54 protein-coding genes and 1 tRNA gene are annotated in these 54,493 nt (G+C 64.8%); 20 read left to right on the top strand and 35 right to left on the bottom strand.

Annotated elements, in window-relative coordinates; all coding sequences use genetic code 11:
• Nucleotides 1–10: 10 nt before the first annotated feature.
• Nucleotides 11–217 carry a hypothetical protein gene (locus ACVOK1_RS02565; protein WP_481560988.1) on the top strand — a complete coding sequence of 69 codons (207 nt, stop codon included), beginning with the start codon at nt 11–13 and terminating at the stop codon, nt 215–217.
• A 39-nt stretch (nt 218–256) separates the two neighbouring features.
• Here the strand turns inward: ACVOK1_RS02565 and ACVOK1_RS02560 are convergent, their stop codons facing one another.
• The 6 genes from ACVOK1_RS02560 to hutI all read right to left on the bottom strand — a co-directional run bounded on the left by ACVOK1_RS02560 (nt 257) and on the right by hutI (nt 9,385).
• Nucleotides 257–2,365 carry a TonB-dependent receptor family protein gene (locus tag ACVOK1_RS02560; protein ID WP_481560987.1) on the bottom strand — a complete coding sequence of 703 codons (2,109 nt, stop codon included), beginning with the start codon at nt 2,363–2,365 and terminating at the stop codon, nt 257–259.
• 161 nt (nt 2,366–2,526) lie between these two features.
• Nucleotides 2,527–3,960: a serine hydrolase gene (locus ACVOK1_RS02555; RefSeq protein WP_481560986.1), complete on the bottom strand. Its 1,434-nt coding sequence runs from the start codon at nt 3,958–3,960 to the stop codon at nt 2,527–2,529.
• 148 nt (nt 3,961–4,108) lie between these two features.
• Nucleotides 4,109–5,776: a urocanate hydratase gene (gene hutU / locus ACVOK1_RS02550; protein WP_481560985.1), complete on the bottom strand. Its 1,668-nt coding sequence runs from the start codon at nt 5,774–5,776 to the stop codon at nt 4,109–4,111.
• On the bottom strand, nt 5,773–6,627 hold the full coding sequence (hutG, locus tag ACVOK1_RS02545) for an N-formylglutamate deformylase (protein WP_481560984.1): 855 nt from the start codon (nt 6,625–6,627) through the stop codon (nt 5,773–5,775). Before hutG ends, hutU begins: the two co-directional genes overlap by 4 nt.
• Nucleotides 6,624–8,165, bottom strand: coding sequence for a histidine ammonia-lyase (gene hutH / locus ACVOK1_RS02540; RefSeq protein WP_406235710.1), 1,542 nt, complete (start codon nt 8,163–8,165; stop codon nt 6,624–6,626). Before hutH ends, hutG begins: the two co-directional genes overlap by 4 nt.
• Nucleotides 8,162–9,385: an imidazolonepropionase gene (gene hutI / locus ACVOK1_RS02535; protein ID WP_481560983.1), complete on the bottom strand. Its 1,224-nt coding sequence runs from the start codon at nt 9,383–9,385 to the stop codon at nt 8,162–8,164. Before hutI ends, hutH begins: the two co-directional genes overlap by 4 nt.
• Before the next feature lie 67 nt (nt 9,386–9,452).
• Here hutI and ACVOK1_RS02530 point away from each other — a divergent pair, with 67 nt between their 5' ends.
• The 4 genes from ACVOK1_RS02530 to ACVOK1_RS02515 all read left to right on the top strand — a co-directional run bounded on the left by ACVOK1_RS02530 (nt 9,453) and on the right by ACVOK1_RS02515 (nt 12,240).
• Complete coding sequence (locus ACVOK1_RS02530) at nt 9,453–10,823, top strand: formimidoylglutamate deiminase (protein ID WP_481560982.1); 1,371 nt, start codon at nt 9,453–9,455, stop codon at nt 10,821–10,823.
• 32 nt (nt 10,824–10,855) lie between these two features.
• A complete protein-coding gene (gene hutC, locus ACVOK1_RS02525) occupies nt 10,856–11,584 on the top strand; it encodes a histidine utilization repressor (RefSeq protein ID WP_164073307.1) in 729 nt (242 codons plus the stop codon).
• Between the two features lie 72 nt (nt 11,585–11,656).
• Nucleotides 11,657–11,839, top strand: coding sequence for a type II toxin-antitoxin system HicA family toxin (locus ACVOK1_RS02520; RefSeq protein WP_481561009.1), 183 nt, complete (start codon nt 11,657–11,659; stop codon nt 11,837–11,839).
• A gap of 8 nt (nt 11,840–11,847) precedes the next feature.
• The gene (locus ACVOK1_RS02515) at nt 11,848–12,240 is read left to right on the top strand and encodes a type II toxin-antitoxin system HicB family antitoxin (protein WP_108769219.1); all 393 of its coding nucleotides are present in this window, start codon (nt 11,848–11,850) and stop codon (nt 12,238–12,240) included.
• 48 nt (nt 12,241–12,288) lie between these two features.
• On the opposite strand, the gene ACVOK1_RS02510 is transcribed toward ACVOK1_RS02515, so the two are convergent.
• From ACVOK1_RS02510 to ACVOK1_RS02500, 3 genes are all read right to left on the bottom strand, one after another.
• Nucleotides 12,289–13,323 carry a restriction endonuclease gene (locus ACVOK1_RS02510; protein WP_481560981.1) on the bottom strand — a complete coding sequence of 345 codons (1,035 nt, stop codon included), beginning with the start codon at nt 13,321–13,323 and terminating at the stop codon, nt 12,289–12,291.
• A 238-nt stretch (nt 13,324–13,561) separates the two neighbouring features.
• Nucleotides 13,562–14,053 (bottom strand): phasin family protein, encoded by a 492-nt coding sequence (locus tag ACVOK1_RS02505; RefSeq protein WP_481560980.1) that lies wholly within the window; start codon nt 14,051–14,053, stop codon nt 13,562–13,564.
• 81 nt (nt 14,054–14,134) lie between these two features.
• Nucleotides 14,135–14,410, bottom strand: a complete 276-nt coding sequence (locus ACVOK1_RS02500; RefSeq protein WP_079222346.1) for a polyhydroxyalkanoic acid system family protein — start codon at nt 14,408–14,410, stop codon at nt 14,135–14,137.
• 124 nt (nt 14,411–14,534) lie between these two features.
• Here ACVOK1_RS02500 and ACVOK1_RS02495 point away from each other — a divergent pair, with 124 nt between their 5' ends.
• The 4 genes from ACVOK1_RS02495 to aroA all read left to right on the top strand — a co-directional run bounded on the left by ACVOK1_RS02495 (nt 14,535) and on the right by aroA (nt 19,200).
• Nucleotides 14,535–15,344: an FHA domain-containing protein gene (locus ACVOK1_RS02495; protein ID WP_333628165.1), complete on the top strand. Its 810-nt coding sequence runs from the start codon at nt 14,535–14,537 to the stop codon at nt 15,342–15,344.
• 130 nt (nt 15,345–15,474) lie between these two features.
• Nucleotides 15,475–16,560, top strand: a complete 1,086-nt coding sequence (gene serC / locus ACVOK1_RS02490) for a 3-phosphoserine/phosphohydroxythreonine transaminase (RefSeq protein ID WP_481560979.1) — start codon at nt 15,475–15,477, stop codon at nt 16,558–16,560.
• A 51-nt stretch (nt 16,561–16,611) separates the two neighbouring features.
• Nucleotides 16,612–17,817 carry a prephenate dehydratase gene (gene pheA / locus ACVOK1_RS02485; protein ID WP_481560978.1) on the top strand — a complete coding sequence of 402 codons (1,206 nt, stop codon included), beginning with the start codon at nt 16,612–16,614 and terminating at the stop codon, nt 17,815–17,817.
• Nucleotides 17,818–17,889: 72 nt separating this feature from the next.
• Nucleotides 17,890–19,200, top strand: coding sequence for a 3-phosphoshikimate 1-carboxyvinyltransferase (gene aroA / locus ACVOK1_RS02480; RefSeq protein ID WP_481560977.1), 1,311 nt, complete (start codon nt 17,890–17,892; stop codon nt 19,198–19,200).
• A gap of 107 nt (nt 19,201–19,307) precedes the next feature.
• On the opposite strand, the gene ACVOK1_RS02475 is transcribed toward aroA, so the two are convergent.
• Together ACVOK1_RS02475 and ACVOK1_RS02470 are read right to left on the bottom strand one after the other, a co-directional pair.
• Nucleotides 19,308–19,871: an energy transducer TonB gene (locus ACVOK1_RS02475; protein ID WP_481560976.1), complete on the bottom strand. Its 564-nt coding sequence runs from the start codon at nt 19,869–19,871 to the stop codon at nt 19,308–19,310.
• 117 nt (nt 19,872–19,988) lie between these two features.
• Nucleotides 19,989–20,627: an energy transducer TonB gene (locus ACVOK1_RS02470; RefSeq protein WP_481560975.1), complete on the bottom strand. Its 639-nt coding sequence runs from the start codon at nt 20,625–20,627 to the stop codon at nt 19,989–19,991.
• Nucleotides 20,628–20,740: 113 nt separating this feature from the next.
• Here ACVOK1_RS02470 and serS point away from each other — a divergent pair, with 113 nt between their 5' ends.
• Nucleotides 20,741–22,021, top strand: a complete 1,281-nt coding sequence (gene serS / locus ACVOK1_RS02465) for a serine--tRNA ligase (protein ID WP_481560974.1) — start codon at nt 20,741–20,743, stop codon at nt 22,019–22,021.
• 122 nt (nt 22,022–22,143) lie between these two features.
• Here the strand turns inward: serS and ACVOK1_RS02460 are convergent, their stop codons facing one another.
• Both ACVOK1_RS02460 and ACVOK1_RS02455 read right to left on the bottom strand, forming a co-directional pair.
• Nucleotides 22,144–22,494: an SH3 domain-containing protein gene (locus ACVOK1_RS02460; protein ID WP_481560973.1), complete on the bottom strand. Its 351-nt coding sequence runs from the start codon at nt 22,492–22,494 to the stop codon at nt 22,144–22,146.
• A gap of 245 nt (nt 22,495–22,739) precedes the next feature.
• Entirely contained in the window at nt 22,740–23,324 is a 585-nt protein-coding gene (locus tag ACVOK1_RS02455) for an FMN-dependent NADH-azoreductase (protein WP_079222337.1), read from the bottom strand.
• Between the two features lie 126 nt (nt 23,325–23,450).
• Between ACVOK1_RS02455 and ACVOK1_RS02450 the strand changes: the two genes are divergently transcribed.
• A complete protein-coding gene (locus ACVOK1_RS02450) occupies nt 23,451–24,443 on the top strand; it encodes a LysR family transcriptional regulator (protein WP_079222336.1) in 993 nt (330 codons plus the stop codon).
• 76 nt (nt 24,444–24,519) lie between these two features.
• Here the strand turns inward: ACVOK1_RS02450 and ACVOK1_RS02445 are convergent, their stop codons facing one another.
• On the bottom strand, nt 24,520–25,578 hold the full coding sequence (locus ACVOK1_RS02445) for a DUF4241 domain-containing protein (protein ID WP_481560972.1): 1,059 nt from the start codon (nt 25,576–25,578) through the stop codon (nt 24,520–24,522).
• Nucleotides 25,579–25,703: 125 nt separating this feature from the next.
• Here ACVOK1_RS02445 and ACVOK1_RS02440 point away from each other — a divergent pair.
• Nucleotides 25,704–25,793 (top strand) — tRNA-Ser (locus ACVOK1_RS02440).
• A gap of 382 nt (nt 25,794–26,175) precedes the next feature.
• Here the strand turns inward: ACVOK1_RS02440 and ACVOK1_RS02435 are convergent.
• From ACVOK1_RS02435 to ACVOK1_RS02415, 5 genes are all read right to left on the bottom strand, one after another.
• A complete protein-coding gene (locus ACVOK1_RS02435; protein WP_171955520.1) occupies nt 26,176–26,457 on the bottom strand; it encodes a recombinase family protein in 282 nt (93 codons plus the stop codon).
• An 895-nt stretch (nt 26,458–27,352) separates the two neighbouring features.
• On the bottom strand, nt 27,353–27,886 hold the full coding sequence (locus tag ACVOK1_RS02430) for a hypothetical protein (RefSeq protein WP_340043986.1): 534 nt from the start codon (nt 27,884–27,886) through the stop codon (nt 27,353–27,355).
• The gene (locus tag ACVOK1_RS02425) at nt 27,883–28,350 is read right to left on the bottom strand and encodes a hypothetical protein (protein WP_481560971.1); all 468 of its coding nucleotides are present in this window, start codon (nt 28,348–28,350) and stop codon (nt 27,883–27,885) included. Before ACVOK1_RS02425 ends, ACVOK1_RS02430 begins: the two co-directional genes overlap by 4 nt.
• The gene (locus ACVOK1_RS02420; RefSeq protein WP_283220796.1) at nt 28,347–29,297 is read right to left on the bottom strand and encodes a caspase family protein; all 951 of its coding nucleotides are present in this window, start codon (nt 29,295–29,297) and stop codon (nt 28,347–28,349) included. The genes ACVOK1_RS02425 and ACVOK1_RS02420 overlap by 4 nt, the downstream gene beginning before the upstream one ends.
• Nucleotides 29,298–29,675 (bottom strand): TIR domain-containing protein, encoded by a 378-nt coding sequence (locus ACVOK1_RS02415; protein WP_283220795.1) that lies wholly within the window; start codon nt 29,673–29,675, stop codon nt 29,298–29,300.
• A 171-nt stretch (nt 29,676–29,846) separates the two neighbouring features.
• On the opposite strand from ACVOK1_RS02415, the gene ACVOK1_RS02410 reads away from it, so the two are divergent.
• Nucleotides 29,847–30,407, top strand: a complete 561-nt coding sequence (locus tag ACVOK1_RS02410) for a recombinase family protein (RefSeq protein WP_283220794.1) — start codon at nt 29,847–29,849, stop codon at nt 30,405–30,407.
• A gap of 77 nt (nt 30,408–30,484) precedes the next feature.
• On the opposite strand, the gene ACVOK1_RS02405 is transcribed toward ACVOK1_RS02410, so the two are convergent.
• Together ACVOK1_RS02405 and ACVOK1_RS02400 are read right to left on the bottom strand one after the other, a co-directional pair.
• On the bottom strand, nt 30,485–31,366 hold the full coding sequence (locus ACVOK1_RS02405) for a hypothetical protein (protein ID WP_481560970.1): 882 nt from the start codon (nt 31,364–31,366) through the stop codon (nt 30,485–30,487).
• A 183-nt stretch (nt 31,367–31,549) separates the two neighbouring features.
• Entirely contained in the window at nt 31,550–31,867 is a 318-nt protein-coding gene (locus tag ACVOK1_RS02400) for a helix-turn-helix domain-containing protein (protein ID WP_481560969.1), read from the bottom strand.
• 834 nt (nt 31,868–32,701) lie between these two features.
• Between ACVOK1_RS02400 and ACVOK1_RS02395 the strand changes: the two genes are divergently transcribed.
• Complete coding sequence (locus tag ACVOK1_RS02395) at nt 32,702–32,965, top strand: hypothetical protein (protein WP_164212576.1); 264 nt, start codon at nt 32,702–32,704, stop codon at nt 32,963–32,965.
• A gap of 167 nt (nt 32,966–33,132) precedes the next feature.
• Nucleotides 33,133–33,966 (top strand): hypothetical protein, encoded by an 834-nt coding sequence (locus tag ACVOK1_RS02390; protein ID WP_481560968.1) that lies wholly within the window; start codon nt 33,133–33,135, stop codon nt 33,964–33,966.
• Nucleotides 33,967–34,000: 34 nt separating this feature from the next.
• On the opposite strand, the gene ACVOK1_RS02385 is transcribed toward ACVOK1_RS02390, so the two are convergent.
• The 5 genes from ACVOK1_RS02385 to acuI form a co-directional block, all read right to left on the bottom strand.
• Nucleotides 34,001–35,173, bottom strand: a complete 1,173-nt coding sequence (locus ACVOK1_RS02385; RefSeq protein ID WP_481560967.1) for a tyrosine-type recombinase/integrase — start codon at nt 35,171–35,173, stop codon at nt 34,001–34,003.
• Nucleotides 35,174–35,414: 241 nt separating this feature from the next.
• A complete protein-coding gene (locus tag ACVOK1_RS02380) occupies nt 35,415–35,822 on the bottom strand; it encodes a hypothetical protein (RefSeq protein WP_481560966.1) in 408 nt (135 codons plus the stop codon).
• Nucleotides 35,819–36,097, bottom strand: a complete 279-nt coding sequence (locus tag ACVOK1_RS02375; RefSeq protein ID WP_481560965.1) for a hypothetical protein — start codon at nt 36,095–36,097, stop codon at nt 35,819–35,821. The genes ACVOK1_RS02380 and ACVOK1_RS02375 overlap by 4 nt, the downstream gene beginning before the upstream one ends.
• A 96-nt stretch (nt 36,098–36,193) precedes the next feature.
• The gene (locus ACVOK1_RS02370) at nt 36,194–38,944 is read right to left on the bottom strand and encodes a UvrD-helicase domain-containing protein (RefSeq protein WP_481560964.1); all 2,751 of its coding nucleotides are present in this window, start codon (nt 38,942–38,944) and stop codon (nt 36,194–36,196) included.
• Between the two features lie 142 nt (nt 38,945–39,086).
• Nucleotides 39,087–40,076, bottom strand: a complete 990-nt coding sequence (acuI, locus tag ACVOK1_RS02365; protein ID WP_481560963.1) for an acrylyl-CoA reductase (NADPH) — start codon at nt 40,074–40,076, stop codon at nt 39,087–39,089.
• A gap of 102 nt (nt 40,077–40,178) precedes the next feature.
• Between acuI and ACVOK1_RS02360 the strand changes: the two genes are divergently transcribed.
• The 5 genes from ACVOK1_RS02360 (at nt 40,179) to ACVOK1_RS02340 (ending at nt 44,184) form a co-directional block, all read left to right on the top strand.
• Nucleotides 40,179–40,526, top strand: a complete 348-nt coding sequence (locus ACVOK1_RS02360; RefSeq protein ID WP_116862647.1) for a winged helix-turn-helix transcriptional regulator — start codon at nt 40,179–40,181, stop codon at nt 40,524–40,526.
• Nucleotides 40,527–40,941: 415 nt separating this feature from the next.
• Nucleotides 40,942–41,349, top strand: a complete 408-nt coding sequence (locus tag ACVOK1_RS02355; protein WP_481560962.1) for a hypothetical protein — start codon at nt 40,942–40,944, stop codon at nt 41,347–41,349.
• Between the two features lie 75 nt (nt 41,350–41,424).
• Nucleotides 41,425–42,288 carry a Smlt3025 familytype IV secretion system inhibitor gene (locus ACVOK1_RS02350; protein WP_481560961.1) on the top strand — a complete coding sequence of 288 codons (864 nt, stop codon included), beginning with the start codon at nt 41,425–41,427 and terminating at the stop codon, nt 42,286–42,288.
• A 24-nt stretch (nt 42,289–42,312) separates the two neighbouring features.
• Nucleotides 42,313–43,632: an XVIPCD domain-containing protein gene (locus ACVOK1_RS02345; protein WP_481560960.1), complete on the top strand. Its 1,320-nt coding sequence runs from the start codon at nt 42,313–42,315 to the stop codon at nt 43,630–43,632.
• A gap of 96 nt (nt 43,633–43,728) precedes the next feature.
• Nucleotides 43,729–44,184: a hypothetical protein gene (locus ACVOK1_RS02340; RefSeq protein WP_481560959.1), complete on the top strand. Its 456-nt coding sequence runs from the start codon at nt 43,729–43,731 to the stop codon at nt 44,182–44,184.
• A gap of 56 nt (nt 44,185–44,240) precedes the next feature.
• Here the strand turns inward: ACVOK1_RS02340 and ACVOK1_RS02335 are convergent, their stop codons facing one another.
• The 9 genes from ACVOK1_RS02335 to ACVOK1_RS02295 form a co-directional block, all read right to left on the bottom strand.
• Nucleotides 44,241–44,618 (bottom strand): EF-hand domain-containing protein, encoded by a 378-nt coding sequence (locus ACVOK1_RS02335; protein WP_481560958.1) that lies wholly within the window; start codon nt 44,616–44,618, stop codon nt 44,241–44,243.
• Nucleotides 44,619–44,649: 31 nt separating this feature from the next.
• A complete protein-coding gene (locus ACVOK1_RS02330; protein WP_481560957.1) occupies nt 44,650–45,036 on the bottom strand; it encodes a hypothetical protein in 387 nt (128 codons plus the stop codon).
• A 90-nt stretch (nt 45,037–45,126) separates the two neighbouring features.
• Nucleotides 45,127–47,097, bottom strand: coding sequence for a MacB family efflux pump subunit (locus ACVOK1_RS02325; protein WP_481560956.1), 1,971 nt, complete (start codon nt 47,095–47,097; stop codon nt 45,127–45,129).
• Nucleotides 47,094–48,281 (bottom strand): efflux RND transporter periplasmic adaptor subunit, encoded by a 1,188-nt coding sequence (locus tag ACVOK1_RS02320; RefSeq protein ID WP_481560955.1) that lies wholly within the window; start codon nt 48,279–48,281, stop codon nt 47,094–47,096. Before ACVOK1_RS02320 ends, ACVOK1_RS02325 begins: the two co-directional genes overlap by 4 nt.
• Nucleotides 48,282–48,407: 126 nt before the next feature.
• Nucleotides 48,408–49,157: a hypothetical protein gene (locus ACVOK1_RS02315; protein ID WP_481560954.1), complete on the bottom strand. Its 750-nt coding sequence runs from the start codon at nt 49,155–49,157 to the stop codon at nt 48,408–48,410.
• Between the two features lie 119 nt (nt 49,158–49,276).
• A complete protein-coding gene (locus ACVOK1_RS02310; RefSeq protein WP_481560953.1) occupies nt 49,277–50,620 on the bottom strand; it encodes a sensor histidine kinase in 1,344 nt (447 codons plus the stop codon).
• A complete protein-coding gene (locus tag ACVOK1_RS02305) occupies nt 50,617–51,291 on the bottom strand; it encodes a response regulator transcription factor (RefSeq protein WP_481560952.1) in 675 nt (224 codons plus the stop codon). Before ACVOK1_RS02305 ends, ACVOK1_RS02310 begins: the two co-directional genes overlap by 4 nt.
• 90 nt (nt 51,292–51,381) lie before the next feature.
• Complete coding sequence (locus ACVOK1_RS02300) at nt 51,382–53,067, bottom strand: ATP-binding protein (RefSeq protein WP_481560951.1); 1,686 nt, start codon at nt 53,065–53,067, stop codon at nt 51,382–51,384.
• A gap of 74 nt (nt 53,068–53,141) precedes the next feature.
• On the bottom strand, nt 53,142–54,335 hold the full coding sequence (locus ACVOK1_RS02295) for a GAF domain-containing sensor histidine kinase (protein WP_481560950.1): 1,194 nt from the start codon (nt 54,333–54,335) through the stop codon (nt 53,142–53,144).
• Between the last annotated feature and the right edge of the window lie 158 nt (nt 54,336–54,493).

The following is a 54,493-nucleotide window of genomic DNA, read 5'->3' as shown; positions in this document are numbered from 1 at the left end:
CCTCGCGGCGATGGGCCTGGTGTTCGTGCGGCGCGCCGGCAGCGTGCTCTACCTGGGCTACAGCCCGTGGCAGGAGGTGCCGTCGCTGGTCATCGCAGGGTGGGTCGATGGCCTGCTGACCACCTCGCCGCGCTGGCTGATGGCCCTGCTGCTGATGGCCGCGGCACCGCTCGTCTGGAGGCGCAGCGAGCAGCTGCCACGCTGGCGTATCGCCTGAGGCAGCGCCGGGCAATGCCCGGCGTTTCCACGCTGGCGCTCACTCAAAGCGCCAGCGCACCCCTGCATACACGCCGCGGCCTTCGCCCGGCGTCGAGCGCGCGACATCCTTGCCCGCGTCGTTGTAGCCCGGCGTGACCGTTGCCGCGTAGTGGCGGTCGCCGATGTTGCGCATCTCCGCCCAGGCCTGCCAGCGGCCACCCGGTGCGTCGTAGCCGATGCGGCTGCCGAAGATCACGTGGCTGTCGGCCCAGTAGCTGTTGGCATAATCCACCGCGATGCGCGAGGCGTACTCGGTGTTCAGTGCGGCATACAGGCCCGAGGCATGGTCGAAGCGCAGTTCGGCCTGGTAGCTGTGCTGCGGCAGGCCGGGCAGGCGGTTGCTGCCGAAGCGCGCGTCGTGGCGGTAGCGGAAATCGCTGAACGTGTAGGCCTGGCGCAGCGACAGGCGGCCCGGCACACCCTGCCACAGCGTGCTGCCCAGGCCGGCCTCGATGCCGCGGTGCACGGTGGGGCTGGCATTGTTCTCGGCCACGAACAGGTTCGGCACCGGCTGCAGCTCGACGCTCAGCAGTTCGTGGTTCACGTGCGCGTAGTAGCCGGTCAGTTCCCAGCGGCCCAGCGCAGCTTCGCCACGCGCGCCCAGTTCCAGCGTGGTGGCGGTCTGGTTCTGCATCGCCACCGGCGTGCTCTGGCGGCCGGTCGACGGACCGTTGCCAGCGCCGAAGAACTGGTTCGAACCCCAGATCATCGACCACGGGTGCGGCGCTTCCACCGAGCGGCTGAGGTTGCCGAACCACTGCGTCTGCGCGCTGTGCTGCCAGGTGAAGCCCAGGCGCGGCGCGTAATCCCAGTCGTGGTCACGCAGGCGGCCACCGCTGGTGGGCCAGGTCACCTGCACATCGCTGCGGGTGTTGATCAGGGCGAAGCCGGTCTGCACGCGCAGGCGATCATTCACCGCCAGATTGTTGCCGATGTGCAGCGTGCTCTGGGTGCCGAGATGGCGGAAATCACGCGTGTGCGTGCCGGCCGCATAGCCGTTGCTGGCAAAGCGCAGCGACTCGCGCACGTTGGCATCCAGATCGTGGGTCACGCGCAGGCCGACGGTGGTTTCGCTGTCCAGCCCGAACAGCGGATGGCGGCGGCGGTAGTCCAGCGTCGCGTTGAGGTCGGCGTAGTCCAGCTGCTGGCGGTACAGACTCTCGCCCAGGTCCATCGGGTACTTGTGGTAGACCAGCCCGGCCTGCAGCGAGGAATCCTCGTCGATCTGCAGGGTGGTCATGTTGCCGATCCAGGTGCTGCCCGGCTGCGGGCGGCGCGCGTCGATGGCGAGGTTGGCCGGGTTGGCCGCACGCGGATCATTGCGGATCTGGTCGCGGGTCAGGCGCCCGGGCGTTTCGTGATTGGTCTCGCGGTAGCGCACGAAGAAGCGCGTCTGCAGGTCGGGGCTGATCTGCCAGCCGATGTTGGCCATCGCGCCCTTGCCGTCGCCGCGCGCGTGGCGCTGGTAGCCGTCGAACTCGCTGTCGGTGTAGGCCAGGAAGTAATCGACATCACCACTGACGCCGCCCCAGCTGATTCCGCGCTTCTGGTAGCCGCGGCTGCCGGCTTCGTAGTGCAGCTGCACGCCGGCCGAGTCTCGTCCGCTGCGGCTGACATAGTCGATGGCGCCACCCAGCGCCAACGCGCCGCGCTCGAAACCATTGGCGCCGCGCAGTACTTCCACGCGCGACAGCCACAGCGGTTCCAGCAGTTCGTAGGGCGTGCCGCCCGGGCCGGTCAGCGGCAGGCCGTCAAGGGAGACCGCAATGCCCGAGGCATGCGCGCCCGGCCCACGGTTGATGCCCGAACCGCGGATCGACACCTTGGTGCCCTCGTTGCCCGGCGACTGCGCGCTGATGCCGGGCTGGTAGGCCAGCACGTCGGCGCTGCTGGACAGGCGGCTGTCGGCCTTGGCGACGTCGATGACGTTGCTGGCGCCGGGCACGCGCTTGAGCGCCTCGCGGGCCTGGGCGCTGGCATCGGCGGCAGTGACCTGCACCGCGTCCAGCGTGGTGGCCTGCGGGGCGGCGTGGGCGGTGGCGGCAAGGCCGAGGGAGACGGCCAGGAACAACAGCGACGGGGTGGGGCGGTAAGACGAGAGCGACATGTGGACAGGCTGTAAACCACGAAAGTGGCGCGCAAGTTAACAGGTCGCGGGCGGTACGTCACCCATCAGTGCCGTATGGGGGCATGCCCTTGTAGAGTCGAGCCATGCTCGACTGGCGAAGTCGGCTGCATCAAAACAACGCAGTCGAGCATGGCTCGACTCTACAAAGACGGCTTCGCCAGCGCCTTCGCCTTCTCGTACAGCGCTTTGGCAGTCTCCGCATCGCCCAGCGCGGCATGGCATTCGGCCAGGCTGTCCCAGACATTGGCCGAATCCGGGTACAGCTCGGTGTTGAGGGTAAATACCTTCAGCGCCTTGCCCGCACCCAGGCTCTCGCGGATCGCGTAGCCGCTGGCGTTGATCGCGCGTTCGCGTTCGCTGTCGGTGATGCGGATGTTGTCCTGCAACCAGTCGCGCATCGCCTGTGCCGCGCCAGCCGTCTCATCCGACGCATAGGCGATCAGGCGCTCGGACAGCACCGCACTCGGAAACTCCTGCGGTGCAGCCACCGCCATCGTGCTCTCCACCAAGGTGCTCGACCACACATTGCGCGCGCTGCCATTGGTCAAGTACACGAACACCCAGTAACCGCTGGCCAGGCTGCCCTTGTAGGCCAGCCGCGCCCGCACGCGGGTGCCACCATCGTGGCCGACCTGGGTGTAGCCATCGCTGCGCGTGGTATCCCAGCCCGTGGAGAAGAAATTGCTGCCGCCGCTGGCGAGCTTCTGCGGCTGCCAAAGCTTTTCCAGTGTCGCTGTACGCAGCAGCTTGCCGGTAGCCAGCGCCTGCAGGAAGCGGTTCATGTCGCCGACGGTGGTCTGCAGGTCCGCGTGGCCCCAGCCATAGTGCGGCCACGGATCTTCATCGGCCGCCTGCAACGCTCCGTCCTTGCCGGTGTACGGCACTGCCGCGCGTGCTGCTGGCACGCTGTCCAGCCCCCACGAAGTACTGCGCATCTTCAGTGGCTGCAGGATGCGTTCGCGGGCGATGGCCGGGTAGGGCTTGTGGTAGTGCGCTTCCAGCAACGCGGTCAGCACCAGGTAGTTGGCCTGGGTGTACTGCACGCGGCTGCCGGTGGCGAACTGCATCGGCGCCGCGCCGGCCACCTTCAGTGCAGCGGCAAGATCCGGTGCAACGCCGGGGTAGCCCTTGCTCACCCAGCGGTTGTCCACGCGGTCGTAGTACTCGGCGATGCCGGAGCTGTGGTTGAGGAAATCGCGCACATGGATCGCCTGCCAGGCGGCGGGCAGATCGGGGACATAGCGGCTGGCGGGCGCGTCGAGATCCAGCGTGCCCTGATCGACCAGCTGCATCACCAGCGTGCTGGTCAGCAGCTTGGCCATCGACTGCGCGGCGAAGATACTGTCGACGGTGGCCACTGCATGCGTGGCCGGGTCGCGTTCACCGCTGGCGCCCTGGTAGAGCACGTGGTCGTTGTGGGCGACGAGCACGGCCTGGCCGGCAATGCCATAGCGCTCGCGGTTGATCTGCAGTTGGGTATCCAGTCGGGTCGAAAGCCCGTCGCGAACATCACGCGCCGAGGCGGGCAGGGTGACTGCCACGGCGCAGAAGAGTGCAGCAAGGGCGCGATACATCGCGGTGGTCCGTCAGCGGCGATGGCGCATCTTGGTCAGGGCGGAAGATCGGGTCAAGAGCAGCGATTCCCGCCCCAGGGAAAGCCGGCCAGCGGCCGGCTCTACCACACGTTCAAGGTAGCGCCGGGCCGTGCCGGGCGACGCTCGATCAGCCCAGAATCCCCGGCAGATCCAGCCCCTTCTCCTTCGCGCACTCCACCGCGATCTCATACCCGGCATCGGCATGGCGCATCACACCGGTGGCCGGGTCGTTCCACAGCACGCGGCCAATCCGCTTCGCCGCCGCTTCCGTGCCATCGCAGACAATCACCATTCCCGCGTGCTGCGAGAAGCCCATGCCCACGCCGCCGCCGTGGTGCAGCGACACCCATGTGGCACCGCTGGCGGTGTTGAGCAGGGCATTGAGCAGCGGCCAGTCGGACACCGCATCGGAACCATCGGCCATCGCCTCGGTCTCGCGGTTTGGCGAGGCCACGCTGCCGCTGTCCAGATGGTCACGGCCGATCACCACCGGCGCCTTCAGTTCGCCGTTCGCCACCATCTCGTTGAAGGCCAGCCCCAGGCGATCGCGATCGCCCAGGCCCACCCAGCAGATGCGCGCGGGCAGGCCCTGGAACTTGATCTTCTCGGCGGCCATGTCCAGCCAGCGGTGCAGGTGCGGATTGTCCGGAATCAGCTCCTTCACCTTGGCATCGGTCTTGGCGATGTCTTCCGGGTCGCCGCTCAGCGCGGCCCAGCGGAACGGGCCGATGCCGCGGCAGAACAGGGGGCGGATGTAGGCCGGCACGAAACCGGGGAAGTCGAAGGCATTGGCCACGCCTTCTTCCAGCGCCATCTGCCGCAGGTTGTTGCCGTAGTCCACGGTCGGCACGCCCAGCGCATGGAAGCCGAGCATGGCGCGGATGTGGTTGGCCATCGATGCACGCGCGGCCTTTTCAACTTCCTTCGGCGCAGAAACACGCTTCTCGTCCCACTGCTCGACCGTCCAGCCCTGCGGCAGGTAGCCGTTCACCGGGTCGTGCGCCGAGGTCTGGTCGGTCAGCAGGTCGGGCTTGATGCCGCGTTCCAGCAGTTCGGCCAGCACGTCAGCCACATTGCCCAGCAGGCCTACCGACTTCGGCGTGCCTGCCTTGCAGGCTTCATCGATCAGCCGCAGTGCTTCATCCAGGTTGTCGGTCCAGGTGTCCAGGTAGCCGGTGCGCAGGCGCATGTCGATGCTGCTCTTGCGGCATTCGACGGCCAGGCACGAGGCGCCGGCCATCACCGCGGCCAGCGGCTGCGCGCCACCCATGCCGCCCAGGCCACCGGTGAACAGCCACTTGCCGGTCAGGTCGCCACCGAAATGCTGGCGGCCCATTTCCACGAAGGTCTCGTAGGTGCCCTGCACGATGCCCTGCGCGCCGATGTAGATCCAGCTGCCGGCAGTCATCTGGCCGTACATGGCCAGGCCCTTCCTATCCAGCTCGTTGAAGTGGTCCCAGTTGGCCCAGCGCGGCACCAGGTTGGAATTGGCGATCAGCACGCGCGGTGCATCGGCATGGGTGCGGAACACGCCCACCGGCTTGCCCGACTGCACCAGCAGGGTCTGGTCATCGTCCAGCCGCTTGAGCGTTTCGACGATGGCATCGAAGCTTTCCCAGTCGCGCGCGGCACGGCCGATGCCGCCGTACACCACCAGTTCCTGGGGGCGCTCGGCCACGTCCGGGTGCAGGTTGTTCATCAGCATGCGCAGCGGCGCTTCGGTCAGCCAGCTCTTGGCGTTCAGCGTGGTGCCGGTGGGCGCGATGATGGTGCGGCTGGGGTCGTTGCGGGTCATGCGGCGCTCCGGTTCGTAGCGAATTCAAGGCAGGCGTTGAGCACCTGCGCCAGGGTGTGGCGCAGCGGTGCGGCGTGTTCGGGGTCAAGCGGGGTGGGCCAGCTGTGCTCGTCCACCTGGTCGGGCAGCGGCTCGTGCATGTAGCCACGGCAGGCCAGTTCCATCTGCAGCGTGTGCACGCCACCGGGGATGTCGCTGTAGTGGCGGGTGATCCAGCCGCCCTTGAAGCGGCCGTTGCGCACCTGGCTCATGCCGCTGATCTTCAAGAGGTTCTCCACCACATCGCTCAGTGCGTTGTCGCAGGAGGTATCCGGTGCACCGGACGGACCGGCCGTGCCCAGGTTGAACTGCGGCAGCTCGCCGTCGAACAGGTGCGGGATATGCGAGCGGATCGAATGCGCGTCATACACCACCACCGTGCCGTGGCGCGCACGCAGGCGTGCGATCTGCGCGGCCAGCGCATCGTGGTAGGGCGCGAAATACGTGTCGCGGCGGCGGCCGATCTCCGCCTCATCCGGCTCGCGGCCGGCGTGGTACAGCGGCTGGTTGTCGAAGGTGGTCAGCGGGCACAGGCCGGTGGTGTTCTGGCCCGGGTACAGCGACACGCCGCTGGGGTCGCGGTTGAGGTCGATCACCGAACGCGAGATCGCCGAGCGCACGGTGGTCGCGCCCATCCCGCGCACGAAGTCGTAGAGGTCGTGCACCCACCAGTCGGCGTCGCGCCGCGCCAGCCACGGCGAGTGGTAATCGCCCATCAGCTCGTGCGGCAGCTCGCTGCCGGTATGCGGGAAGCTGACGATCAACGGGGCATCGCCCTCGTGCACCGTCAGCCATTCGGGACGGGCATTCATGCCTGCGGCTCCACGGTCGGCAGCAGTTCGCCCAGGCCCTGTGCCAGTGCGCCGCTGCGTACCAGGTTCGTGGCGACCACCATGTCCGGGTGGAAGTAGCGGTCTTCTTCCAGCGTCGGCACCTGCGCGCGGAGGGTGGCACGCACGGTTTCCAGCGCAGCGCTGGAGCGTAGCGGCGCGTGGAAATCGCAGCCCTGCGCGGCGGCCAGCAGCTCGATGCCGATCACGTTGGCCGCGTTCTCGGCCATCTGCATCAGGCGGCGTGCACCGTGCGCGGCCATCGACACGTGGTCTTCCTGGTTTGCCGAGGTCGGGATCGAATCGACGCTGGCCGGGTAGGCGCGCTGCTTGTTTTCAGAGACCAGCGCGGCGGCGGTCACCTGCGGAATCATGAAGCCGGAATTCAGGCCCGGGCGCGGGGTCAGGAACGCGGGCAGGCCGGACAGTGCCGGGTCGACCAGCATCGCCAGGCGGCGCTCGCTGATCGAACCGATCTCGCACACGGCCATCGCCAGCATGTCGGCGGCGAAGGCCACCGGTTCGGCGTGGAAGTTGCCGCCGGACAGTGCTTCGCCCGTGTCGGTGAACACCAGCGGATTGTCGGACACACCGTTGGCTTCGATTTCCAGCGTGGTCGCGGCCTGGCGCAGGATGTCCAGCGCCGCGCCCATCACCTGCGGCTGGCAGCGCAGGCAGTACGGATCCTGCACGCGCACATCGTTGTCGCGATGCGATTCGCGGATGTCCGAGCCCTGCATCAGCGAACGCAGGGTGGCGGCGGTGGCGATCTGCCCGCGCTGGCCGCGGATGGCATGGATGCGCGGATCGAACGGCGTGTCCGAACCCTTGGCTGCTTCCACCGACAGCGCACCGGTCACCAGCGCGGCCTGGAACACGGTCTCAATCTCGAACAGACCGGCCAGCGCATACGCCGTGGAGAACTGGGTGCCGTTGAGCAGAGCCAGGCCTTCCTTCGCGTCCAGCTCCACCGGCTGCAGGCCAACGCGTGCCAGGGCGTCCATCGCCGGCAGACGCTCCTCGCCGATGAAGGCCTCGCCCACGCCCAGCATCACGCTGGCCAGGTGCGAAAGCGGGGCCAGGTCACCGGACGCGCCGACCGAGCCCTGCGCCGGCACCACCGGCAGCACGCCCTTCACCAGCATCGCCTCCAGCAGCAGCAGGGTTTCCTCGCGCACGCCCGAAGCGCCCTGCGCCAGGCTGACCAGCTTCAGCGCCATCATCAGCCGCACCACGCTGGCCGGCATCGGCTCGCCCACGCCGGCGGCATGCGAGAGCACGATGTTCCGCTGCAGGGTGGCCAGGTCTTCGCGCTCGATGCGCACGCTGGCCAGCTTGCCGAAGCCGGTGTTGATGCCATACACAGGCGCGCCTTTGGCGACGATGGCGGCCACCGCGGCGGCACTGGCGCGCACCACCGGCAGCGCAGCCGGGTCCAGTGCAAGCGGCGCACCCCGGTAGACCTGCCGCCACTGGGCGAGGGTGACATGGCCGGGGCGAAGAACCAGGGTGTTGCTCATGTGTTGCTCCAGGAAGCAGGCAGGTCGGGCTGCCCGCGCACCACGCGCGCGTGCAGCGGGTTGAATCCCATGCGATAGACCAGGTCGGCCGGCGCGTCGATGTCCCAGATCGCCAGGTCGCAGTCCAGGCCCACCGACAGGCGGCCGATGCGCTCGCCGTGGCCCAGCGCGCGCGCTGCTTCACGGGTGAAGCCGGCAATGCATTCGTCCACGGTCAGGCGGAACAGGGTCGCGCCCATGTTCATCGCCAGCAGCGGGCTGGTCAGCGGCGAGGTGCCGGGGTTGCTGTCGGTGGCCAGGGCCAGCGGCACGCCGGCCGCACGCAGCGCGGCGATCGGGGGCAGGGTGGTATCGCGGGTGAAATAGAAGGCGCCGGGCAGCAGCACGGCCACCGTGCCGGCAGCGGCCATCGCGGCAATGCCGGCCTCGTCGAGGTGTTCGATATGGTCGGCCGACAGCGCACCGAAACCGGCGGCCAGTTCGGCGCCATGCTGGTTGCTCATCTGTTCGGCATGGATCTTCACCGCCAGCCCGTTCGCACGTGCCGACTCAAAAACCTGCCGCGCCTGCGCCGGCGAGAACGCGATGTTCTCGCAGAACACGTCCACGGCCTCGGCCAGGCCCTCAGCGGCGATGGCCGGGATCATCACGTTGCACACCTCGTCGGTGTACTCCTGCGCCTCGCGCCCCGGCGGTACCGCGTGCGCGCCGAGGAAGGTCGGCACCACGTTCACCCGGCATTCCTCGCCGAGTGCGCGGGCCACCTGCAGCTGCTTGCGCTCGTCGTCCAGGGTCAGGCCGTAGCCGGATTTGATCTCGACCGTGGTGATGCCCTCGGCGCGCATCGCCAGCAGGCGCGGGCGGCTCTCGTTGGCCAACTGCTGCGGCGAAGCGGCGCGGGTGGCGCGCACGGTGGAGACGATGCCGCCGCCGGCGCGGGCGATGTCGGCATAGCTGACGCCCTGCAGGCGCTGCTCGAACTCATTGGCGCGGTTGCCGGCGTAGACCAGGTGGGTGTGGCAGTCGACCAGGCCCGGCGAGATCCAGCGGCCTTCGCCATCGATGCGGGTGGTCGGCTGCAGGTGCGCATCGCTGCCGGCCGGGCCGACATGAACGATGCGGCCCTCGGCGCAGGCCAGCACGCCATCGGTGATGACACCCAGGCCCTCGCCATCGAGGGTCATCAGGTGGACGTTGGACCAGAGGGTATCGACGTGCATGGCATCCACAACGCGGCTGTGCTTATATGTCTATACAATATAGGCGTCCATTTCGGGTTGTCCAGCCATGTCCGATTCGCGTTCCCCGCACTGTTTCCATGCCGCCCACGCCCTGCTGGCCGAGGGCTGGGCGCGCGACGTGCGCCTGCAGGTGCAGGGCGGCCGCATCACAGGCATTGAAACGGGGCAGGGCGCGCAGGACGGTGATACCCGCGTCGGCCTGCTGCTGCCGGGCCTGCCCAACCTGCACAGCCACGCCTTCCAGCGCGGCATGGCCGGCCTGACCGAGATCGGTGGCGGCGACGGCGACAGCTTCTGGAGTTGGCGCGAGCTGATGTACCGTTTCCTGGCCCATCTGCGCCCGGAGGCGGTGCAGGCCATCGCCGCCCAGGCCTACATGGAAATGCTGGAAAGCGGCTTCACCCGCGTCGGCGAATTCCATTACCTGCACCACCAGGCCAACGGCCAGGCGCATGACGACCCGGCCGAGATGAGCGCGCGCATCGCCGTCGCCGCCGAGCAGACCGGCATCGGCCTGACCCTGCTGCCGGTGTTCTACGCCCACGCCGATTTCGGTGGCGCACCGCCCAATCCCGCACAGCGCCGGCTGATCCACCATGTAGATGGGTTCGCGCGGCTGCTGGACGGGGCGAAGACCGCCCTGTCCACGCTGCCCGACGCGGTGCTGGGCATTGCCCCGCACAGCCTGCGCGCGGTCACCGGCGAGGAACTGGATGCCCTGCTGCCGCTGACCACCGGCCCGGTGCACATCCACATCGCCGAGCAGGTGCGCGAGGTCGAGGCCTGCCTGGCCTGGAGCGGGCAGCGGCCGGTGCAGTGGCTGTACGAAAACGCTGCCGTCGATGAGCGCTGGTGCCTGGTGCACGCCACCCACATCACCGATGCCGAGCGTGCGCAGATGGTGGCCAGCAAGGCCGTGGCCGGGCTGTGCCCGATCACCGAGGCCAATCTGGGCGATGGCCTGTTCCCGATGCAGGCGTTCGCGCGCGAGGGCGGCCGCTTCGGTGTCGGCTCGGATTCCAACGTGCTGATCGATGCCGCCGAGGAACTGCGCCTGCTCGAGTACGGCCAGCGCCTGGCGCTGCGCGGGCGCAACGTCCTCGCCCCGGATGCCACCCGCAGCAGCGGCCGTTTTCTGTTTGAAGGTGCGCTGCAGGGCGGTGCGCAGGCGCTGGGCGTGGCCGCTGGCCTGCAGGTCGGGGCCAGCGCCGATCTGCTTGAACTGGACCCCGCACACCCGGCGCTGCAGTCGCGACAGAATGACGCATGGCTTGACAGCTGGGTCTTCGCTGCACGTAATGGCGCGCTGCGTTCGGTCTGGCGCCACGGCCGCCAGGTCGTGGCCGACGGCCGCCACCTGCAGCGCGAGGCCATCACCGCCGCCTTCGCCGCTGCCCTGCGTGGCGTGCTGGGCTGACCGCCTCCCTCTTATCGAGAATCCCCACTCCCGTGAAGGCCAGCAAGTCCGCCACGCTCAACCAGCGTATCCGCAGCGATCTGGAAAGCCGCATCCTCAGTGGAGAGTGGGCGCCGGGTTTCCGCATTCCGTACGAGCACGAGCTGATGGAGCAGTACGGCTGCTCGCGGATGACGGTGAACAAGGTGCTGACCGCGCTGGCCGAGAGCGGCATGATCGAACGCCGCCGCCGTGCCGGTTCGTTCGTGGCGCGGCAGCCTCCGCACCTTGAACAGGTGGCGCTGGAAATTCCGGACATCGCCATGGAAGTCGGCTCGCGCGGGCATCAGTACGCCTATCGGCTGCTGCAGCGTGAACTGCGCCTGGCCGAGCCGGGCAATGCCGGCGAAGTTGAACTGGCCGGCAGCGAGCCGTTGCTGGCGATGCGCTGCCTGCACCTGGCCGATGGCCGACCGCTGGCGCTGGAGCACCGGTTGATCAGCCCGGTAGGCGTGCCCGAGGTGCTGGAGATCGACTTCAGCACCACCGCGCCGGGCAGCTGGCTGCTGCAGAACGTGTCCTGGACCCGCGCCCAGCACCGCATCAGCGCCTGGGGTGCGGACGCCGCCTCGGCCAAGCTGCTGGACGTGAAGCCGGGCACCGCCTGCCTGGTGATCGAGCGCCTGACTTGGCGCGGCGACCAGCCGATCACTCGCGTGCGGCAGATGTTCCTGGGCGATGCCTGGGACCTGGTGGCGCGTTTCGCGCCGGGTGCGCGGTAAGTCCGACAGGCGGGCGCTTACCTGTCGCCTTGAACTCTGTCGGTGCGTGTGTACGATGTGTATGGTCCGCGTATGAAAAGCGGGGACCTCATCCGGGAACTACGCGCGGCGGGTTGGACCTGCCGTCAGATTCGTGGCTCCCACCATGTATTCGTACATCCGCGTTGCCCGCACATCATTACCGTGCCGCATCCCAGGAAAGATCTGGGAATTGGTCTGGTCCAGGCAATCCGGAAGCTTGCTGGGCTGACGTAGAGGGTCCCATGCGATATCCAGTCTTGATCGAAGCCGGTGACGAACGCACAGCCTGGGGCGTGGTCGTGCCCGATCTGCCGGGTTGTTTCTCTGCGGCCGACACGCTTGATGACGCCCTCAGTTCGGCGGAAGAGGCCGCGCTTGCGTGGATTGACGCCGCGCTGGATGCAGGGCGCTCCATCCCGACGCCGTCTGCGCCGCAGAAGCTCGTGGCCGATGCGGGTACTGGGACTCAGTGGATTCTCGCTTACATCAACATTGATCCCGCCCTGCTGGACGATACTGTCGAGCGGGTCAACATCAGCCTGCCGCGGCGGATCCTTGCAAGGTTGGATGCGCAGGCCAAGGCGGCCGGCGAATCGCGTTCGAGTTACATCGCCCACCTTGCCGCGTTGCGTTGACGCCACGGCATCATTTGCCCATCCACGCCACGCGTGGATGTCGCCCCATCAATACGTGGCGCACTGCCGCCAGCGCACCGGCTCATCCACGCCCGGGCGGGCGTTGAGCTGCACGCGCACGTTGCGCAGGGCGGGGTAGCGCAGCACTTCCTGGCAGACCCGAGGCCATACCGCCTCCAGCTCGCCGGTGCGGTTGATGGCAAGGGTCTGCCGGGTCAGCCAGACGCCACTGGCGATACCGGGCTGGTGGGCCAGTGCGCGTGCCAGTTCGGCCTGGTAACGGTCGAGGGTCGCGATATCGGGATTGAGCTCGTTGCGGCCATTGTCGGCCGGCGCAGCAGGCGCTGCCTCGGCCGGAGCCGCCGGCGCAGGCACGTCCTCCGCGTCTGCTACTGGCGCTGCGTCCGGCTGCACGTCAGGGGCGACCGGCGCCGGCGCGGCTGCTGCAGGCGGCGGCGTGCTGTCGACAGCGGCAGTGCTGGTTTCCACGTGAAGGCCCTGCAGGCCCAGCCCGACCAGCAGGCCCAGGGTCACCGCACCCAGCGCGGAAATGGCGATGCGACGCAGCGCCTCCAGGCGGGCCGTCGAGCGCACGCGCGTTTCAATCTCGGCCGGCAGGTAGGGCTGCAGCAGCGGCCACAGGCGTGGGCCATCCAGCACTTCGACTGACTGCTTTTCAGCGGCGGCCAGGCCATCGCGCTCGACCCGGCCCTCGGTGATCAGCAGGCCACCCTTGGCGCCGCCCAGGCGCGCGACGGCGCCCAGCTCGTTCACCGCGGCCGTACCGATGCGGTAAGCCAGCCCGTGCTTGCAGGAGACCAGCCAGGTATTGGGGCCATCGCTGAGCAGGAAATCACTGCTCGGCTCGCGCACTTCGTCGGTCGGGTCGGCCACTTCGCGCAGGCCGCGCCGCTCGCGCAGCATCCGCTTGATCAGCGTCGAGAACTCGCGCCAATGCATGCCCGCCAGGGCCTGCAGCCCCAGTTGCATTTCCGTTCGCCGCCGCTTGACCCACCACAGATAGACGATTGCCAGGGTGCAGGTAAGCAGGGCCGACAGCAGGGCCAGAATCCAAGGGAGCATGCGGGAAGGGAGCGGAAGGGGCGAAAACGGAAGATGACAGTGTAAAGGCCACGCAGTCATATTGCGTCAGGGCCTTCCCGACATGAATTGTGATGCAGCCCGCAGATCCGCGTGGCGCAGGCACGAAAAAACCCGCCAATCCTGAAGCCGTGAGGGGAGGGAACAAACGGCAGCCGAAGCGATTGGCGGGTTTCTCGCGATTGTCAGCGAATTTTTATTGCATTGCAACAATCGAGGGTCAGGGCACGCTGCCGGGCGATTGGTGGCTGCCCGGTGCCGGCGCATCACTGCCCGAGGCCGCGCGGTTCTCCAGCTTGGCCAGGCGCGCATGCAGCGCATCGATGCGGGCCTCGAGTGCGGCCACGTCATTGGCGGTGGGGACATGCAGGCGCTTCAGCACGCCCTGCACCTGGTCGTCGAAGGCCTTTTCCACTTTGTTCCAGGTGCCGGAGGCCTTTTCGCGGGCCTCGTCGAGGGAGGTCTCCACGTTGTCGCGCCAGCCCGGGCCCTCCTCACCGCTGCGCTCGCGGCGGCGGGATTCCCAGGCTTCGCCTTCCTTCACCAGGCCATCGAAGAAACGGCTGCCTTCGGCCTGTGCGCGGCCCAGTGCACCCAGGCCGGCCAGCCAGACCTGCTGTGCCGAATTGCTGAACTTGCGCGAAAAGCGCTCGGCCTGTTCGCCGAACGAAGCGTCGTCGTCGCGGCGGTCGTCATTCTCGTACTGGTTCATTGCGCTTCCCGGGGGAGTTGGACCTGCCCCCGAGGGTAGCGCGCACGAACGTTGCAGGGCCGTGATGGCCGCTGCCTGGGTTCAGCCCAGCTTTTCCTTCAGCACGCGCTGGATCTCGCTTTCCACCATGCCCTTCATGGCCGACAGCAGGAAGCCCAACTTGGCGGTCACGCGCACGGCGCCCGGCTGCAGCTCGATGGCGCCGTCCACGCCGCTGCCGCTGAAGTTCAGCACGTCGGCGGCCCAGCTGGACTTCAGGCCGAAGCGCTCGCCCAGCTTGGCGGCAACCTGTTCGATCGCCTCGCGGGCCTGTGCATCGGGCAGGGCGTGGGCGTGGCGGACATCGATGGTGGACATGCAGGCTCCTGGCGCTGGGCGGGGATATCAAAGAGGGCGGCCATTGTGCGCATCGGCGGGCGCCACGCCAAGCGCCCGTCGCTGGTTCTTCTGCGTTGGCGAGCAACCTGCTAGTCTGCGCCGCGTGCAGAACCTGCTTGTTCACTTCAGTCAACAACAACAGCCCGACCAGCCCCTGCGGCCCGGGGTGCAGCGCATCGTGCGCCAGGCAAACGGCAGCGTGCGGCTGGGTGACCCCGGCCATGGCGCGCTGCTGCTGGCCCAGTTCTGCATGGACGACCGTGGCCTCTGGCTGCAGGTCGGCAACGGCATCCGCAGCATCCACGTGAACGGCCGCCCGGTGCGGCGCATGGCCCTGCTGCGCGCAGGCGATGCGGTGTATGTGGATGGCGTCGAGATGGTCCTGCAGGGTGAGGTCGAGAGCCTGCTGCAGGCACCGTCGCCGTCGCCGGCCAGTGATGGCATCGCCGATGAGCAGCGCCTGCTGCGCGGTGTCGGCGGCCTGCACCATGGCCGCAGCTACACCCTGTCGCGCCCGCGCCTGGTCGGCCGTGGTGGCGATGTTGATATCGAGATCGACGACCCCGCCTTTGCCGAGCAGCACGCACGGGTGGAAGTGCATGGCGATCGTGTACTGCTGCGCGACCTGGGCAGTGCCGACGGCACCCGGGTCAACGGCGTGGCCGTGCGCCACTGCTGGCTGCAGCCGGGCGACCAAGTGGTCTTCGATGGGCAGCACCGTTTCGTGCTGGAAGTGCCGCACGATCCGCGCCGGCGCCCGCTGCCGGCCGAGGACGACGCCAGCCAGGATGCCGAGCAGGTGGCGGACGCGCCTGTGGCGCCGCGCCGGGTGCGGCGTTGGCCGTGGCTGCTGGTAAGCGCATTGCTGCTGGCGGGTGTGCTCAGCCTGCTGCTCTGGTTCGGCGCGCGCTGACGATCGCGCAGTGACGGTAGTGCCGGCCGGGTCGCAAATGGATACCAATGAAACCAAATTTCCCTTGCCGCACTAGGCCGCAAGGCTGGTGCACTGCGGCATACTAGGGGTCTTGCCCCACAGGTGTCACATGACGCGCGCGTTCAACTTCAGTGCCGGCCCTGCAACCTTGCCGGAATCGGTCCTGCGCCAGGCGCAGGCGGAAATGCTGGACTGGCACGGTGCCGGCGCCTCGATCGTGGAAATGAGCCATCGCGGCCCGGAATTCATGTCCGTGGCGGCCGAGGCCGAGGCCGACCTGCGCCGCCTGCTCGATATCCCCGACGACTATGCCGTGCTGTTCCTGCCCGGCGGCGCCACCACCCAGCAGGCGCTCATCCCGCTCAACTTCGCCCAGGCCGGCCAGCGTGCCGACTACGTGGTCAGCGGCCACTGGGGAAAGACCGCGGTCAAGCAGGCCAGCCCCTACGTCGGCGTCAACATCGCCGCCAGCAGCGAAGCCAATGGCTACCGCGAACTGCCCGAGCGCAGCAGCTGGCAGCTTTCCAACGATGCCGCCTACGTGCACATCACCGCCAACGAGACCATCCACGGCGTCGAGTTCCGTGATGTGCCCGACACCGGTGACGTCCCGCTGGTGGCCGATTTCAGCTCGTCCATCGCCAGCGAACCGCTGGATGTGCGCCGCTATGGCGTCATCTATGCCGGCGCGCAGAAGAACCTGGGCCCGGTCGGCATCGCGGTGATGATCATCCGCCGCGACCTGCTCGAGCGCAGCGGGCAGGCCCGTGCGGACATCTTCGATTACCGCTCGCACGTCGCCCGCGATTCGATGCTCAACACCCCGCCGACCTGGAACTGGTACCTGGCCGGCCTGGTGTTCAAGTGGATGCTGGCCGAAGGTGGCGTGGTCGAGTTCGCCAAGCGAAATGCCGCCAAGGCCGCGCTGGTGTACGGCGCCATCGATGCCTCCGGCGGCTTCTATCGCAACGAAGTCGCGCACTCGGCGCGCTCGCGGATGAACATCCCGTTCTTCCTGCCCAACGCCGATCTCGACGCCCGCTTCGTGGCCGAAGCCAAGGCCGCCAGCCTGCTGGCCCTGAAGGGCCACAAGGTGGTCGGTGGCATCCGCGCCTCGCTGTACAACGCCATGCCGCTGGCCGGGGCCGAGGCGCTGGTCGCCTTCATGGCCGATTTCCAGCAGCGCAACGGCTGAGCAATGAACGGCGCGCACCGTCGGGTGCGTGCCCCGCAACAAGGAATTCCGATGGCAAGCAAACCCAGCAAGAAGTCGCCGAAGAAGGGCGCGTCCGCCAAGGCCGAACCGGCCAAGGCCGCCGCCGCGCCCAAGGGCAAGGCCGCGTCCAAGACCACCCCGGTGCCGACCCAGGCGCCGCTGGCACTGGCCGATGTGCGCTCGAAGATCGACCAGATCGACCGTGACATCCAGAGCCTGATCGCCGAGCGTGCGCAGTTCGCCCACCAGGTCGGCAAGGCCAAGGGCAAGCTCGCCGCCGCCGTCGATTACTACCGCCCCGAGCGCGAAGCACAGGTGCTGCGCATGGTGGTGGACCGCAACGAAGGCCCGCTCAGCGATGAAGTGCTGGTGCACGTCTACCGCGAAATCATGTCGGCCTGCCTGGCCCAGCAGGAGCCGCTGAAGATCGGTTACCTCGGCCCGGAAGGCACCTTCAGCCAGCAGGCCGTGCTCAAGCATTTCGGCCGCTCGGCGATGGGCCTGCCGATGGCCAGCATCGAAGAAGTGTTCCAGGAAGTGGAAGCGGGCAGCGCCGATTTTGGCGTGGTGCCGGTGGAAAACTCGGGGCAGGGCACCATCCAGATCACCCTGGACATGTTCCTCACCTCCAACCTGAAGATCTGCGGTGAAGTGGAACTGCGCGTGCAGCAGTACCTGATGTCGCGCAGTGGTCGCCTGGAAGGCATCGAGCGCGTCTACGGCCACCCGCAGTCGTTCATGCAGACCTCGGCGTGGATGCGCGCCAACCTGCCCAAGGCCGAGAAGATCCCGGTCGCCAGCAACGCCGAAGGCGCGCGCCGTGCGCGCAATGCCGACGACGCCGCTGCCATCGGTGGCGAAAGCGCCGGCCACGTGTACGGCCTGAAGAAGGTCGTCACCAAGCCCATCCAGAACGATGCCGACAACACCACCCGCTTCCTGGTGGTGGGCCGCAACATCTTCCCGACCTCCGGCCACGACCGCACCTCGGTGCTGGTGTTCATCCATGACAAGCCCGGCGCGCTGTTCGATGTGCTCAGCCCGTTCGCCCGCCATGGCATCAGCATGAACCGCATCGAGTCGCGCCCGTCGCACCACGGCAAGTGGGAATACGGCTTCTTCATCGACCTGGCCGGCCATATCGACGACGCGCCGATGCAGGCCGCGCTGGCCGAACTGGAAGCGCACTCGGCGCAGATCAAGGTGCTGGGTTCCTACCCGGTGGCCGTGCCCTGATCGCCGTTGCGGCCGCGTGCCGCGCCCTTTGAAGCACCGCCGGCGCGCCGGCGTTTACGGAATGATCGAACGATGAGCAACGCGCAACACTGGATTGCCCGCAAGGGCCAGCCGCTGCAGGGCAGCCTGACCATTCCCGGCGACAAGTCCGTCTCGCATCGCTCGGTGATGTTTGCCGCGCTGGCCGATGGCACCTCGCATATCGAGGGCTTCCTGGAAGGCGAAGACACCCGCGCCACCGCGCGCATCTTCAGCCAGCTCGGCGTGCGCATTGAAACCCCCAGTGCCTCGCAGCGCGTGGTGCACGGCGTCGGCATCGATGGCCTCAAGGCGCCCAGCGCGCCGCTGGACTGCGGCAACGCCGGCACCGGCATGCGCCTGCTGGCCGGCCTGCTGGCAGGCCAGGCGTTCGACTGCACCCTGGTTGGCGATGAGTCGCTGTCCGGCCGTCCGATGCGCCGTGTCACCGGCCCGCTGTCGCAGATGGGCGCGAAGATCGACACCGAAAGCGATGGCACCCCGCCGCTGCACGTGCATGGCGGCCAGTCGCTGCAGGGGATTGATTTCGCCTCGCCGGTGGCCAGTGCGCAGGTGAAGTCCGCCGTGCTGCTGGCCGGCCTGTATGCACAGGGCGAAACCAGCGTCGTCGAACCGCACCCGACCCGCGATTACACCGAGCGCATGCTCTCGGCGTTCGGCGTGGACATCGCGTTCTCGCCGGGCAAGGCCCGCCTGCGTGGCGGCCAGCGCCTGCGCGCCACCGACATCGTGGTGCCGGCCGATTTCTCCTCGGCCGCGTTCTTCCTGGTCGCCGCCAGCATCATTCCGGGCTCCGAGCTGCGGCTCAAGCAGGTTGGCCTCAACCCGCGCCGCACCGGCCTGCTGCACGCGCTGCGCCTGATGGGCGCGGACATCACCGAAGAAAACCCGGCCGAGCAGGGCGGTGAACCGGTGGCCGACCTGGTCGTGCGCCACGCGCCGCTGAAGGGCGCGCGCATTCCGGAGGAGCTGGTGCCGGACATGATCGACGAGTTCCCGGCCCTGTTCGTGGCGGCTGCCGCGGCAGAAGGCCAGACCGTGGTGACCGGCGCGGCCGAGCTGCGGGTGAAGGAGTCGGATCGCCTGGCTGCGATGGCCACCGGCCTGCGCGCGCTGGGCATGCAGGTGGATGAAACCGAGGATGGGGCCACGCTGCACGGGGGCATCACCCTGGGCAGCGGCACCATCGAAAGCCATGGTGACCACCGCATTGCCATGGCATTCGCCATTGCCGGCCAGATCAGCGGCGGCGAAGTGCGCATCAACGACATCGCCAACGTCGCCACGTCCTTCCCGGATTTCGACGGCCTGGCCCGCAGCGCCGGTTTCAATCTGGTGGCATAAACGGTAGTGCCGGCCGCTGGCCGGCAACCCGCAAACCCGCAACCCCGGCACAAAAAAAGACGGAGGCCGAAGCCTCCGTCTCCCGATCACGAACCCCTCGCTCGCGATCAACGCTGCTCGGTACGGAAATCCACCGGCACGCGCACCACACTCGCGACGGCACGGCCGTTCTGCATGGCCGGCTGGAACTTCCAACCCTGCACGGTGCTCAGCACCGAACGATCCAGGTCACGGCTGCGCTCGCCACTACGCGACACGATGCTCGCCTCGGTCACATTGCCGCGGGTATCCACGTTGAGGCTGGCCACCACGCCGCCCTGCACGCCATTACGCAGCGCAGACGCCGGGTAGGTCGGCTTGTCATTGCTGGCCAGCGGGCTGGCCTCACGGTTGCGAACGGCCGGGGTCGCCTTGCGCTGCTCGCTGGCCGGTGCCGCGTTGCGCGCTGCAGGCGCGGTGGCTACCGGGGTCTCGCTGGCGGGCAGCATGCGCTCACCCATCGGGGCCGGCGCCACGTCTTCCTGGTTCGAGAACCGCAGCCACATCAGTGCGGCGGCAAACATCGCGACAATCAGCGCCAGCCACAGCCAGGGCGAGGTGTGCTGCGGGCGCTCGCTCACATCCTGCTGCAGGTGCGGGGAATGAAGGTGTTCATGGGTAGTAGCACTCATTGCAGACTCCTCGCGTCAGTAACGACGCACAAAGTCTTGCCCGAGGCGGTGTAGCGGTGTGTCAGCGTTGCGTCAACGCAACCGGCAGGGTTCAGGTTGCCTGCGGGAAGCGTTCAGTTACTGCGGCTTGAAGTCGAACGGCACTTCAATGGAGCCCGGCACCGGCTGGCCGTTGCTCAGCGCGGGGGTGAAGCGCCAGCGGCGCACCGCGTCGGTAGCCGCGCGGTCCAGCTCGCGAGAGCCGCTGCGCTGCACCACGGTGATGTTATTGGCATAGCCGGTGGCATCCACGTCCACCCGCACCACCACGCTGCCGGACTCGCCACGGCGCAGGGCGGCGGCCGGGTAGGTCGGCGGCGGCGACTGGCCCGCCACGGGCATCGGCTGGCTGTTGCCGGTGGCCGGCGCTGTGCTGCCCGGCGCGGCCGGGGCCGGTTCGGTGCTGGCCGGCGGCGGCGGGGCAGTTTCCACCAGCTTCGGTGCTTCTTCCTGCACCGGCGCCGGCTTGGTATCGGGCATGTCGCTGGAGCCGGCCGCAGCGGGCAGGGGCTCGGGCAGCGGCTCGACCTGCGCGGTTTCCTGCGGGGTCTGCGTGGCCGGGTCATCGGCGCGGAAAAATTCCTTGTCGCGGCCGGTCAACCAGACCACCACGAACAGCAGCACGCCTACGCCGAAGGCGATGCCGGCGATCTTCAGGGCGTTGCGCGGGATATGCACGGTGAACGACTTGGCAGGCGATGAGCGGGGTGCAGACATGGACCGGACCAGCAGGGAATGCCCCGATTCTGCCACGGCGGGAATGAACCGGGCGGCAGAAATCCGTATAACAGGCGATAATCCCGTTCCTGATACCCACCACGACACCCGCCATGCTTGATCCAGCCCTGCTCCGCCACCAGCCCGCCGACCTCGCCGAACGCCTGCGCACCAGCCGCGGCTTCGAGCTCGACGTGTCTGCCCTGGAGTCCCTGGAGGCCGATCGCAAGCGCATCCAGGTGCGGACCCAGGAACTGCAGAGCCTGCGCAACAGCCGTTCCAAGGCCATCGGCCAGGCCAAGGCCAAGGGCGAGGACGTGTCGGCCATCATGGCCGAAGTGGCCGCGTTCGCCGACGAGCTGAAGGCCTCTGAAGTGGCCCTGGACGAGCTGCGCGAGAAGATCGACACCATCGCCGCCGGCATCCCGAACCTGCCGGCCGATGACGTGCCGGCCGGCGCCGACGAGAACGACAACGTCGAGCAGGCGCGCTGGGGCACCCCGCGCACCTTCGATTTCCCGGTGCTGGACCACGTCGAGCTGGGCGCCCGCAATGCCGGCCTGGACGCCGAGACCGCGGCCAAGCTGTCGGGCTCGCGCTTCACCGTGCTGCGCGGCCAGGTCGCCCGCCTGCACCGTGCCCTGGCCCAGTTCATGCTGGACCTGCACGCCGGCGAACACGGCTACGAAGAAACCAACGTGCCGCTGCTGGTCAACGCCGATTCGCTGCGCGGTACCGGCCAGCTGCCGAAGTTCGAGGACGACCTGTTCAAGACCGCCGTGGGCGAATCCACGCGCTACCTGATCCCGACCTCGGAAGTGCCGCTGACCAACCTGGTGCGCGACGAGATCGTCGACGCCGAGCGCCTGCCGCTGCGCGTGACCGCCCACTCGATGTGCTTCCGCGCCGAAGCCGGCAGCGGCGGCCGTGACGTGCGCGGCATGATCCGCCAGCACCAGTTCGAGAAGGTCGAGCTGGTGTCGATCTGCCGCCCGGAAGACAGCGACGCCGAACACACCCGCATGACCCGCTGCGCCGAAGTCGTGCTGGAAAAGCTGGGCCTGCCGTACCGCAAGGTGCTGCTGTGCACCGGCGACATGGGCTTCTCGGCCATCAAGACCTACGACCTGGAAGTCTGGCTGCCCTCGCAGAACACCTACCGCGAGATCAGCTCGTGCTCCAACACCGGTGATTTCCAGGCCCGCCGCATGCAAGCCCGCTGGCGTAACCCGGCCACCGGCAAGCCGGAGCTGGTGCACACCCTGAACGGCTCGGGCGTTGCGGTTGGCCGCGCGATGATCGCGGTGATGGAGAACTACCAGAACGCCGACGGCACCATCACCGTGCCGGACGTGTTGAAGCCCTACATGGGTGGCGTCGAAACCATCGGTTGAACCCGGTAGCGCCGGGCCATGCCCGGCGTTTTTGGGGTGGGGCATCCACGCATGGCGTGGATCTACGGGGGTGTGGCGCGCGTTTGTAGTAGATCCACGCCATGCGTGGATGAACCTCGCGATCACCCCAACGCCCGCACCTTTTCCAGCGGCACCCACCCGGGCTCGCCCGTCTCCGGCACGCACCACGCCCAGCCATTGAGCGTGCGTACCCCACGCAATACCTGTCCCGGATCCACATCAAGCTCCCGCGCGCAGTAATCCTCCGTGGCAAACGCGCCACCCTGCGCATCGCGCCCGATCACCGGCGCCGGCACGAACCCCGGTTCCTGCCCCTCGGCTTGGCACAGAAACCAGTCCTCCCAGCCCTCAGGGCCCTCATAACGCTCGCCCACCACCAGCGCCTGCCCGCAGCGCAGGGTGATCGGGTGCGGAAACTCGCTGCGATGCGCAGTGGTCACGATGTAGTTCATACCTCAGCCTAGCGTTCTGATGAGTGTCATGCATGGCGCTGCATCCACGCATGGCGTGGATCTACTGCATGTGCTTCGGTAGATCCACGGCATGCGTGGATGGCGCACCGCTCAGGCCAGACACAGAAAAACGGCCCCGCAATGCGGAGCCGTTGGGGTGGGCCGGGATGGGGGAGGGGCGCCCGGCCCGCAATCAGCGCCCCCGACGAGGAGGGGGGAGGGCGCCGATCGCTGGAACGCAGTACTTACGCAGCCACTTCTTCGGCAGCGTGCGACGGCAGGGCGGACAGCGCGCCGGCAATGGCGTCTTCGCGGTGCTTCGGCGAGTAGGCGATGCCCTCGGCACGGACGAACTCGACGTTGTCGATGCCCATGAAGGCGAACACCTGGCGCAGGAAGGGCTCCTGGAAGTCAGCCGGCGAATCGGTGTAGATGCCGCCACGGGCGCTCACCACGATCACGCGCTTGCCACCGGCCAGGCCCACCGGGCCGTTCTCGGTGTACTTGAAGGTGCGGCCGGCCACGGCAACGCGGTCGATCCAGGCCTTCAGGGTGGACGGAATGCTGAAGTTGTACATCGGCGCGCCGATGACCAGGATGTCGGCGGCCAGGAACTGCTGCATCACCTGTTCAGCATCGGTCGCCTCGGCGGCATCGACACCGGCCAGCGAGCTGCTGCGCAGATGAGGTACCGGATTGGCGTCAAGATCGCGATAATCGACCTGCAGGCCGTCAATCTGGTTCTTGAACTGGGCGACCACGGCAGCGGTCAGCTGGCGGGACACGGAATTGTCGCCAAGCACGCTGGCGTCGAGATGCAGAAGCTTCATGGCAGTCACCTATGTTCTGGAAGGGAGGGGCGGTGTTCGCCGCCGACGGAGAGAACGATAGGTTGTTGCACGGACAGGATAAAGGTGGTTCAATGCCACGAATTGTTCTAGATATGGAACTCGGGTATGCATGACCTGAATGACCTGTACTACTTCGCCATGGTCGTCGACCACGGCGGTTTCGCTGCCGCCGAACGCGCCCTCGGCATCCCCAAATCGCGCCTGAGTCGCCGTATCAGCCAGCTTGAGACCGATCTGGGCGTGCGCCTGCTGCAGCGCTCCACGCGCCGCTTCGCCGTTACCGACGTCGGCACCAGCGTGCACCGCCACGCACAGACCATGCTGGCCGAGGCCCAGGCCGCGCGCGAGGTGGTCGACCGCCTCAGCGCCGAGCCGCGCGGCGTCGTGCGCGCCAGCGTTCCCGTCTCGCTGGCGCAGATGCAGCTGCCCAAGCTGCTGCCCAAGTTCCTCGAGCAGTACCCCAAGGTCCGCCTGCAGCTGAACATCAGCAACCGCCGCGTGGACATCATCAATGAAGGCTACGACGTGGCCCTGCGCGTGCGTTCGCGCCTGGATGACGACGGCAGCCTGGTGATGCGCAGCTTCGGCCAGGTGCAGGAACTGCTGGTCGCCAGCCCGAAGTACCTGGACCGCGCCGGCCGCCCGAAGGACCCGGAAGAGCTGACCCAGCACGTCACCCTCAGCATCAGCGAAGACGAGGCGCGCCAGCGCTGGGAACTGCATGGCCCGGAAGGCGAAGTGCGCCGGGTGGACCTGCAGCCGCGCGTGGCCGGTTTCGACTTTCCGCTGCTGCAGAGCATGGTGAAGGACGGGTTCGGCATCACCATGCTGCCGGAAACCGTCTGCGCCGAAGCCGTGCGCAATGGTGAGCTGGAAGTGGTGCTGCCGGACTGGTCGCTGCCGCAGGGCGTGTGCCACGCCGTGTTCGCCTCGCGCCGCGGCCTGCTGCCGGCGGTGCGCGTGTTCATCGATTTCCTGGCCGAACACCTGCCGCCGCAGCTGGAGGCCTCGCGCCTGGATTGCGGTGGCGCGTGCGAGAAGGCCAAGGAGAAGATCAAGGCCAGTGCGCTGGGTGCATTGGCGGTGGATGCGGGTTGAGGGTTGCCTCAACGCTCACGCTGAGCTTTGAACGGTAGCGCCGGGCCATGCCCGGCGTCGCTGTTTCCGGCGTTCGTTACCTTCGCCCAAACAACCTAGCCCAGAACCCGGGTCGCGCCTGTTCCACCGCTTCAGGCTTGGCGATGGTCGGTGTTTCCAGCAAGGCCATCAGCTCCGGGCTGCGTGGCTTCTTCAGGAAGCGCGCGTAGTCCAGATAGCTGGTCACCTTGCTCGTGTGCAGGCTCTGCGGCATTGCCGGTAGCGCGGCGCCCTGCAGTAGTTCCCGCAGCGCCTGCGGGCGGTCCAGGCGGATCGCCTCGAACAGTGCAGTACCGCCGCAGCCGGGCTCGATCTGGTTGGCCCGCTGTGGCGCATCCGTCAGGAGCGCGCGGAGCGCATCCGCGTCATCACGTTTCACCGCTGCCACCAACTGCGCCAATGCCTCGGCTTCCTCGGGCGCAAGACTGTCGCGATAGGCCTGGTCGGCGATCTCACGCGCGTCGCGCCCATCACCGCCTTCGATGCACAGGAAATCGGTGACCAGTGCCACCGGGGTGCCGGATGTATCCAGCGCCCAGTAACTGGGATAGACGCCATCGCCCCAGCCGCTGGTGAACACGACCAGGCCGTGCGGCGAATCCGGGCCCCAGGGGCGGTACTCAGCGCCTTCATCCAGGCCGTCGTGGTCGATCAGCGCATCGGACCATGCTTCGTTGCCCTGATCGATCAGCGCAAGCAGCGCCTGCTGGGTATCGGTGTCCATGAAACAACCGATGCCGGCGTCGACCGGGTAGCCAATGAGGCTTTCCTCATCCAGGCCGGTCAGGTCCTGCGTGGTCCAGCGCGCCATCTGCCAGTGCAGGGCCGACGCAGTCAGTGCCTCGCGCGGTTTGAACCAGGCCACGGCAAGCGCCGGTCGGCCGCTGTGCACGATGAGATCGACCGGATGCAGGCCCAGCGGGGCGGTGTAGTCGGCCAGTGCAGGGGCCTCGGCCTGGACCAGCGGATCGCAGACCACCAGATGCCCGCTGCTGACCGGCAGATGGCCGGCGAAGCTGCGGGTCAGGGCTACCGCGGCGAGCTGGGTGTCGTCCAGCAGGCAGGTGCGCAGGTTCGCCAGATCGAGGTGGGCCATGGCGGCTCCGGTTGCAGGTGATGCCCCGCCGTGCCGGATGCGAAGGGCAGGGGCAAGGGTGGTCTTGGGCAAATGCGCTTCACGTGCGAGAATACGCCGCTGCCCGGGCAACCGGGACCCCGATTGGAGAGATGGCCGAGCGGTTTAAGGCACCGGTCTTGAAAACCGGCGAAGGGTTAAACCTTCCGTGGGTTCGAATCCCACTCTCTCCGCCAAGTCGGCTGGTAAGCCATTGAACTTAAAGGCTTATTTTCTTTCGCCTCGTGGCGTTCCCTACTTTGTTCCCTAAGCGGTCATTTGGTTACAATTGGGCAACGGAGAAGGGGAGTGGTATGACGAAGTCAACTACGTTCGAAGTCGCCTACGGCCCCTTGGTCGACGTCTGCAAGGCTCATGGCATCTCGCGGACGCGAGCATTCCAGTACGCACGTGACGGCCTATTGGAGACGTTCCCGATGGGTAATCGGACCTTCGTGTACGTCGCTAGCGTGCATGCGCTTCCAGAGAGATTGGGCGTCGTTCCTGGGCGCTGTGCTGAGGCGGAAGAGCAATAGCAGGGTGTAGCGCGTTGACCGAGCGCAGAGCGGCTTGCTTCAATTAGACGTTGCGCATGCGCTTTGCCAGCGGCAGTCGTTTAAATACCCGCTTCACTTGCGTGGCTGTCCACTTTTTGCCCCTTCGCGTCAACCAGCCATGGGCGTTTAGCCAATCTGCGTATGCAGTGAGGCTCATGCCGGCTTCCTCTAGAGACGCCCTATAGAGGAGTTCCCCTGTCTCAATGCTGTGGTTGTCCGCCAGGGAGCGTCGTTTCTCGTTGGCTCGATGGGTGCTTTGATTGCGAACTTGCCGCAGGTCGGGATTTCCTCCTGGTCTTGCCATTCAATTCCTAATTGCGAAATGTAAAGTAGCAATACAAATACCTCACGAGAGCATAAAAAAGCAATGCTCCGTGAGGAACGCAATGGATGACCACGAATACGAGGCGAGACAAACTAAATTGCAAAAGGCGCTAGCTAGCCATTTCCTGCAAGACGACTACAATGCCTTCATCACTTTGACATTCAAGTCTGAGGACTCGGTCAGCTACGACTACGCTGAGAAGTCCTTCGGCCGCTTCATGCATGCGCTCAGGTGCAGCCTGTTCAAGAAAAAAAGCACATACAGGATGCCCTTGGTCCCGGTTGTTGAGAGTTATCCGGGGAGGCAGTTGTGCAGCGGCGCCCCGCATGACCCAACTGAGCGGACTCATATCCACTGCAGTATCAAGCTTCCCGGAAATCCTTTGGACCACAAGGAATTGGTTCGAACATGCTGGCTTGGTGCAGGGTCGGTATGTGGAGACCCGAGAATCTACTGCCCTGACGGTGAGCGTTGGTACATGCCTCTTCACACACCGGAATCGATGAGGAAGCGCGTCAACTACTCATTGAAGCAGTGCTGTGTGGACCACCAACCGGTGCTTTGGAAATTTGCGCGCAAGATTCGGACTACTTGATTAGCGGCTAGACTGCTTCCCTGTGGTGCGCCAAATTCAACGTTGTACATCGCTGAGGACGTCGGAGCTGGGGATTGGCCGCCCCAGCTCTTGACTAAACTATTGTCCAAGTTATAGCCCTCTGCATGCCAATACATGAGCACACGCCGTCCCTCAGGGCCACAGACTTTAAAGCTATAGCCTGAAGCTGAAGCTTGAGTTTGTTCAATGATAAATGTTCAGCCGCGACGCGGAGGTGGCGGTGGAATGTAGCCCTTCCCAGGAGTGCGCAGCCCTCCGTCATTGGGCTTTCCTGATGGTGGACGGTGTGGCGGAGGAGTTGGTTGCCGGTTTGGTGGGGTGGATGGCTTCTTGTCGGACATGCTGTTTCTCTCGTGACGATAAATTTACGTAGATAAAAGACGCCATGAAGCAGACGCCGACTACAAAAAGAACGGCGCCCAAAGCATTCAGGTTCCCTGTTATGCGGGCAAAGATGCCCCCCGGAGTATTACTGTAGATGGACCCGTCATCGCACTGACGAATTGCTCGCCGAAGAGCAAGGTGGCTAAAGAAGTAGGATGAGAGGATTGCCAATGAACTTAGGCCCCAGCCTACCCAGGAGAGCAGAAGCAGAACTGGCTCAACTATCGCGTCAGGTCCAACGATATCCTTTACAAAAACAAAGGAGATGCCAAGTGCACCGCCTGACAGCGACAGAACAGCCTTATCGAAGTCGTCCTGGGCCTTCTGTTCGGCAGCAATTAGCCACTGTCTGTACTCATTGGGAGGGCGCTTGACGGGTTCGCAGGCGCTTTCGTCGCTCTCAGTCATCGCTCCACACCTTCAGGCCATATGACAATGACTTTGATACCAGTTTGCTCTGCGTACTTCACTACGTCGGCTGTGCCGCCGAGACCGCGAGCACTCTTGCCGTCCCAAGCCGCAACAAGTACATCGCAATGTTCCGCAATGTACTTTCCAGCAGCCATGTAGGCTGCTTCTGTTGGGCTAGTGAACTCCAGTGTCCTTGTCTTTGTAGCCAGCTTGAGTAGGCGCTGGAACTCCAAGCGGCTCTTTCCCTCAAATGTGGTCTCGTACCCTTGTGAGGGAACAACAACCTCAAGTTGCCCGTCGCACTCAAGCACAGTACGAGCGAAGATTTGGTCGCCCCCTTCGGCGAGCGCACACACCCCTACTAGTGCGTTGGTTTCGGTGAAGAGGTCCTGCAGCCGTTGTTGAAGCAGTGTTGCTGCTTCCTCCGGGAGGTCTTGATGTCCTGAGAAACCAATTCTCATATAGCTCCCCTAGCGGCGATTCGCCAATAGTGGCGGCCTAGGCGAGTCAGACGGCAACTCAGGCTATGAATTGCCGCATAGTACATGTGTTCGTTCCCAACCGGTTCCAACAGCTTGGCAGCTCTAAACTTTTGCAGTACCGAAAAAACCTCCTCGTGTTCTGGGTGGTCCGGTGCTGCATCTGGCTCGTAGCTTGGGTCAAGAGGCAGCTCGTAGCTCTCGGTAGGGAAGATAGTCGGCAGTCTCCTCAGCAGTGGAAGAGGCACAGCTGGTTCGCATTTGCGTAGAGCATTCAGCCTCTCAAGATTGCTCTTGAAGGTGGGGCGCTGGCTCCAAGCTCCTAGTGACTCGCTTAGGTAGGAATAGGCATTCGCAACTGTCACGTGGCCAAGTACGTCCGAAGCCCCGCCATCTAGTGCGCCGCCAAGATAGAAGGAGAAGACGCCCTGACCGTTGTTCTCTCCAGCCGGTTGGTCCGCTCTGCTTGCAGAAAGAATGGCAACTCCTGGTCGAAGAAGAGACAAATCGCCTCCTATTACACCTGTCCCCCCGGCACCACCGGAAAAGCAGCAGTCGAGAATGATGATTACTTCACCAACCTTCGATTCCCTCACCTGAGAAAGAATTTTGGAGAAGGCTACTCCTTCATCTCCTGGCAGCCCGTCGGCTGTGCAAATAGTGACATCGCTGGCTTCCGCCTGCCCGTGGCCCGCGAAATAGAGCACTGCAACATCGGCTCCAGGGGCCAGAAGCCTCGCGATGTTCGACATCAGCAAAGCCTTGGTGACCTTAGAGCTGGCACTTGTGAGCGGAACTACTTCAAAGTTCGGAGAATCATCTTCATGTCGTTCGAACAGAGGTTGCAGCGCGATAACGTCGTTGACACATCCTCGCAGCGACGAAAAGTTGTCGTAATCGTCAATGCCGACAAGCAATGCTCTGCGCATTCAAAGGCCTTCGATGAACTTCTTGATGCTATCCCATGACCACTCAACGATTGGATAGTTCGCCATGAAATCGGGTTTGGTGCGGTCGCTGGTGTAAGCCCACACGCCAAGAACAGGCTTTCGTTCCTTGCCTGCGCACGCAACCTCCCACCGTTGCCCTGAGGAGTTCAGAGAGTCGCGGCTAATCAAAGCGATGACGCCGTCTGACCGACGGATGCGTGTTTCTACCTTGCTCTTCCAGTCAGAGTCATAGGCTTCCTTAACCGACATATCGATGTACTCGAAGGGGCAGTTGGTGAGAAGGGACTGCCCCTTTAAGAAGTCTCTCATCCGCTCATCTTCGATGGCGAACGCGACGAAAACGACTTTCTTGCTCATAGCTACAACTCCTTTTGAAAGAGCATCGCGTGAAGAAGTTCGACTCGATATTAAATGCTTACTGAACGAATTCCAAGTCAAATTCTATACAACTTGAGACGGCTCGGTCTCTGTACAAAAAACCATTCCAGAATGGTATTCTCGTAACATCTAGAGGTTTTGAGGCGGCTCATGCAGGTCATCGGCTACGCGCGCGTGAGTTCAGCGGGGCAATCGCTGGACGTTCAACTAGATAAGCTGCACAGGGCAGGGTGTAGCCGGGTCTATCAGGAGAAGCGTTCTGGTCGTCAAGCTGAGAATCGGCCGGAGCTACAAGCGGCGTTGGAGTATCTCCGCGACGGGGACACGTTGGTCGTGTGTCGCTTGGACCGCATGGCCCGGTCAGTGCTGGACCTCGCCAAAATTGCCGAGCTACTCAAGCGGAAGGGTGTCAGTCTCCGGGTGCTCGACCAAGGTCTGGATACGACCACGTCAGAAGGCAAACTGATGTTCAACCTGCTAGGAGCCTTCGCAGAGTTTGAGGCGGATATCCGCGCCGAGCGCCAGCGAGATGGCATCGCGCTCGCTCAGCAGAAGGGCGTCCAGTTTGGCCGCAAGAGGGCGCTCACGAGTGAGCAGGGGGAGCGCATCCGTAGGCTTCGAGCCGAAGAAGGGTTCAGTATTGAGCAATTAGCTGACCGCTTTTCCATCAGTAGAAGCAGCGTATACAGAGCCCTTGCTGCGACTGGATGAATCCCGTGCCGGCATTGGGGGCATTGGGGGATGAAGGCACGAGCAGCATGCAGCGTCGCTATTGGCAATGCGTGGACTCATTCGCCCGCGAAGTCTCTCGCCAGCATAGTGGATGCTGATGAGGGAGAGATGGCGTGCTCGCCGGAGAACCGCTGTGCGACCGCGTATCCTTCAGACCTAAACTGGCCCAGGCGGTCCTGCAGGCTTAGGGTTAGGTTGGTGTCCATCACCAGCCGAAGTGCGGTACCGGGTAGGTTACATGCAAAGTCTGTCTTTTGCCCGGGAGTGAGTAGAACCCCGGATTGACCGCTAGCAATGAAGAAGCTCCCTCCGTTCCGGCAAAGTCTACTGGTCATATAGAGGCCGTAGCCCGAGTTTTGCCAGTGGTCCCCCGGTCTTCTGCGGACCCCGCGATACATCTTGCCCGATATACTTGGCATCAGTGACAGCTGCAAAGCCGTTCTGTCGGAGTCAACCTCAATGTAGGGATTTGCCGCGAGAGAGGCGCGCACTCCCATGCCTGTGTCCAGTACCGCAATCTCAACACGATGCCGTGTCGGCCAGTATTGCGCGCAGTAGGCAAGCTTCTCTGACTGTGAGTGCTCTACCGCATTTCTGAGTATTTCTCGCAATGAGTAGGTTAGCGTATCAACTAGCTGGCCTTCATGCAGCCTAGTGAGAACGTGGGCCAGTCGTCCCGACTCGCGGTCAAGGAACTCACCAACGGGTTCGTAGCTCTGGGCGGCTTGCTGCCTAATCTCTTCCACATTCAAATAGGTCAGGGGCAGATAGTTGCCGCTGCCTTGAGCTTCGCCTGGCCGATTCCCGTGCTCTAGACCAAAGGCTTGGAAAAATCCCATGTGCGCTGCGTAAGTGGACTCTGCATGATTCTCCGCGCGGAAGCGAGTTTCGGGCCTGGAAGTCCGAAATCGCTTCAATTCAGAAGCAAGCAGGGCCATTGTGAATGGCTCGATTCTACCCATTCGGCCGAAATCAAACGTGATTTCCTCGCAAGCCTCCAGTGACCATAGGCGTGTGCAGAAATTTAGAGCCTCCCGAAGAGACAAGTTTTGAGGCACCCTGATAAGCAATGTGTCACCTAGTTCTATCGGGTTAGTGATGAATGGAACTGAAGGTAGGCATCAATCGCCACCGTTGGGCGGGCCAGATGCTCTGGCTCTAAGGCTCGCTACTAACTTCTTTTGCTCAGCCAAAGGCAGCCTGCTGACTAAGAGGATGACGTCTGCTAGGGCATCACTATCTGCGAGGAGGTAGGCAAGTGGAACTCCTAGCTCTCTAGCTAGTCGAGCAGCTGTATCGAAATCCGGCTCCGACGTCCCTAGCTCATACCTTGTCACCCTGCTAGACACAACGTCCTCCGATAGCCCAATGCGGCGGCCCAACTCTCGCTGCGAAATGCCTCGTGATAGGCGCGCCTCCTTGAGGCGCTTGGTGAACATGCTGCGTGGCTTAGGGGGCGCCATATGCTGGGAGGGACCGTTCTGTAGCGCTCTACAGAATGGCTCTCCCGGCTCATTGCGTATGCTACATTATCTGTAGCTTGGCGCTGATGACCCATTGTTTGTTGCGCGCGCATCTTGAGGCAAGAAAGCGGCTGCGAGCCTTGTGCGACAGGGGATTCCGTGGGATTTCCGGCCGCACAAGGTGCAAGTGAGTTAGTGCCTGACACCTACCGTGCAAGCCATAGAAAAAGGAGATGAGAGAACTACATGACGACTCCAAATCTGAACCCGGTCTCTGTCCCGCCTCCGTTGCCAGAGCATGTCCGGAAGAACCTGAAGAAGCACCGTAGCCACGTGCCGGGATTGACTTGCCTGGAATGCGGATACGCCGGTCTCATGGGCGTCAAGGCTAGCTACAAGCCCTGGTATGCGACCTGGTGGGGAAGCACTCTTCTCTCTAGCGTCGCGGCGTGCGTCGCGTTTGCAATGTTCGGAGGTATCGGAGTGCTGACTGCATTCGTTGTTGGCGCGTTGGTCAGTGGAGTGGCTATGTCCGGATGCCGCGACATCTATTCGTGCCCGAACTGCGAAGTAGACCTTCAGCGCCGCTAGTCGGACCTGTTTTTCCCTTAAGAAATCCGTCTGAGCCAAAGGAGAATCATGCGCTTCATCCGCCTTCTATGCGTAGTGCTAGTTACCCATGTCTTTGCTGGCTGTGACCAGCTCACGGCCATGACTGGCCCGAGTGAGATGGTTTCATTCGGGTTCGTCAGACCCGTGTCATGCGAACGGCGTGGGCCAGTCAGCTTCAACTGCGTGATGCGCAATCACATGAGCGCTCCCAGGGAGGCCAACATGGAGTGTGCGGGCTTTGACGGTCAAAAGCGCATGGTGGGCAGGCCCAAGAACGTGCACGCAATGATGGGCGTTACCCTGATGCCGGGAGAGGAGCGCGTTGCCACCATCTTCTACGAGAAGGGGGTCGAAAGCCTTGTATGTGTTGACGTAAAGGACAGCATTCCGGCGTTCAATAGGGTGCAGGAGTTGATCGCCGACCCCAACGCGCGGGACATCACTTCCGTGCTTGCTCTGTAGATGGCTGGAGAGATTAGAAAGTCCACACAGCAACCAGGCTGAAGAGACAACAAGTTTGGCCTTCTTTGGGTTCGCGCAGACAGGGACTCCTTCCTGCCTCCGGCGTAGCGCTCTGAGAGACCCAAACCCCTCGTCTCTTCGGACATCACACTTTAAGGAAAGAGCACATGTTGAATCGGCTTGTCATCGCGGCATCCCTCGCATTCGTTCCGCTTTGCTCCCAGGCGCAAAGCTATCTCACCGTTACCGGCCAGTGGGAATACCACGACGCATCCCGCATTGAGGCGGACGAAGGACTCAATGTCTGCTTCCAGCTGGACGCGGCTTCTTTAGCTCGGAATCCGCAGCTACAGGAGTTGGGCGGTGCTCTTTGCCTGTCAAACCCTTCGGAGGGCGCCAAGCTCCTTGGGGTCGTGCCGAACGCCCGGAGGCCGGGATGCAAGGATGTAGCAAAAGGGACAGCTACCGTTGTGCTCGCCAATGTGAGGTTGCTTCCCGAAGATGAAATGTATGACGAGCGCATTGAGGCCCGCCTCATGCAGGTACGGGTGAATCGTGTGACATCCCCGCTCGGCACTGACTGTGACCGCCCCATCACCTCGCAGGGATTCGTCTCTATCCACGAGGCCATCGCTGCACTAGGAACTCATCCAAGCTATGCGGGTGTGTCGGCATCAGATTTCGCGCGTATAGATGCCAGCAATGGCTACGCTGAGCTTGATGCGAGCGCGCAGATGTGGTTGCCGCGAGGGGCCTCAAACATGCTGGTGACGTACTACGAAGGCAACTCCGGTTTGCATGAGCTGGGCGTCTATCGGTATGAAGGGGGCCGGTGGCACAATGCGAGTAGTGATGTGCTGCCTGGATACACCGAGAGCGCCAAGCAGTTCAAAGGGACCAACTTCTACTTGGATAGCAGCAACGGAAGGCCGGTACTGAGAAGCCTTCCGGGGAGGGTGGTATGGACTTACGCAAATGGTCGCTTTGCGCGGCAGCGGTAGCTTGGCCAGGGCCGCGCTGGTCTTGGCCTAGCCGCTACGGCTTGGCGTGGCAGTAGTCCGCCCAGTCTTGCATGAGTGGAACTCGCTTTTTGAACATATCAGAACGGAAGTAAGCTGCCTCGGTCTTGGATTTGATGACGTGTCCAAGCGATAGCTCTGCCGCTTCTCTACTGTGATGGGTGACCTCGGCGGCCCAATCTCTGAAGGAGCTTCGGAAGCCGTGGCATGTTTGTCCCGCTCTTAGCGACTTCAGGAGCTTCAAGGGGGCCGCAGTTGTGATGGACTTACCTGGCTTCCCAGGAAACAGGAAAGCGCCCCCCGATGTTGAAAGGCTGGTCAGCAATGCAATGGCTTGGACGGATAGGGGGATAGCGTGTTCCGTTCCGGTCTTTGTGCGTGACCCTGGAATTTTCCAGGTTCTATTGGTCAAGTTGAACTCCTCCCATCGAGCGGCCGAAGCTTCGCCTGGACGAGTCGCTGTAAGAATTTGTAGGCGCAGGCAGGCTGCGGACAGGTCAGTCTTGGACGCCAGCTCGCGCATCAGGGCTGGCACTTCTGTGTAGCCTAATGCAGGTCTGTGCGCGACCTTTTTTACCTTCGCGGGGGAGGGGAGGAGGCTGCGAAGATTGCCGCGCCACGCAGCAGGGTTGTCACCCTCGCGATAATTGTTGGCCTTCGCCCAATCAAGGACTCGTTCCATTCGTGCCCTGACTCTGGTCGCGGTCTCGGTCTTATCGAGCCAGATTTTTTTCAGTACCTCGTATACATGGTCCACATTGACTTCTGAAACGGGTATGTCCTCAATCGAGGCGCAGTGTGTTTTGAGGGTCGAGGTCCATTGCGCTTTGTGCTTTGCGTTCCGCCATTCGTGCTCATGTGTCGCAATGCAGTGCAGTGCGCACTCTCCAAAGGTTATTTGTCTTGCTAGGCCGCGCCGCGCCGCTTTCAGTGCGTCTCTTTTTGCGCGCAAGGGGTCTATGCCTGTCGCGAGTTTAGCTCGGAGCTGCTGGGCGCGATGCCTCGCTTGCGCAAGGCTTACATCTCTGACCGAGCCTAGTCCCAAGTCCTTCAGCTTCCCCGTGAGCCGGTCTCGGTAGCGGAAAACCCAAGTCTTACGACCAATGTCCTTCTTGACGTACAGATACAGGTTGCCGCCGTCACTATGCCTGCCGGGGCCTGCGTTTTTGACTGCCACCGCTGTGAGCATTGCTTGGTTTCGTTCCCATCTTTGTTCCCTACATAGTAGCCTGGCTGGGCGGGAACGGTCTAGACTCTATTTGTATTTCATGGCCTGCAAGTGTCTGATTTATAAGTTTTCAAGTGAGTTGTGTGGACTGGCTGGAGAAAATTTGTATTCTGGTTTGGATGACACTCTCTCCGCCAGTTTCTGGCAAGTTGCCGGAATTGGGTGACGGCTTCCTCGCCATTCCAGCGGACAACTGTCCACGCTACAGGCCAAGCGGTTGCCACTGCAAGGGCATGTGCCTTCCTTCCAACGCGCAGTCCGAGCGCCCCGAGCGCAGCGGATGGCCAGTAGCGCAATTGGTGCAAACCATGAAGTTCCTCCCGCTGCGCGCGAATTCATAGCTGCCGCACGTGGCTGTTGAGACTTTGAAAACACCTGATATGGACGAGGTAGAAAGCTCACCCATCTTCGGTGGGATGCCGGTCAAATTCTCATAAGTACCTTCTGATGAGAACTTGGTTCCACCCTGGACCACAAGCAATCGCGCGCTACTCTCTCCTGAAAATATGACGTAGCTACCATCTTTTGATGGCTCGGGAACTTCAGGAGTGCTGCAGCCAGAAAGCGTGAGTGCAATGAACGTGAGTAGTAGACGATAGGGAATCTTCATTCGTTATCCAAGGTTTCCCGTGCGCGGGCTGTCATGATGTCGCACAGCTCTTTGGTGCTAGGGAATTCACGGGATAGCCAATTCGCCGGAACATAGATGTGGCCGTGGTTGCTGGCAATTGTCGTCCCGTCAAACGCAGCACAGAGTTGAACTTGCTCCTCACCTGCCATCGCGCCAGGCACGAACACCTCGCCTGTATCCTCGGATACGCCTAGCGTCCGCTTCCAGACTGGGATGCGCCCTTTTTCGGTCTCTTGGTATTCAATCCATTTCATCAACTCACCCGCGTCAAGGTTGGAGGTGTCTTGGGAAGATACAGTGTTTTGTCCCGGCACCTGCTTGGGAGCAGGTCTCTGCGCCGGATGCTCTTATCAAGTACGTCTACTTGTAGGCTTGTTATGGCACAACGGATAACTAGAGCACGACCGGAACGCCCCATGCGGCCCATTCCGCTCCACAAACACGCCCACCTTGCACACGGGGCAGCGTTCCTCGTTGATGGCCGCGCCTGAAATCCCGGTCACCTCCACAACCCCTTCCTCCACCAGCTCATCCAGGAAGGGTGAGTGCTTGCCCTGCAGCGTGAACATCACCACGCTTCGCCGCGCACGCGTCAGCGCCACATAGAACAGTCGCCGCTCTTCGCTCAGCGGGTAGGTATCCCCATCCGGCATCGCCAGCGACAGCACCGGGTCATCCGCGCGCAGGCTGGGGAATCCACGATTCACCATGCCCGGCAGGATCACGTAGTCCGCCTCGCGCCCCTTCGATCGATGTGCGGTCAGGAACTCAACTTCCATCGTGCTGCCAAACAACGTCTTACAGTCTGCAGGCAGCGCACTGCGATCCGCCCGGTAGCGGCCCAGCACAAACACGCGAACGCGCCCATCGCGCCCCTGCGGCACCGCCCCGGAAAGCAACTGCTGATGCAGTTTTGCTAGGTACTGGCGCACACCGTCCTGCACTTCCTCGCGCCGGGTCATCTGGAAGGCCTGCAGCACCGGCCCCATCGCTGGCGTAGCCGAGCGGACCGCCTTGGCAATCTGCGCAGGATTGCGGCTGATGAAGCGGCTGGAGATGTCGCACAGTTCTTGCGGGCAGCGGAAGGTCTGCTCGAGCTTCAGCACCTGGGCGTGGCCCATCCACTCGCGGAAGCCGGTCATCACCGAAACATCCGCACCGGCGAAGCGATTGATCGACTGCCAGTCATCGCCCACTGCAAACAGGTGGCGCCCCGGCTGGCTGACCAGCGCACGGCAGAGGCGGGCGCGGGCGCGCGAGGCGTCCTGGAATTCGTCGGCCATCACCAGCTCGTAGGGCGATTCGTAGTGCCCTTGCTCCAGGATGCCGGCAGCCATGTTGAGCATGTCCTCGAAGTCGATGCCGCGCTCGTCTGCCAGCGCCTCGTCCCAGGCTTGGAAGACAGGTGCCGCGATTTCCAGGAACCGCCGATGCCGTTCCTTGAACTGGTCCTCGGGCATCTGCTGCAGACGCGCGGCCAGATCGTCCAGCGTCAGGCAGTTGCTCTTGGCGTGGGCAATGAAGGTCCGCATCAGGCCGATCAGGTCGGCATCCGGCATGGGCTTCGCGCCCTCGGTGGGCAACTCACGGTCGGGATTCGGGTCCAGCTCGACATCGGAGTCGCCGAGTTTCTCCGCAAGATGTTCCAGCGCATGCCCGCTGCGCAGGCCAAACGAGGTCGTCTCGACCAGTGCGGTGCCGCGCGCAACGTGCTGCTGGCGCTTCCAGTGCATGCCTTCAGCGTAATTGGCGAAATGCTTCGGCGGCTGGCCGTTGGCATCCAGCGCAAAGTGCTCGTGATACAGCGCTGCGTCCGGGTAATAGAAGTCCGGCCGGTACTGGCGATGGGTATCGGTGGCGGTATCAAATTCGTAACGGCGCTCGTAGTCGTACGTCACGCCGTTGTAGAACAGCCAATCGGCGATGACACACTCTTCCAGGCTCTTCACCCGCTCGCCCTGCAGGGTGCGGATGTAGGGCGTGCCGTCGCGGTCGTAGCCATCAGCCATCATCTCGGCGCCGAACGGCGGAAGATCACGCCCGAACACCAGGCGGAACATGTCCCACTGGGTACGGAAGTGGATCGAACGATCCTTCAGGTCGTCCACCAGCTCGGCCAGCTTGTTGAAGCCCAGCGTGGCGTCGATGGCCCATTCGGGAATATCGGGCTTGCGGCCGGTGGCCTTGCCGATGATGGCCAGGCCCAGCGCGTGGAAGGTGCGTGCTTCGACCGCGGTGTCGCCCATGCCGAGCCGATCGAAGGAGCGCCGCGCACGCTCCTCCAGCTCCTTGGCCGCATCCTTGTTGAAGGCGAGCATGACGATCCGCTCGGGCTCAACGAACCCGCGATCGATGGCATAGGCGGCCTTGGCGACCATGGTGGAGGTCTTGCCGGAGCCGGCCGAGGCGACGACCTGCACACAGTTATCGAAGCAGATGACGGCGCGGGCCTGTTCTTCGGTCAGCGGCTTGCTTTCGACGCGGTCCAGGAAGTCCTTGGCCAGCACCAGTTCGCGTGTTGCCATGGTCGCATTGGCGTCGGCCCACACGGCGGGCCAATCCAGCTGCCAGTCGTGCAGGGCATCCAGCGCGGCACGATGGCTGTGCGAATGGAGATCGTCGTGCAGGTCCTCATCGAGGAACAGCCGTTCCAGCTCGGCAGGCGACAGGGGTAGGGCGGGGCGCTCTGCCAGCAGCGTCTGCTGCTGCTCGTGCGTGATCCAGCGGCGGCCGGCGCTGCCGCGGTCGGTCAGGGCGTCGGCCTCGGCCAGCCAGGACTGGATCTGCTCAAGGATGTCCGCAAAGAGCGCCTTGCGACCACGCGTTGTGCGCGCAAAGAGCACCTGCTGGACAGCCGCCGAAAGCCGGGAGGCCTCGCGGTTGGGCAGGCCATCCACGGACAGCGTGTCACCTTCCTCGCCCTGCAGCGCAACCCGGGCCCAGAACAGGCCCGGAAGAACCCGCACACGTTTGTCATCATCGACGTGTTGGCGGTACTGCCGGCCTTCAATCAGAAGCTCGACATGCTCGCCATCCAGCCGCAGCCGCCAGTCCGGCGAGCGGGTCACACGCTGGCCCCAGCCCGAGGGGCGCCATTCCATAGACATCCAGATACTGCCTTGCGTACGTCACTGGGCGTAAAGCGCCCTTACAGCCCCATGATAAGGGGGCGTGGTGCCGTGCGCAGACCTTCTGGGCAAGGCAGCCAGCGATGGCGTTGCACCACCGCTGGCCCGATCGCCGTCAGGCGTTCACATCCACCACGATCCGCCCGCGCACCTTGCCCGGGATGATCTGCTCATACACATCCAGCACCTCGGCCAAGCCGATCAGCTGCACCGTGCTTTCCAGCTTCTGCGGGTCCAGGTCGGTGGCGAGACGATCCCATGCACGCTGGCGCACGTCCTGCGGTGCATTCACCGAATCGACGCCGGCCAGGGTCACGTTGCGCAGGATGAAGGGCAGCACCGAACCGTGCAGCGCATCGCTCTGGGCCAGGCCGCAGGCCGCCACGGCGCCGCGGTACTTGGTTTCGGCAAGTGCGTTGACCAGGGTCGGGCCGCCGGCCACGTCCACCACGCCGGCCCAGCGCTCGGCGCTGATCGGCTTCTTGCGCGGCTCGGAAAGCTCCGCGCGGTCGATGATCTCCGCCGCGCCCAGGCTGTGCAGGTATTCGGCGTGTTCGGGGCGGCCGGTAGCGGCCACCACGCGGTAGCCCAGCTTGGACAGAATGGCCACGGCAATCGAGCCCACGCCGCCATTGGCGCCGGTCACCAGCACATCGCCCTTTTCAGGGGTCACGCCCGCATCTTCCAGCGCCAGCACGCACAGCATGGCGGTATAGCCGGCGGTGCCGATCGCCATGGCATCGCGGGTGGTCAGGTTGCCGGGAATCTTGTTCAGCCATTCGCTGCGCACGCGGGCGCGCTGGGCCAGGCCGCCGTGGTGGCCCATGCTCAGATCCCAGCCATTGAGCACCACGCGATCACCGGCCTTGAAACCGGCATTGCTGGATTCAAGCACCACGCCTGAAAGGTCGATGCCGGGAATGAGCGGAAACTTCTGGATGACCGGGCGCTTGTTGGTCAGCGCCAGCGCATCCTTGTAATTGAGGGTCGAAAATTCAACCTGCACCAGGACATCGCCGTCCATCAGGTCGGCCTCGTCAAAATCCACCAGCTCGGTGGAAACACGGTCATTCGTCTTGCTGGAAAGCAGTGCCTTGAACTTCATGCTGGGGCCTCACGTTCAGTGGATGGGGCCATGCTAGGCTCGCACCGTTATTGCGACAAGAACGATGGTTTTTCGTAGGTACTATGGTTTTCCGGAGTATGTATGCGTAGCAAGCGTTGGGACGGCAAGAGCGGCTGCGCCGTGGAGGTAACGCTCTCGGTGATGGGTGGAGTGTGGAAGCCGGTCATCCTGTTCCACCTGATCAAAAGCAAACGCCGGTTCATGGAACTCACCCGGCGGGTGCCCAATGCCACCCAATCCATGCTGACCAGCCAACTGCGTGAGCTGGAAGCCGATGGCGTGGTGATCCGCCATGTCTATCCGGAAGTGCCGCCAAAGGTGGAGTACGAGCTTTCTGAGTTCGGCCGCACGCTGGTGCCCGTGCTGCTGGCCATGCGCGAGTGGGGCGAAACCTATCGCGGTTACCAGAGCACGCTTGAGGACAGCTGAGGGCGGAGGTGTGTCGCATCTGCCACTGCTGGTGCGCTGGATGGCGGCGGACGGAGGATGAATGCAGCAGGTCGGGAGCGCCATTCGATGGTCAATTCGCCACTGCATGACGCAAGCGCCCCAACTACAGCGAAGTAGGGAGTTTTCCGGCTTTTCAACCGCCGAGCAGTGCGCCAATCATCGCCTCGCCAAGGCACTCGCCCTGGCCGGGATTGGCGTCCCGAACTTACATGATGCGCGGCGTCTCGGTTGCAGCCAGAGCTGCAGCCGTGACAATGCACCGCCTGCCAGTTCATGGCGGACGGTGCGTGGGGATCCCAGGATCCGCCGGCTTCTTGCATCATGTATCCGGCACGCCAACCCGCACCGTCCGCCACCTTGCATCTGCAGGTGGCCACACCGTGAGGTTGCCGCCATGTCCGACCGTCTTCCCGACTATCCCCGCCTGCACGCGCTGCTCGGCGCAGCCCTGCGCGATCTTCCCAATGCCGTAGCCGAAAAGCTGGAGGACGCCCTCTGCGAATCCGCCGAAGGCGCACCATCATCCGCATTCTTTGCGCATCTCAAAGGGCACGGAAAGAACCTGCGCGCCGATGGTGAGACGTGGACCGAAACCCGTCTCAGCCCCGGCCGGGCATTCGACCTGGCCTTGGCCACCCGCAGCGCTTCGGGCATCACCGCGTTGACCGCCGTGCTGCACGCCGCGCACGTGGCGCGGGAAAGCGATGATCCGACGTGCTGCCCCTCCGCGGCGGTGATTGAAGGGCTGTTCCATGCCTGCCAGATGCTGTCGCTGCAGGTGGAGCGAAGCCTGGTGCCGTGAAGGTTGGGACGCCGTTCCTGTCTCGTTGACACCCGGTTCCCTATAGTGGCCCCGGAACCCTGCTATGGAATGGCCATGCACGTGATGTCCCCTGGCCGATGCCTGGCACTGGCACTTGCTGTCGCAGTAAGTGCCAGTGCTTGCGCACGGTCGCCGTCCAACGAACACGAAAGGAATCCTGCCATGTCGGGCGCAACCCAGACCGGCCGTACCCTCAATGGGCATACCTACACTGACGCTCCGGTGGACGTGAAACTCGGTCCGACGACGTTCCGGTTTCCCGCCAATTATCTGGACAGCCAGATCGCGCCCTGGCCGGGCGAGGGCGTTACCCTGGTGATTGAATGGCCGGATATGAAGCCGACGGCGCCAGGTGCGCGGGCCGATCCACGCACAAACGATTTTCGAAAGGAGATCAAAGTCCTCATTGACTACGTCGACCGTGTGCCCATCCAAACAGTGTTGGCACGGTACTCGGGCGACGAGGCCCGTACGGACGGCGATTCGGTGGAGCACCGTGATCCTGCTGCCAGGCTTGATCTGCGTATCGCGCAGCCTGAAACCTTGGGCTTGATTCCGTACGCCATCGATGAAAAGAAGATGGCCGTGTATTCAGAACAATACCAGGCCCGCTATGGCAGGCCGGCACCGCGGAACCCGGCTTACGAAGGTGACTGGTACGTGGTCCGTGATGCACAGGCTCGCCTGACCACCTTCATCAAGTGCGACAGCAGGAAGCACAGTGCTGATGGCCTGCGTGTGCAAGGCAGCGAGATCACGGACATGCCTGGATCTACAGTGGCAGGTTGTACGCACTACTTCGTGGATGACGAGAGCAAGCTTTCGATCATGCTCAGCTATAACAGGGTGTTTCTGCAGGATTGGAAACGCATGGAGAGTGCCGTGAGGCGTGTCCTTGCGGAAAGCACGGTGAAGTAATTCGTTGCCTACAGGGAGGCAGGCATGAGTGGATTGAGCGAAAAGAATCTGGAAATCCTCGGACATTACGCAAGGTCCGGGAATCGCGAGCTTTACTGGAACTATCTGTCGCAGCTGGAGGGGGCCGACGGCTACGGGACGCTGGCACTTGGAGTGGTGCGCAATGACAGCCTGCCTGGACGTGTGGCCAACAGTTACGCGCAGAGCCACGCGTCGCACCAGCACGACAATGGCTCCCGCCACCCCAACGCGAATCTGAGCGAGCGGGAATGGGAGTCTTTTGGGCAGACCCTGATCGTGCAGGACCTCGAGCGCAGGCAGCGCTGGTTCGACCTGAAACGCCCGGATCTTGCCTTGAACCTGCCGGGCAGGGACGTGATGCTGTCGCATGATCGTGCCTTCGAGCATCACAGGCTTGATCCAAACTGCTGGACCCCGCGCGTGCTGCTGCAGGCCGCACTTGCCAAGGAAGGTCCGCAGAAGATGGAGCAGATCTGGACCGGCATGCTCAACAACGACTACCGAGGCATGACGCGCGCCTGGGATACCAGTACCGATGCCCTGACGCAGATGGGGAAGTGGAAGGGCGGTCGCTATGTGCTCACGTTGACGGCGCATGAAGCCGTCCAAGCCCTTGAAGGTCGCTCGTCGGTCGACCCAAACGTGATCGGCGGCAACAGCCACTACGCCATGTACTTCGAGGGGGAGAAGAAGTGGACCAGTGTCAGCGCCGGTGGTGGCCATGTGACCATGAGCGAGATCACTGATCCCGCACGCATTGCTGAACTCAATGATGCGCGCGAGGTGCGTCTGGAGCGCCAGCAGAAGGCCACCCAGTTCCATCCAGACGATACGTTCCGCACGATCACCCGCAGCCCGTTCACAGCGTCGGTCGACGATCTGCAGAATCCCCGCCTCGCCCCGACCCGGTTGGCCGATATCGGGCCGGGCCATGCCGAGTACGGTCTGCTGCAGCAGGTCAGGCAGGGTGTGGCGGTTCTGGATGCGCAGGCAGGGCGCACGCATGATGAAAGCAGCGAGCGCCTGACCGCCAGCGTGATGGCGCTGGCGCGCCAGCACAACCTGGAGCGGGCCGACCACGTGATGTTGAGCGCGCAGACCAGCGACAACCCTGCCGGCCGCAACGTCTTCGTGGTGCAGGGCGAGCCAGACGACCCCGCGCATCTGCGCGCGTCGATGCCGACGGATCTCGCGGTGCAGACACCGGTCGAGCAGTCGCTGCAGCGCTTGCAGGTGGCCAGCGTGGACCTCGAGCAGAGCCAGGTGCAGCGCCAGGAGATGGACCTGCAGACACGGGACAACCCATCCATGCGCATGGGCTAGGCACCATGACGACGTAACCGAAGCCTCACGCCGCCTTTGCAACTCCGCGTGCGGCCATTGCTAAGTTCGCTTGCAACCCATTCAAGGAATCCAGCAATGACCCGGAAGTCCCCGCTTGTCCTGCTCGGCCTCTGCTTGGCCCCGGCGCTGGCCTTCGCCCAGTCCGACCGCCAGGTGGCCGAAGACATGGTCACTAGTGCCGCCAACGTATGCCCCGGGCACAGCACCGAGCGCACCGCACCTACCGTGAAGAAGGTGCCGGTGGGCGCGCTGCGGGTGATGCTCGACCGCGGCCTGGTGATGTGCCCGGACCGCCGCCTGGATGCTTCGGCGCCGGCGGTGTTCTATGGGCGCGTGGGTGTGTTCGGGTGGAACCCGGAAGTGCCGGCGGCTGCGACGGTCGTCGTGGCGAAGATCGACCAGATGACCCGCAAGGATGAGTACCCGGTGGAGACGCTGGTGTGGGATGCGAAGGGCACGGCGTTGACCCAGCAGACCGTGCCGGCGTTCGAACCGCGGCTGGGTGCGGTGGTGTTGTACAAGGTGCGTTGATTCATCAGCGTTGTTGAGCCGGTAGATGCCCACCTTGGTGGGCACCCACCACGGCATTACTTCGTCGGGGCGTCCGCCGTCTGCGCTGCCACCATCGCCTGCTGCATCTCCTTCAGCGACAGGTAGCCGTCGCCATCCGTGTCCAGGCCCGCAAAGTACTTCGCGATTTCCGGCACCACGGCGGCTTCTTCCTTGCTGATCTTCCCGTCCTTGTTCTTGTCCATTTCCTTGAACGCAGCATCGATCGAATCCGCCTGCTTGCTGAAGCGTGCCTGCTGGTATTTCGCGTACTCGGCCTTGTCGATGCGGCCATCGCCGTTGCTGTCCATGGCAGCGAAGCTCGAATCGATGTAGGCCTGCTTCGGGTCGCTGCTGGCGGCGTGGCCGAGCAGCGGTGCAGCACACAGGGCAATCAGTAGCGTGGTCTTGTTCATGCGGTAGTTTCCTTGAATGAAGTACCTGGTGTCAGCGGCAGGGATAGCTGTAGCCATCCGATCCGCGGTAGGTGTCGTTGCGACGGTCGTAGTTGCCGTAGCGCTGCATGCAGTAGTCGACGCGCTCGCGGGTCTCGCGCTCGCGCTTGGCGGCGGCTGCAATCACCCCAGCCACCACGGCCGCGCCGACCACGCCCACCACCACGCCTTTGGCCTTGGCGTCATCGCGGCGGTCGCGCTCCCGTTCGCGCTCGCGGCGCTCCCGCTCGTCACGCTGCCGGTCTTCGTAGCCGCGGTCCCAGCCGGAACGGTAGCCGTCGCGGTGCTGTGCCTGTGCCGTGCCTGCGTACGGCAGCAGCACCAGCATCTGCACCGCTGCCGCCAGCAGCAATGCGCTGCGTCCTGTCTTCTGAAACATCGTTCCGCTCCTGTGCGCTCTGTCGGTAGGCTCAGTACAGCGTGCGGACATTGCGCGAACCTGCCGTCGCCACGACACCCGGCGTGCCGTTCAGCGAACCAGCGCCTCCACCGGGTCCAGCTGCGCGGCGCGGCGCGCGGGCAGGAAACCGAAGCCGATGCCGATCAGGCTGCTGCAGGCGAACGCGGCCACGATCGATGCAGCGGAGAACACCAGGGTGAAGCCGATATCCGCCAACGCCAGCACTGCCCCCAGCGCCAGCGCCACGGCGATGCCCAGCACGCCGCCCAGCAGGCACACCAGCACCGATTCGATCAGGAACTGCTGCAGGATGTCGCTGCGCCGCGCGCCCACCGCCATGCGTACGCCGATCTCGCGGGTGCGCTCGGTCACCGACACCAGCATGATGTTCATCACGCCGATGCCGCCCACCACCAGCGCAATGGCTGCAATTGCGCTGATCATCAAGGTCAGGATGCGCGTGGTCTGTTCGATGGACTGGCGGATCTGCGCGTTGTTGCTCATGTAGAAATCCGTGCGCCCATGGCGGCGCTGCAGCAACCGGTTGATCGAGGCTTCTGCCGTCTGCATGCCCACGGTATCGGAGACGCGCACGGTGATGCTGGACACATGGCTCTGCCCGAGCATGCGCGCCATGGCGGTGGTGTACGGCACCCACACCTGCAGCAGCGAGGAATCACCCACAGCCCCGGCGTCTTTCTTCACCACGCCCACCACCCGCACCGGTACGTTGCCCAGCAGCAGGCTCTGGCCGATGGGATCTTCCTGCGCGACGAAGAACCGCGCACGCGTATTGGCATCGATCACCACCGCCTGCTGGTAACCGTCCACGGCCGCGTGGCCAAAGAAGCGGCCGTGCCCCAGCTTCAGGCCGTGCACACGGAAGTACTGCTCGCTGACGCCCTGGATCTGCACGTTGGCCGAGCGGTTGCCGCGCTGTGCGGTTCCGCTGCTGGCCACGCTGGGCGTCGCGCCATCGACGTAGGGTTGTGCGGCCAGGGCTACGCTGTCGCCAGGCGTCAGGGTTTCCACCTGCGCCGCATGCACATCGCCGAAGCCCGAACCGGGGTAGATCTCGATGGTGCTGGTGCCCAGCGAAGCGATGTTGGACAGGATGGCCTGGCGTGCACCCGTGCCCAGTGCCACTACCGAGACCACCGAGGCGATGCCGATGATGATGCCGAGCATGGTCAGGAAGGTGCGCATGCGATGGGCGTTCATCGCACGCAGGGCCATGCGGAAAGCTTCTCCGAATCGGTCGCGCAGTGCCGTCCAGCCGCTGCCTTCGTGGCGTGGCTGCAGGGCAGCGGCCGTATTCGCGGTGGCCTCGCGGGCGGCGGCGGTCGGGCGGTCGTCGACGATGCGCCCATCGCGGATCTCGATGATGCGCTGGGCATGCTCGGCCACGGCCATGTCATGGGTCACCAGCACCACGGTGTGGCCTTCGGCATGCAGCTCGCCGAGGATCGCCATCACGTCCTTGCCGGACTGCGTGTCCAGCGCGCCGGTCGGTTCGTCGGCAAAGATCACCGCGCCACCGTTCATCAACGCGCGTGCGATGGACACGCGCTGCTGCTGGCCGCCGGACAGCTCACCGGGCAGGTGCTGCATGCGCTCGCCCAGGCCCAGCCGCTGCAGCAGAGCCTGCGCGCGGGCACGGCGCTCGGCGGCCGGCTGCCCGGCGTAGATGGCGGGGACTTCCACGTTGCCCAGCGCGGTCAGGTCGGTCAGCAGGTGGTAGCGCTGGAAGATGAAGCCGAAGTGCTCGCGGCGCAGCTCAGCCAGCTCGTCCGGCGCCATCTGCGCGGTCTCGCGGCCGGCGATCTGGTAGGTGCCGGCGGAGGGGCGGTCCAGGCAGCCGAGGATGTTCATCAGCGTGGACTTACCCGACCCGGACTGGCCGACGATGGCCACCAGCTCGCCGGCGCGGATATCCAAGTCGATGCCATCGAGCACCACCAAGGTCTGTTCGCCCGCGGCGAATTCGCGGCGGATGCCGCGCACGCGCAGCAGCGACTGGTCCATGTCGATGTCGGTCATGGCTGCGCAGCGGCGCTTGCCGCATCGTCGGCCTGGGCCAGCACCACGTGTTCGCCTTCCTGCAGGCCGCTGCGCACTTCGACGTTGATCTGGTCGTCCAGCCCGGTGGTGATGCGCCGCGCGGCCGGTCGGCCATTGGCACCGCGCACCTGCACGGTATGGCTGCCATCGGCGGCACGCACGCCCAGCGCGGCCGAGGGGATGGTCAGCACGCCGGCAGCACGGCCGAGCACGATGCGGACCTGTGCGGTCATGTAGCTGCGCAGCCGACCATCGGCGTTGTCCACGTCGAACTGGCCGTTGTAGTACATGGCCGCGCGACTGGCGCCGGCCGATGCACCGGGCGTGGCAAAGCCGGAGGTGTCTTCGTTGGTGATCGATTCCGGTGCCGGTGCGATGTCACGCAGCGTGCTGCTGTAGCGCCGGCCGCTGTCGCCGAGGATGGTGAAGAATGCTTCCTGGCCCAGCGCGGTGTGCACCACGTCGGCCTCGGAGATTTCGGCGTAGACGGTCATCACGTCCTGGTTGCCCAGCATCACGATGGTCGGCGCGCTCTGCACGGCGTTGACCGTCTGCCCCTGGCGGGCGACCACGGCCAGCACGGTGCCATCGGTGGGCGCGGTGATGCGGGTGTAACCGAGATTGGTCTGGGCCACGTCGACATCGGTCTGCCGCTGGACCACCTCGCCATCGAGGGCGGCGATCTGTTCGCGGGTGGCGTCGACCTTGGTCTTCGCCGCATCGTAGTCGGCACGCGCCACCAGCTGGCGGGCGACCAGCGCCTGCTGGCGCTGCAGGGTCAGTTCGTACTGGCGCAGGTCGGCGGCCAGCGCATCACGGTTGGCCCGCGCACTGCGCTGTGCGGCCTGTGCGCTCTGCAAGGCATTGCGCTGGGTGCGCGAGTCGATCTCGGCAATCAGGTCGCCAGCCTTCACCTTGTCGCCCAGTTTCACGTGCAGGCTCTCGATGCGTCCGGATACCTGCGCGCCCACGCTGACCAGGCGCGAGGGCTTCAGGGTGCCGGTGGCTTCGACCACCTGTTCGATGTTGCCGCGCTGTACGGGCGCCACATCCAGTTCGGGCGGTGCGGCCGGCATCAGCCACAGGACGGTTGCCGTCAGCAGGCACAGTCCGGTAATGGCGGTGATCCACAGGCGGCGACGGTTGCGGGGTGCGGCACTCATGGGCGCGGCGCCCGTGCAGTGGGGAACATCGGAAATCCTTGCAGAAGAGACGGGCGTGCCTGTGCGTGCAGGCAGGGCCGAGTCTCGATGCACTGGATTGCGCCAAGCTTGCGGCGCTGAGCCTGTTCAGCTGTTGGCGGTGCCGATCTGCAGGGCCACGGCGATGGCTGCGCCCACACTGACCAGCACCAGCAGCAGTTGACCGGTGATGCGGCGCGTGCCGCTACGCAGCTGTACGACCACCGACAGACCAAGGAAGGCCACGGCCGCCAGCAGCATCGCGCGGGCGGGCAGGGGCACTGCCGGCGCCTGCGCGGCTACGGTGGCGGCGAGCAGCAAGGCCGTCGCCGCATGCAGTGGACGCCGCCAGTGGCGATGGCGGCCGCGCGCGGTCATCCACGCATTGCCCAGCGCCAGTGCAAGGCTGGCGCCGAGCATCAGGGCGGGGCCCGTGGAAACGTCCGATACGAATGGCAGCAGGCTGGTCCATAAGAGCAGTGCCGGCGCGTGCGCGTCCAGCAGCTGCGCCCACGCACCGGGCATTTCGCCACGCGCCTCTGCCCGCGCCGCCACGGCATGCAGCGTGGCGTGTGTGGCCACCAGCAGCAGCGTAGCCACAGCCAGCGCGGTGCCTGCGTGCAGCGCTGCGACAATGACCAGTGCCAGGCCGGGCAGGGCCATGAACAGCGCGCCGAACAGACTTACCAGTGCGATCGGTCGCGCGGCTTCCGGCAGCCCACGCAGCCAGCGTGGCCAATGCGCAAGCCCGTTCGAGGCCGCGCGCCGGTTCCAGGCGGCGGCGGTCAAGCTGGGAGCGCTGGAGCTCGCGCCGACCTGGTGCGTGCTGCGGGGTGGCGGGGGTGCAACCTGCGGCATGGGCATCCTTTCAGTACGGAACAGCCGCACGCAAGCGCACCGTGTGCCCGATACTGATCAGCCAACATTGCCGCAAGCTTGCCAGTGCGCGCGGCAACCGCCTGGCAGACAGCGGGCAGTCATTCCACGCTGGGATTCGCACCCGGGTGCGGCGGGAACTCGATCCGGATCAAGGCGCCGCCGCCGGGCGCATCAAGAATCGTGATGCGGCCGCCGTGGCGCTCCACCACCTGCTGCACCAGGTTCAGGCCCAGGCCTGCGCCGCTCTGGCGCGGGCGCAACCGCTGGAAGGGTTCGAACACGCGTTCGCGCTCGGAGACCGGAATGCCGGGGCCATCGTCTTCCACTTCCAGGCAGCTGCCCTGGACGCGCACGATCACGTTGCGGCCCCCATGTTCGGCCGCGTTCAACACCAGGTTGGAAATCACCCGCTCGATCGCGCCTGCCTCGCCCAGCACCGGGTAGTGCTGTTCCACCGCCACGGCTACCGTGCGTTCGGACTGGATCAGCAACGGCGCCAGGTCGGCCACCACGCGCTTGGCCACGCGTGCCAGGTTCAACGTTTCCTTCGGGCCAGCATCGTCCATGCGGTGCAGGTCCAGCAGCTGCTCGGCCAGCGTGGCCAGGCGGGTCACTTCGAGTGCCAGGCTGTGCGAGGTCGCGTCGTCGGCGGCATCCAACTTCACCTGCAGGATGGCGATGGGCGTGCGCAGTTCGTGGGCGGCAGCGGCAATGAAACGGCGCTGGCGTTCGTGCCCTTCGTCCAGTCGCTCCAGCGCGTCGTTCACCGCATCGACCAAGGGCGCGATCTCCACAGGCACTGCGTTGGCGGTGAGGCGGACGCCGCGGCGATTGGCGGAGATCTTTCCTGCCTCGGCAGCGATGCGCTCCACCCCGGCCAGTGCGCGTCGCACGATCATCGGCGTCAGCACGATGGTCACCAGCGCCAATACGAGGAAGATCGGCACGGTAATGATGTGCGCGGCCAGCGCCATCTGCCAGGTCAGCGAATCCACTTCACCATGCGCCATGATGGTCAGCTTGCCTGCCGGGCCGGTGTGCTGGCGCACCACCACCGCCAGCCCGTCGCCGCGCTCGCGCCCGCGCAGATCACCGAAGGGGATTCCATCCAGCAGCCCGACCAGCGAGGCATAGGCAGGCGGCACGTTGCCGAAGGTCACGTGATGGCCTCGCTCATCCTCGGCGATGAACCACGCGCCAGGGGCTGTGTGCAGGGCCTCGGCCAGTTCTGGCGTGTGCTGCACGTACAGATTGCCGTTGGCATCGCGGTGCACGGCATTGGCGGCGATCGGTGCGAAGGTCTGGATGGTGTAGTAGCCGCCGCTGTCCACGCGCACCAGTACCATCAGCAGCACGGTGAAGGCGAGCAGCAACGCCAGCAGGTGGAAGACCAGTGGCTTGACGATCAGCGGCCACTTCAGCGAAGGACGACGCGCCTTCATTTGATCTCCCGCATCAGGTAGCCGACGCCGCGGATGGCGTGGATCTCCACGCCGGCGTCGGCCTCGGCCAGCTTGCGGCGCAGGCGCGAAACGTGGGAATCGAGGGTGTTGGAATGGACGCCGTCATCGAAACCGTAGACGGCCATCTCGAGCGATTCGCGCAGCACCGTGCGGCCCATGCGCCGTGCCAGCGCGGCCAGTACGCGGATTTCGCGGCGTGGCAGGTCCAGGCGCTCACCGCCGATGCGGGTCTCGCCGGAGACCGGATCGAAGCTCAGCCGACCGATGGTCACGGTCTCAGCATTGAGGCCACCCGGGCGACGGCCCACGGCGCGGATGCGGGCGAACAGTTCCTCCAGCGCGAAGGGTTTGCCCAGGTAATCGTCGGCGCCCTCGTCCAGCCCGGCCACGCGGTCCGGCAGCTGGCCCAGCGCGCTCAGCACGATCACCGGGACCCCGGGGTTGTGCTGGCGCAGCAGGTCGATCAGGGCCAGGCCATCGCCGTCGGGCAGGGTGCGGTCCAGCAGCACCAGGTCGTGCCGCCCGCACAGCGCGGCCTCGCGGGCCACGGCCACGGTACCGGCCAGGTCCACCACGTGTTGCTCACGCTGCAGCGCCCCCTTCAACGTAGCGGCCAGTTCGGCTTCGTCTTCGATCAGCAGGATATGCATGGGCGTGCGTCGCGGCGGGAGGGAATTGGCGGTGCCGCACCGTATTACAGCAACATTGCGTGAACATGGCGTCGCCCGCCAAGTGGCCCTCTACCGCCGATGCTGCCCCGCTTCGCTGATGACCTGGGCCAGCTGTTTCAGCGTGTAGGGTTTGCGCAGCAGGGTAAAGCCATGCCCTGGGTCGCGAGCCAGCAGCTCGCTGTAACCGCTGGTGAGGATGACGGGCAGAGAGGGGAACCGCTCCCGGATCGTGCGGGCCAGGTCCAGGCCGTTCACCCCCGGCATCACGACGTCGGTGAACACCACCTGGAAGCGATGGGCATCGCGTTCCAGCTCGGCCAGTGCGTCAGCGGCATTGCGTGCCAGCACCACCTGGTAATCGAGTTCGCGCAGGGCGGCCACGGCGAACTCGGCCACATCGATGTTGTCCTCGACCACCAGTACGCACAATCCGTGGCCATGCACCAGCCCGTCGTGCTGCGCAGGGCGCGGCGCGCTCTCGCTGCTCTGGCTCAGTGGCAGGTACAGAGTAAACCGCGTTCCGGTGCCGGGCTGGCTGTGCACGTCCACTTCGCCTTCTGATTGCTTGACGAAGCCGAACACCTGGCTGAGGCCCAGCCCCGTTCCCGCACCGACATCCTTGGTGGTGAAGAACGGTTCGAAGATGTGGTCCAGCACCGCAGGTTCGATGCCGGTGCCAGTGTCACTGACGCTGATGGCGGCGAAGTCGCCCTTCATCGGCGCGGCAAAACGAACGGAGGGCACGGCGGTCACCCGCTGCACGTCGATGGTGACGTTGCCATGGCCGGTGATGGCATCGCGGGCATTGACCACGATGTTGATGAGTGCCGTATCCAGCTGGCTACGGTCCAGCAGCACCTGCAGCGGGGTATCGGGCAGGGTGATGGCGACCGAGACGCGGGCGCCAGCCACGGTCGTGATGATGTCCGCCAGTGCGTGCACACTCTCGCGCAGGTCGAACACTTCCGGTGACAGGCTCTGCCGGCGCGAGAAGGCCAGCAGCTGGGCAGTCAACCGCGTTGCACGCTCCGCAGCGGCGACGATGGAGTGCACATACGTGCCGCGCGGGTCCTCGGGCTGCGCGGTGTGCAACAGCATGTCCGCCGAGCCGGTGATGACCTGCAGCAGGTTGTTGAAGTCATGTGCCACCCCGCCGGTGAGCTGGCCGATGGCCTCCAGCTTCTGCGCCTGGCGCAATTGCTCACGCGCGCGCACCAGCTCAAGGTGGGCTTCGCGCGCTTCCTGGGTAATGGCCGCCACCTGGCGGCTGTGCAGGGTGCGCTCGATCACCCGTTCGGTCTGTTCGCTCACCACGCACAGCAGCCCGGCAACCTCGCCATCGGCCATCCGCAACGGCGAATAGGAGAACGTCCAGAACGTCTCCTTCATGGCCCCGTCGCGATCCATCATCAGTGGCAGGTTCTGGAAACTGCGGCTGGTGCCGGCAAAGGCATCGGCAATGGCATGCCGCACGTCTTCCCACACATCAGCCCAGACCTGCCGCAGGCCGCTGCCCATCGCGCCGTGCAGCTTGCCGCCCAGCATCGGCAGGTACGCATCGTTGAAGAAGAACGTCATCTCCTCCACGCCCCACGCGATCCAGAGCGGCTCCGGCGAGTCGAGGATCATGGACAGCACGGTGCGCAGTTCGACCGGTGCGGCGGCGGCGGCCGGCGAGCGCGCCCAATCACTGTCCTGCAGCAAGCGGTACGCAAGCTGCCCGCGCTCGGACGCCGGGAGGGGGAAGGAAGACATGGCCGCTCTGGGCAGGAAGGTGCAACAGGGTAGCGGGTCGGGCGTGTAGCCGCTCTGCACGCGAAACGGCGGCCTCAGAGACGCATGGTCAGCACGGTGCCTTCGTCGCTGGAACTGGTCACGGTGAGCGTGCCGCCATGGGCCTTGGCAATCTGCGCCGCGATGTACAGGCCCAGCCCCAGGCCGGAATCCAACCGCCGTTCCTGCGGCCGCGCAAAGGGTTCGAACAGGTGGCCCATCTGCGCCGCCGGGATCACGCCCTGGTTGGCTACGCTGATTTCGATGCCCGCGCCCACGCTGCGGCCTTTGACGTGTATCGGTTGTCCGGGGGTGCCGTGGATGGCGGCGTTGATGACCAGGTTTGCCAGCAGCTGGCACAGCCGTGCGGCGTCGCAGACGAAGGTGACGGGCAGTTGCAGGTCAACCTCGCAATTGCGGCCAGGATAGGGGCGCATGGCCTCGCGGCAGGCCATCGCGAGCACGCCGGACAGGTCCGACCATGGCTCCAGCTTCAGGGCGATGCCGGTGCCCAAGCGGCCCCGTGCGAAATCCAGGGTGACATCGATCAGCTCGGCGATGCGATCGGCACTGTCGTTGATGTGGCCCAGTACCTTCTGCTGCGAATCAGTCAATGCCCCCAGGCCCAGCAGATCGACGCCGGCGCGGATGGCCTGCACCGGGTTGCGCAGGTCGTGCGCCAGCACGCCGATGAACTCCTCACGCTGCTTGGCCACGCGCTGCAGCTCGGCATTGGATTGTTCGTACTCGGCCAGCTGCCGGCCAACCATGTCGCCCTGTTCCTTCAGGCCGTCGATGGTACGGCTGTCGGCATCGTGGCTGCGCAATGCGTCGATCTGCGCGGCGACCAGCGCCGCCACGTCGTTCATCGACTGCACCTGTTGCTCGTCCACCGGCTTCGGCTCGGGGTCCAGTGTGCACAGGGTGCCGAAGATGGAGCCATCGGCGAGCAGCAGCGGCACCGAGATGTAGCTGCGGAAGCCGTACATGCCCGGAATCGGGCTGTCGATGAACAACGGATGGGCAAGCGCATCGCCGAACCAGACCGGCGCCCGCGAAGACCTCACGTCCTTGCAGAAGGTGCGGTTGATATCGAGGATCATGCCGCTGGAAATGCCCAGGCCCGCGCTGTCGATGCTCTGGATCGAACGCCAGGCGCTTTCGGTGACTTCCCCGACCAGGGCAACGCGCATGCCGGTGATCCTGCATGCCAGGTCCAGCGAGGGCCGGAAGTCGATTCGGGTGGGCATGGCAGCTGTTCCGGGCAGCACGGTGGGCCATGCAAGTATAGCGAGCGCGAGTAGAGTCGAGGGATGTCGGAGGGGTTTACCCCACCGCCCCTCGCGGCAACAGGACGGAAAGGGGGGGGGCTCACCCCCCCCCAAGCTTTGGCGAAATCGTAATCCCA

Source organism: Stenotrophomonas sp. STEN087 (assembly GCF_056759115.1).
Note: the sequence above shows the minus strand (reverse complement) of the source record. Positions and strands in the feature narration are given on the sequence as shown.

Bases quoted from the DNA above. Each gene is read 5' to 3' on its own strand.
- ACVOK1_RS02400 (WP_481560969.1), bottom strand. From the start codon at position 31,867: ATGTTCACCAAGCGCCTCAAGGAGGCGCGCCTATCACGAGGCATTTCG.
- hutH (WP_406235710.1), bottom strand. From the start codon at position 8,165: ATGAGCAACACCCTGGTTCTTCGCCCCGGCCATGTCACCCTCGCCCAG.
- ACVOK1_RS02430 (WP_340043986.1), bottom strand. From the start codon at position 27,886: ATGACTGAGAGCGACGAAAGCGCCTGCGAACCCGTCAAGCGCCCTCCC.
- acuI (WP_481560963.1), bottom strand. From the start codon at position 40,076: ATGAAGTTCAAGGCACTGCTTTCCAGCAAGACGAATGACCGTGTTTCC.
- ACVOK1_RS02510 (WP_481560981.1), bottom strand. From the start codon at position 13,323: ATGCTCCCTTGGATTCTGGCCCTGCTGTCGGCCCTGCTTACCTGCACC.
- ACVOK1_RS02520 (WP_481561009.1), top strand. From the start codon at position 11,657: ATGAAAAGCGGGGACCTCATCCGGGAACTACGCGCGGCGGGTTGGACC.
- serS (WP_481560974.1), top strand. From the start codon at position 20,741: ATGCTTGATCCAGCCCTGCTCCGCCACCAGCCCGCCGACCTCGCCGAA.
- ACVOK1_RS02320 (WP_481560955.1), bottom strand. From the start codon at position 48,281: ATGAGTGCCGCACCCCGCAACCGTCGCCGCCTGTGGATCACCGCCATT.
- ACVOK1_RS02330 (WP_481560957.1), bottom strand. From the start codon at position 45,036: ATGTTTCAGAAGACAGGACGCAGCGCATTGCTGCTGGCGGCAGCGGTG.
- aroA (WP_481560977.1), top strand. From the start codon at position 17,890: ATGAGCAACGCGCAACACTGGATTGCCCGCAAGGGCCAGCCGCTGCAG.
- ACVOK1_RS02335 (WP_481560958.1), bottom strand. From the start codon at position 44,618: ATGAACAAGACCACGCTACTGATTGCCCTGTGTGCTGCACCGCTGCTC.
- ACVOK1_RS02460 (WP_481560973.1), bottom strand. From the start codon at position 22,494: ATGAACTACATCGTGACCACTGCGCATCGCAGCGAGTTTCCGCACCCG.
- ACVOK1_RS02385 (WP_481560967.1), bottom strand. From the start codon at position 35,173: ATGCTCACAGCGGTGGCAGTCAAAAACGCAGGCCCCGGCAGGCATAGT.
- ACVOK1_RS02360 (WP_116862647.1), top strand. From the start codon at position 40,179: ATGCGTAGCAAGCGTTGGGACGGCAAGAGCGGCTGCGCCGTGGAGGTA.
- ACVOK1_RS02305 (WP_481560952.1), bottom strand. From the start codon at position 51,291: ATGCATATCCTGCTGATCGAAGACGAAGCCGAACTGGCCGCTACGTTG.
- hutU (WP_481560985.1), bottom strand. From the start codon at position 5,776: ATGACCCGCAACGACCCCAGCCGCACCATCATCGCGCCCACCGGCACC.
- ACVOK1_RS02375 (WP_481560965.1), bottom strand. From the start codon at position 36,097: ATGAAATGGATTGAATACCAAGAGACCGAAAAAGGGCGCATCCCAGTC.
- ACVOK1_RS02405 (WP_481560970.1), bottom strand. From the start codon at position 31,366: ATGGCCCTGCTTGCTTCTGAATTGAAGCGATTTCGGACTTCCAGGCCC.
- ACVOK1_RS02565 (WP_481560988.1), top strand. From the start codon at position 11: ATGGGCCTGGTGTTCGTGCGGCGCGCCGGCAGCGTGCTCTACCTGGGC.
- ACVOK1_RS02470 (WP_481560975.1), bottom strand. From the start codon at position 20,627: ATGTCTGCACCCCGCTCATCGCCTGCCAAGTCGTTCACCGTGCATATC.
- ACVOK1_RS02515 (WP_108769219.1), top strand. From the start codon at position 11,848: ATGCGATATCCAGTCTTGATCGAAGCCGGTGACGAACGCACAGCCTGG.
- ACVOK1_RS02435 (WP_171955520.1), bottom strand. From the start codon at position 26,457: ATGGCAAGACCAGGAGGAAATCCCGACCTGCGGCAAGTTCGCAATCAA.
- ACVOK1_RS02380 (WP_481560966.1), bottom strand. From the start codon at position 35,822: ATGAAGATTCCCTATCGTCTACTACTCACGTTCATTGCACTCACGCTT.
- hutG (WP_481560984.1), bottom strand. From the start codon at position 6,627: ATGAATGCCCGTCCCGAATGGCTGACGGTGCACGAGGGCGATGCCCCG.
- ACVOK1_RS02420 (WP_283220796.1), bottom strand. From the start codon at position 29,297: ATGCGCAGAGCATTGCTTGTCGGCATTGACGATTACGACAACTTTTCG.
- ACVOK1_RS02345 (WP_481560960.1), top strand. From the start codon at position 42,313: ATGAGTGGATTGAGCGAAAAGAATCTGGAAATCCTCGGACATTACGCA.
- ACVOK1_RS02425 (WP_481560971.1), bottom strand. From the start codon at position 28,350: ATGAGAATTGGTTTCTCAGGACATCAAGACCTCCCGGAGGAAGCAGCA.
- ACVOK1_RS02350 (WP_481560961.1), top strand. From the start codon at position 41,425: ATGCACGTGATGTCCCCTGGCCGATGCCTGGCACTGGCACTTGCTGTC.
- ACVOK1_RS02445 (WP_481560972.1), bottom strand. From the start codon at position 25,578: ATGGCCCACCTCGATCTGGCGAACCTGCGCACCTGCCTGCTGGACGAC.
- ACVOK1_RS02530 (WP_481560982.1), top strand. From the start codon at position 9,453: ATGTCCGATTCGCGTTCCCCGCACTGTTTCCATGCCGCCCACGCCCTG.
- ACVOK1_RS02370 (WP_481560964.1), bottom strand. From the start codon at position 38,944: ATGGAATGGCGCCCCTCGGGCTGGGGCCAGCGTGTGACCCGCTCGCCG.
- pheA (WP_481560978.1), top strand. From the start codon at position 16,612: ATGGCAAGCAAACCCAGCAAGAAGTCGCCGAAGAAGGGCGCGTCCGCC.
- ACVOK1_RS02455 (WP_079222337.1), bottom strand. From the start codon at position 23,324: ATGAAGCTTCTGCATCTCGACGCCAGCGTGCTTGGCGACAATTCCGTG.
- ACVOK1_RS02500 (WP_079222346.1), bottom strand. From the start codon at position 14,410: ATGTCCACCATCGATGTCCGCCACGCCCACGCCCTGCCCGATGCACAG.
- ACVOK1_RS02390 (WP_481560968.1), top strand. From the start codon at position 33,133: ATGTTGAATCGGCTTGTCATCGCGGCATCCCTCGCATTCGTTCCGCTT.
- ACVOK1_RS02560 (WP_481560987.1), bottom strand. From the start codon at position 2,365: ATGTCGCTCTCGTCTTACCGCCCCACCCCGTCGCTGTTGTTCCTGGCC.
- ACVOK1_RS02410 (WP_283220794.1), top strand. From the start codon at position 29,847: ATGCAGGTCATCGGCTACGCGCGCGTGAGTTCAGCGGGGCAATCGCTG.
- ACVOK1_RS02450 (WP_079222336.1), top strand. From the start codon at position 23,451: ATGCATGACCTGAATGACCTGTACTACTTCGCCATGGTCGTCGACCAC.
- ACVOK1_RS02355 (WP_481560962.1), top strand. From the start codon at position 40,942: ATGTCCGACCGTCTTCCCGACTATCCCCGCCTGCACGCGCTGCTCGGC.
- ACVOK1_RS02295 (WP_481560950.1), bottom strand. From the start codon at position 54,335: ATGCCCACCCGAATCGACTTCCGGCCCTCGCTGGACCTGGCATGCAGG.
- ACVOK1_RS02395 (WP_164212576.1), top strand. From the start codon at position 32,702: ATGAGCGCTCCCAGGGAGGCCAACATGGAGTGTGCGGGCTTTGACGGT.
- serC (WP_481560979.1), top strand. From the start codon at position 15,475: ATGACGCGCGCGTTCAACTTCAGTGCCGGCCCTGCAACCTTGCCGGAA.
- ACVOK1_RS02325 (WP_481560956.1), bottom strand. From the start codon at position 47,097: ATGACCGACATCGACATGGACCAGTCGCTGCTGCGCGTGCGCGGCATC.
- ACVOK1_RS02315 (WP_481560954.1), bottom strand. From the start codon at position 49,157: ATGCCGCAGGTTGCACCCCCGCCACCCCGCAGCACGCACCAGGTCGGC.
- ACVOK1_RS02310 (WP_481560953.1), bottom strand. From the start codon at position 50,620: ATGAAGGCGCGTCGTCCTTCGCTGAAGTGGCCGCTGATCGTCAAGCCA.
- ACVOK1_RS02555 (WP_481560986.1), bottom strand. From the start codon at position 3,960: ATGTATCGCGCCCTTGCTGCACTCTTCTGCGCCGTGGCAGTCACCCTG.
- ACVOK1_RS02340 (WP_481560959.1), top strand. From the start codon at position 43,729: ATGACCCGGAAGTCCCCGCTTGTCCTGCTCGGCCTCTGCTTGGCCCCG.
- ACVOK1_RS02475 (WP_481560976.1), bottom strand. From the start codon at position 19,871: ATGAGTGCTACTACCCATGAACACCTTCATTCCCCGCACCTGCAGCAG.
- ACVOK1_RS02505 (WP_481560980.1), bottom strand. From the start codon at position 14,053: ATGAACCAGTACGAGAATGACGACCGCCGCGACGACGACGCTTCGTTC.
- ACVOK1_RS02300 (WP_481560951.1), bottom strand. From the start codon at position 53,067: ATGTCTTCCTTCCCCCTCCCGGCGTCCGAGCGCGGGCAGCTTGCGTAC.
- hutI (WP_481560983.1), bottom strand. From the start codon at position 9,385: ATGCACGTCGATACCCTCTGGTCCAACGTCCACCTGATGACCCTCGAT.
- ACVOK1_RS02415 (WP_283220795.1), bottom strand. From the start codon at position 29,675: ATGAGCAAGAAAGTCGTTTTCGTCGCGTTCGCCATCGAAGATGAGCGG.